Source organism: Marinomonas sp. NPDC078689, assembly GCF_044542435.1.
In the GTDB taxonomy this organism is placed as follows: domain Bacteria; phylum Pseudomonadota; class Gammaproteobacteria; order Pseudomonadales; family Marinomonadaceae; genus Marinomonas; species Marinomonas arenicola.
The window spans coordinates 1-56,247 of the sequence record NZ_JBITUJ010000011.1 but is presented as its reverse complement, the minus strand read 5'-3'; the positions used below and the strand labels follow the sequence as shown (position 1 = coordinate 56,247).

General features: G+C 45.7%; 56 protein-coding genes and 1 pseudogene. 28 read left to right on the top strand and 29 right to left on the bottom strand.

Annotation, left to right across the window (positions count from 1 at the left end):
• Positions 1-156: 156 nt before the first annotated feature.
• Complete coding sequence (locus ACIGBN_RS15620) at positions 157-306, top strand: hypothetical protein (RefSeq protein WP_165942956.1); 150 nt, start codon at positions 157-159, stop codon at positions 304-306.
• A gap of 16 nt (positions 307-322) precedes the next feature.
• On the opposite strand, the gene ACIGBN_RS15615 is transcribed toward ACIGBN_RS15620, so the two are convergent.
• Entirely contained in the window at positions 323-1,096 is a 774-nt protein-coding gene (locus ACIGBN_RS15615; protein ID WP_133002343.1) for a YdiY family protein, read from the bottom strand.
• 246 nt (positions 1,097-1,342) lie between these two features.
• Positions 1,343-2,083 (bottom strand): YdiY family protein, encoded by a 741-nt coding sequence (locus ACIGBN_RS15610; RefSeq protein ID WP_396666469.1) that lies wholly within the window; start codon positions 2,081-2,083, stop codon positions 1,343-1,345.
• 326 nt (positions 2,084-2,409) lie between these two features.
• On the opposite strand from ACIGBN_RS15610, the gene ACIGBN_RS15605 reads away from it, so the two are divergent.
• The gene (locus ACIGBN_RS15605) at positions 2,410-2,934 is read left to right on the top strand and encodes a YgjP-like metallopeptidase domain-containing protein (protein ID WP_133002344.1); all 525 of its coding nucleotides are present in this window, start codon (positions 2,410-2,412) and stop codon (positions 2,932-2,934) included.
• 88 nt (positions 2,935-3,022) lie between these two features.
• On the opposite strand, the gene ACIGBN_RS15600 is transcribed toward ACIGBN_RS15605, so the two are convergent.
• Entirely contained in the window at positions 3,023-3,694 is a 672-nt protein-coding gene (locus ACIGBN_RS15600; protein ID WP_133002345.1) for a 7-cyano-7-deazaguanine/7-aminomethyl-7-deazaguanine transporter, read from the bottom strand.
• A 273-nt stretch (positions 3,695-3,967) separates the two neighbouring features.
• On the opposite strand from ACIGBN_RS15600, the gene ACIGBN_RS15595 reads away from it, so the two are divergent.
• A complete protein-coding gene (locus ACIGBN_RS15595; protein WP_133002346.1) occupies positions 3,968-4,531 on the top strand; it encodes a DJ-1/PfpI family protein in 564 nt (187 codons plus the stop codon).
• 181 nt (positions 4,532-4,712) lie between these two features.
• The gene (locus tag ACIGBN_RS15590; RefSeq protein WP_133002347.1) at positions 4,713-5,075 is read left to right on the top strand and encodes a ribbon-helix-helix domain-containing protein; all 363 of its coding nucleotides are present in this window, start codon (positions 4,713-4,715) and stop codon (positions 5,073-5,075) included.
• 32 nt (positions 5,076-5,107) lie between these two features.
• On the opposite strand, the gene ACIGBN_RS15585 is transcribed toward ACIGBN_RS15590, so the two are convergent.
• Positions 5,108-5,965 (bottom strand): PA4780 family RIO1-like protein kinase, encoded by an 858-nt coding sequence (locus ACIGBN_RS15585; RefSeq protein WP_133002348.1) that lies wholly within the window; start codon positions 5,963-5,965, stop codon positions 5,108-5,110.
• Between the two features lie 492 nt (positions 5,966-6,457).
• Here ACIGBN_RS15585 and ACIGBN_RS15580 point away from each other — a divergent pair, with 492 nt between their 5' ends.
• On the top strand, positions 6,458-7,603 hold the full coding sequence (locus ACIGBN_RS15580) for a methionine aminotransferase (RefSeq protein ID WP_133002349.1): 1,146 nt from the start codon (positions 6,458-6,460) through the stop codon (positions 7,601-7,603).
• A gap of 71 nt (positions 7,604-7,674) precedes the next feature.
• On the opposite strand, the gene ACIGBN_RS15575 is transcribed toward ACIGBN_RS15580, so the two are convergent.
• Together ACIGBN_RS15575 and ACIGBN_RS15570 are read right to left on the bottom strand one after the other, a co-directional pair.
• On the bottom strand, positions 7,675-8,964 hold the full coding sequence (locus tag ACIGBN_RS15575) for a DEAD/DEAH box helicase (RefSeq protein WP_133002350.1): 1,290 nt from the start codon (positions 8,962-8,964) through the stop codon (positions 7,675-7,677).
• Positions 8,965-9,049: 85 nt separating this feature from the next.
• Positions 9,050-9,895, bottom strand: coding sequence for a LysR family transcriptional regulator (locus ACIGBN_RS15570; protein ID WP_133002351.1), 846 nt, complete (start codon positions 9,893-9,895; stop codon positions 9,050-9,052).
• A 124-nt stretch (positions 9,896-10,019) separates the two neighbouring features.
• Here ACIGBN_RS15570 and ACIGBN_RS15565 point away from each other — a divergent pair, with 124 nt between their 5' ends.
• A complete protein-coding gene (locus tag ACIGBN_RS15565; protein ID WP_396666464.1) occupies positions 10,020-10,781 on the top strand; it encodes an HPP family protein in 762 nt (253 codons plus the stop codon).
• Here ACIGBN_RS15565 and ACIGBN_RS15560 read toward each other — a convergent pair.
• Positions 10,755-11,642 carry a LysR family transcriptional regulator gene (locus ACIGBN_RS15560; RefSeq protein WP_396666462.1) on the bottom strand — a complete coding sequence of 296 codons (888 nt, stop codon included), beginning with the start codon at positions 11,640-11,642 and terminating at the stop codon, positions 10,755-10,757. The two genes, ACIGBN_RS15565 and ACIGBN_RS15560, sit on opposite strands and share 27 nt — an antisense overlap.
• Before the next feature lie 75 nt (positions 11,643-11,717).
• On the opposite strand from ACIGBN_RS15560, the gene ACIGBN_RS15555 reads away from it, so the two are divergent.
• Both ACIGBN_RS15555 and ACIGBN_RS15550 read left to right on the top strand, forming a co-directional pair.
• Positions 11,718-12,227: a CidA/LrgA family protein gene (locus ACIGBN_RS15555; protein WP_396666460.1), complete on the top strand. Its 510-nt coding sequence runs from the start codon at positions 11,718-11,720 to the stop codon at positions 12,225-12,227.
• Entirely contained in the window at positions 12,220-12,906 is a 687-nt protein-coding gene (locus tag ACIGBN_RS15550) for an LrgB family protein (protein ID WP_396666458.1), read from the top strand. The genes ACIGBN_RS15555 and ACIGBN_RS15550 overlap by 8 nt, the downstream gene beginning before the upstream one ends.
• A 25-nt stretch (positions 12,907-12,931) precedes the next feature.
• Here ACIGBN_RS15550 and ACIGBN_RS15545 read toward each other — a convergent pair whose 3' ends face one another.
• The 3 genes from ACIGBN_RS15545 to ACIGBN_RS15535 form a co-directional block, all read right to left on the bottom strand.
• Positions 12,932-13,204, bottom strand: coding sequence for a hypothetical protein (locus ACIGBN_RS15545; protein ID WP_133002353.1), 273 nt, complete (start codon positions 13,202-13,204; stop codon positions 12,932-12,934).
• A 135-nt stretch (positions 13,205-13,339) separates the two neighbouring features.
• The gene (locus tag ACIGBN_RS15540; protein WP_133002354.1) at positions 13,340-14,329 is read right to left on the bottom strand and encodes an MBL fold metallo-hydrolase; all 990 of its coding nucleotides are present in this window, start codon (positions 14,327-14,329) and stop codon (positions 13,340-13,342) included.
• A gap of 113 nt (positions 14,330-14,442) precedes the next feature.
• Positions 14,443-14,850, bottom strand: a complete 408-nt coding sequence (locus ACIGBN_RS15535; protein WP_396666456.1) for a GFA family protein — start codon at positions 14,848-14,850, stop codon at positions 14,443-14,445.
• Positions 14,851-15,256: 406 nt separating this feature from the next.
• Between ACIGBN_RS15535 and ACIGBN_RS15530 the strand changes: the two genes are divergently transcribed.
• Entirely contained in the window at positions 15,257-16,543 is a 1,287-nt protein-coding gene (locus ACIGBN_RS15530; RefSeq protein WP_133002356.1) for a dicarboxylate/amino acid:cation symporter, read from the top strand.
• 112 nt (positions 16,544-16,655) lie between these two features.
• Here ACIGBN_RS15530 and adhP read toward each other — a convergent pair whose 3' ends face one another.
• The gene (gene adhP / locus ACIGBN_RS15525; RefSeq protein WP_396666453.1) at positions 16,656-17,666 is read right to left on the bottom strand and encodes an alcohol dehydrogenase AdhP; all 1,011 of its coding nucleotides are present in this window, start codon (positions 17,664-17,666) and stop codon (positions 16,656-16,658) included.
• A 438-nt stretch (positions 17,667-18,104) separates the two neighbouring features.
• Here adhP and ACIGBN_RS15520 point away from each other — a divergent pair, with 438 nt between their 5' ends.
• On the top strand, positions 18,105-20,453 hold the full coding sequence (locus ACIGBN_RS15520) for an EAL domain-containing protein (RefSeq protein WP_396666451.1): 2,349 nt from the start codon (positions 18,105-18,107) through the stop codon (positions 20,451-20,453).
• A gap of 85 nt (positions 20,454-20,538) precedes the next feature.
• On the opposite strand, the gene ACIGBN_RS15515 is transcribed toward ACIGBN_RS15520, so the two are convergent.
• The 3 genes from ACIGBN_RS15515 to mtgA form a co-directional block, all read right to left on the bottom strand.
• Entirely contained in the window at positions 20,539-22,161 is a 1,623-nt protein-coding gene (locus ACIGBN_RS15515) for a methyl-accepting chemotaxis protein (protein WP_396666449.1), read from the bottom strand.
• Between the two features lie 220 nt (positions 22,162-22,381).
• On the bottom strand, positions 22,382-24,283 hold the full coding sequence (locus ACIGBN_RS15510) for a B12-binding domain-containing radical SAM protein (protein ID WP_396666447.1): 1,902 nt from the start codon (positions 24,281-24,283) through the stop codon (positions 22,382-22,384).
• 97 nt (positions 24,284-24,380) lie between these two features.
• Complete coding sequence (gene mtgA, locus ACIGBN_RS15505; RefSeq protein ID WP_396666445.1) at positions 24,381-25,061, bottom strand: monofunctional biosynthetic peptidoglycan transglycosylase; 681 nt, start codon at positions 25,059-25,061, stop codon at positions 24,381-24,383.
• A 240-nt stretch (positions 25,062-25,301) separates the two neighbouring features.
• Here mtgA and ACIGBN_RS15500 point away from each other — a divergent pair, with 240 nt between their 5' ends.
• On the top strand, positions 25,302-25,961 hold the full coding sequence (locus ACIGBN_RS15500) for a metal-dependent hydrolase (protein ID WP_396666443.1): 660 nt from the start codon (positions 25,302-25,304) through the stop codon (positions 25,959-25,961).
• 5 nt (positions 25,962-25,966) lie between these two features.
• Here the strand turns inward: ACIGBN_RS15500 and ACIGBN_RS15495 are convergent, their stop codons facing one another.
• The 3 genes from ACIGBN_RS15495 to polA all read right to left on the bottom strand — a co-directional run bounded on the left by ACIGBN_RS15495 (position 25,967) and on the right by polA (position 30,750).
• On the bottom strand, positions 25,967-26,287 hold the full coding sequence (locus ACIGBN_RS15495; RefSeq protein WP_133002363.1) for a helix-turn-helix transcriptional regulator: 321 nt from the start codon (positions 26,285-26,287) through the stop codon (positions 25,967-25,969).
• Positions 26,284-27,609: a type II toxin-antitoxin system HipA family toxin gene (locus tag ACIGBN_RS15490; RefSeq protein WP_396666441.1), complete on the bottom strand. Its 1,326-nt coding sequence runs from the start codon at positions 27,607-27,609 to the stop codon at positions 26,284-26,286. Before ACIGBN_RS15490 ends, ACIGBN_RS15495 begins: the two co-directional genes overlap by 4 nt.
• A 405-nt stretch (positions 27,610-28,014) precedes the next feature.
• The gene (gene polA / locus ACIGBN_RS15485; RefSeq protein WP_396666512.1) at positions 28,015-30,750 is read right to left on the bottom strand and encodes a DNA polymerase I; all 2,736 of its coding nucleotides are present in this window, start codon (positions 30,748-30,750) and stop codon (positions 28,015-28,017) included.
• Between the two features lie 275 nt (positions 30,751-31,025).
• On the opposite strand from polA, the gene ACIGBN_RS15480 reads away from it, so the two are divergent.
• From ACIGBN_RS15480 to ACIGBN_RS15440, 9 genes are all read left to right on the top strand, one after another.
• Positions 31,026-31,982 carry a homoserine kinase gene (locus tag ACIGBN_RS15480; RefSeq protein ID WP_133002365.1) on the top strand — a complete coding sequence of 319 codons (957 nt, stop codon included), beginning with the start codon at positions 31,026-31,028 and terminating at the stop codon, positions 31,980-31,982.
• Between the two features lie 4 nt (positions 31,983-31,986).
• The gene (locus ACIGBN_RS15475) at positions 31,987-32,553 is read left to right on the top strand and encodes a DUF1007 family protein (RefSeq protein WP_396666438.1); all 567 of its coding nucleotides are present in this window, start codon (positions 31,987-31,989) and stop codon (positions 32,551-32,553) included.
• Between the two features lie 58 nt (positions 32,554-32,611).
• Entirely contained in the window at positions 32,612-33,247 is a 636-nt protein-coding gene (locus ACIGBN_RS15470) for a LysE family translocator (RefSeq protein ID WP_396666436.1), read from the top strand.
• Positions 33,248-33,577: 330 nt separating this feature from the next.
• Entirely contained in the window at positions 33,578-34,189 is a 612-nt protein-coding gene (locus ACIGBN_RS15465) for a MarC family protein (protein ID WP_133002368.1), read from the top strand.
• 149 nt (positions 34,190-34,338) lie between these two features.
• Positions 34,339-35,280 carry a nickel/cobalt transporter gene (locus ACIGBN_RS15460; RefSeq protein ID WP_396666434.1) on the top strand — a complete coding sequence of 314 codons (942 nt, stop codon included), beginning with the start codon at positions 34,339-34,341 and terminating at the stop codon, positions 35,278-35,280.
• A complete protein-coding gene (locus ACIGBN_RS15455; protein ID WP_133002370.1) occupies positions 35,280-35,771 on the top strand; it encodes a Fur family transcriptional regulator in 492 nt (163 codons plus the stop codon). Before ACIGBN_RS15460 ends, ACIGBN_RS15455 begins: the two co-directional genes overlap by 1 nt.
• Positions 35,768-36,544 (top strand): zinc ABC transporter ATP-binding protein ZnuC, encoded by a 777-nt coding sequence (znuC, locus tag ACIGBN_RS15450; protein ID WP_133002371.1) that lies wholly within the window; start codon positions 35,768-35,770, stop codon positions 36,542-36,544. The genes ACIGBN_RS15455 and znuC overlap by 4 nt, the downstream gene beginning before the upstream one ends.
• 27 nt (positions 36,545-36,571) lie before the next feature.
• Positions 36,572-37,366 (top strand): zinc ABC transporter permease subunit ZnuB, encoded by a 795-nt coding sequence (gene znuB, locus ACIGBN_RS15445; protein WP_133002372.1) that lies wholly within the window; start codon positions 36,572-36,574, stop codon positions 37,364-37,366.
• 248 nt (positions 37,367-37,614) lie between these two features.
• Positions 37,615-39,246 carry a methyl-accepting chemotaxis protein gene (locus ACIGBN_RS15440; protein WP_396666431.1) on the top strand — a complete coding sequence of 544 codons (1,632 nt, stop codon included), beginning with the start codon at positions 37,615-37,617 and terminating at the stop codon, positions 39,244-39,246.
• Between the two features lie 10 nt (positions 39,247-39,256).
• On the opposite strand, the gene ACIGBN_RS15435 is transcribed toward ACIGBN_RS15440, so the two are convergent.
• The 8 genes from ACIGBN_RS15435 to ACIGBN_RS15400 form a co-directional block, all read right to left on the bottom strand.
• A complete protein-coding gene (locus ACIGBN_RS15435) occupies positions 39,257-39,727 on the bottom strand; it encodes a DoxX family protein (RefSeq protein ID WP_133002374.1) in 471 nt (156 codons plus the stop codon).
• Positions 39,728-39,748: 21 nt separating this feature from the next.
• Positions 39,749-40,513, bottom strand: a complete 765-nt coding sequence (locus tag ACIGBN_RS15430; RefSeq protein ID WP_165942957.1) for a DNA-binding domain-containing protein — start codon at positions 40,511-40,513, stop codon at positions 39,749-39,751.
• Complete coding sequence (locus ACIGBN_RS15425; protein ID WP_396666428.1) at positions 40,497-41,408, bottom strand: DUF692 domain-containing protein; 912 nt, start codon at positions 41,406-41,408, stop codon at positions 40,497-40,499. The genes ACIGBN_RS15430 and ACIGBN_RS15425 overlap by 17 nt, the downstream gene beginning before the upstream one ends.
• Positions 41,409-41,428: 20 nt before the next feature.
• Positions 41,429-41,704: a DUF2282 domain-containing protein gene (locus ACIGBN_RS15420; RefSeq protein WP_133002376.1), complete on the bottom strand. Its 276-nt coding sequence runs from the start codon at positions 41,702-41,704 to the stop codon at positions 41,429-41,431.
• Between the two features lie 137 nt (positions 41,705-41,841).
• Positions 41,842-42,027 carry a zf-HC2 domain-containing protein gene (locus ACIGBN_RS15415; protein ID WP_133002377.1) on the bottom strand — a complete coding sequence of 62 codons (186 nt, stop codon included), beginning with the start codon at positions 42,025-42,027 and terminating at the stop codon, positions 41,842-41,844.
• The gene (locus ACIGBN_RS15410) at positions 42,024-42,656 is read right to left on the bottom strand and encodes an RNA polymerase factor sigma-70 (protein ID WP_396666425.1); all 633 of its coding nucleotides are present in this window, start codon (positions 42,654-42,656) and stop codon (positions 42,024-42,026) included. Before ACIGBN_RS15410 ends, ACIGBN_RS15415 begins: the two co-directional genes overlap by 4 nt.
• Before the next feature lie 96 nt (positions 42,657-42,752).
• Positions 42,753-43,226 carry a hypothetical protein gene (locus tag ACIGBN_RS15405; protein ID WP_396666423.1) on the bottom strand — a complete coding sequence of 158 codons (474 nt, stop codon included), beginning with the start codon at positions 43,224-43,226 and terminating at the stop codon, positions 42,753-42,755.
• Positions 43,223-43,795, bottom strand: a complete 573-nt coding sequence (locus ACIGBN_RS15400) for a gamma carbonic anhydrase family protein (protein ID WP_133002380.1) — start codon at positions 43,793-43,795, stop codon at positions 43,223-43,225. The genes ACIGBN_RS15405 and ACIGBN_RS15400 overlap by 4 nt, the downstream gene beginning before the upstream one ends.
• Positions 43,796-44,014: 219 nt before the next feature.
• Here ACIGBN_RS15400 and prlC point away from each other — a divergent pair, with 219 nt between their 5' ends.
• Positions 44,015-46,045: an oligopeptidase A gene (prlC, locus tag ACIGBN_RS15395; RefSeq protein ID WP_396666421.1), complete on the top strand. Its 2,031-nt coding sequence runs from the start codon at positions 44,015-44,017 to the stop codon at positions 46,043-46,045.
• An 89-nt stretch (positions 46,046-46,134) separates the two neighbouring features.
• Positions 46,135-46,395: a YheV family putative zinc ribbon protein gene (locus tag ACIGBN_RS15390; protein ID WP_133002382.1), complete on the top strand. Its 261-nt coding sequence runs from the start codon at positions 46,135-46,137 to the stop codon at positions 46,393-46,395.
• Between the two features lie 100 nt (positions 46,396-46,495).
• On the opposite strand, the gene ACIGBN_RS15385 is transcribed toward ACIGBN_RS15390, so the two are convergent.
• Positions 46,496-47,026 carry a DUF3750 domain-containing protein gene (locus tag ACIGBN_RS15385; RefSeq protein WP_133002383.1) on the bottom strand — a complete coding sequence of 177 codons (531 nt, stop codon included), beginning with the start codon at positions 47,024-47,026 and terminating at the stop codon, positions 46,496-46,498.
• 293 nt (positions 47,027-47,319) lie between these two features.
• Between ACIGBN_RS15385 and sstT the strand changes: the two genes are divergently transcribed.
• Complete coding sequence (gene sstT / locus ACIGBN_RS15380; protein WP_396666418.1) at positions 47,320-48,537, top strand: serine/threonine transporter SstT; 1,218 nt, start codon at positions 47,320-47,322, stop codon at positions 48,535-48,537.
• 70 nt (positions 48,538-48,607) lie between these two features.
• On the opposite strand, the gene ACIGBN_RS15375 is transcribed toward sstT, so the two are convergent.
• Positions 48,608-50,233 carry an EAL domain-containing protein gene (locus tag ACIGBN_RS15375; RefSeq protein ID WP_396666416.1) on the bottom strand — a complete coding sequence of 542 codons (1,626 nt, stop codon included), beginning with the start codon at positions 50,231-50,233 and terminating at the stop codon, positions 48,608-48,610.
• Between the two features lie 411 nt (positions 50,234-50,644).
• Here ACIGBN_RS15375 and ACIGBN_RS15370 point away from each other — a divergent pair, with 411 nt between their 5' ends.
• The 5 genes from ACIGBN_RS15370 to ACIGBN_RS15350 all read left to right on the top strand — a co-directional run bounded on the left by ACIGBN_RS15370 (position 50,645) and on the right by ACIGBN_RS15350 (position 55,803).
• Positions 50,645-51,730, top strand: a complete 1,086-nt coding sequence (locus ACIGBN_RS15370) for a TRAP transporter substrate-binding protein (protein ID WP_133002386.1) — start codon at positions 50,645-50,647, stop codon at positions 51,728-51,730.
• 56 nt (positions 51,731-51,786) lie between these two features.
• Entirely contained in the window at positions 51,787-52,326 is a 540-nt protein-coding gene (locus ACIGBN_RS15365; RefSeq protein ID WP_133002387.1) for a TRAP transporter small permease subunit, read from the top strand.
• Between the two features lie 33 nt (positions 52,327-52,359).
• Positions 52,360-53,649, top strand: a complete 1,290-nt coding sequence (locus ACIGBN_RS15360) for a TRAP transporter large permease subunit (protein WP_133002388.1) — start codon at positions 52,360-52,362, stop codon at positions 53,647-53,649.
• A 123-nt stretch (positions 53,650-53,772) separates the two neighbouring features.
• Positions 53,773-55,134, top strand: coding sequence for a cache domain-containing protein (locus ACIGBN_RS15355; protein WP_133002389.1), 1,362 nt, complete (start codon positions 53,773-53,775; stop codon positions 55,132-55,134).
• Between the two features lie 24 nt (positions 55,135-55,158).
• The gene (locus ACIGBN_RS15350) at positions 55,159-55,803 is read left to right on the top strand and encodes a response regulator (RefSeq protein ID WP_396666413.1); all 645 of its coding nucleotides are present in this window, start codon (positions 55,159-55,161) and stop codon (positions 55,801-55,803) included.
• Here the strand turns inward: ACIGBN_RS15350 and ACIGBN_RS15345 are convergent.
• A complete protein-coding gene (locus tag ACIGBN_RS15345) occupies positions 55,730-56,038 on the bottom strand; it encodes a type II toxin-antitoxin system Phd/YefM family antitoxin (RefSeq protein WP_396666411.1) in 309 nt (102 codons plus the stop codon). The genes ACIGBN_RS15350 and ACIGBN_RS15345 overlap by 74 nt on opposite strands.
• Before the next feature lie 58 nt (positions 56,039-56,096).
• Positions 56,097-56,247: pseudogene (locus ACIGBN_RS15340) on the bottom strand (IS30 family transposase); the annotation flags it as partial.

Here is a 56,247-nt window from a genome sequence, read left to right as displayed (position 1 = left end):
CTTAGCGACTAGGCTTATCGACACTGTGAATGCGCTTTGTCTTATTAGGCTACTATTTTCCATTCACAGGACTTTTACAAAAATTTAACCCTAATTTTGCAGTAGCTGATATGAAAATCAGGTAGCGTAGATGCATCTGTTTTCAAGGAGAGAAGCATGGAACATCTATCACGACTGCTTTTGGAGTTAGAGCGCATTACCCTTCAAGACATTGCCCAAATCCCCAAACCTCAACAACATATCTTGGTTGAGCACATAGAAGAGCTGCAAGACGAATTGCGTGAGTTAATAGAAGAGGAAGTATGACCTTCCTCTTTATCATTTAAAAAGAATAAAGCATTGATACGGTTGTTTCTGTGTCTGTTTTTTCTGTATCAGCAGGCACATCTGAAGAATACTTCACCCGATAGGACACCTTCATCGCTAGGTTATCAACCACATTGGCTTGCAATGACGAAACCGATTCTGTGATAGAGCTGCCGTTTTCTGTGCCTATCTCTGTGTTTAACTCTTGTTTAAATAGCGAGGTCGTTGAGAGGTGCTTTTCATAGGTTCCGCTAAAACGAACGATGGGAGTGCGCTCAGAATCGTCTGTTGTATTGTCTTCATCAATTTTATTGTTCCGATAACCGCCACCGACAGAACCCTCTAAATAAGAGCCGTCTTCTTCTTGCCAAAACCGATTACCGTAACCTGTTGATGCCGAGCTTTGATAATCGTAACCAGAAAATAGGTTTTTATCGTAGGCGCCACGGATATACCAAAACTGGTGGTCATTAAAAATGTAGTCCGATTGAATAGCACCACGGTATTGTTCTTCGGTCTTGGTGTCATCTGAGTTGGCATAAAGCGAAGTGAAGGTGTAGGTGTTACGCCATGTTTCCAGCTGTTGAACAACATTAAACTTACTGTTTATGTTGGTGGTATCGCTGTTGCCTGTGGTGAGTATCACGCCTAATTCCACAGACCCTTGCCAAGGCTTCTGAGTTTTATTTTGTGGGTTTGTCTTTTTGGCTGGTGTTGTCTCATTCTCCGCCGCGTGTACCGCTTGCGTGGCAAGCAGAGCGATAAAAGGTAAATGATATCTGGCTTTCATTGAGTCTTCTCCATGTCTAATAAGCTAGCTGGCAGTTAACAACCGCTTTTGCATTCACCGCTGTCACATAACAAAGGAGCAGAAGTAGCGCTTTGTTTTTGACCTAGTGTGGGGATGTTTTGTGGCTAGAAAATTAACATGTCTAATAATAATATTCGGTTAAATCACCAAGGTTACACCTTTGCTTCACGATATTTAGACACTGTAATCGCTTGTGACAAAATCTATATTAAAGCCGAGAGTAGATTAAAAAGAATAAAGTAAAGTGATTGATGTTTCGGTGTCTGTTTTCTCGGTATCGAGGGGAACTTTGGATGAATGCTGGACGCGATACGAGAGTTTCATGGCAAAATTTTCTACAATATTTGCCTGCAGAGATGAAACGGATTCTGTGACCGTGCCTAAATGTTCTAAATTAACTTGAGTGGTTAAAGACTGCCGAAAGGTGGAGGATGCGGAAAGCTTCTTCATATACTTTAATGCGAAGCGAGTGATAACACCACGATCAAAAATAGCCTCTTCGGTGCCTGTTTCAAGCTGATTTTTGCGATAACCGACACCGACCGACGTTTCTAGGAATGAGCCATCTTCTTGTTGCCAAATTCGATTCCCATAACCTGTGGACATATTCGTTTTGTATTTATAGCCAGAGAAACGGTCTTTTTCGGCTTCCTCACGGACATACCAAAACTCTTTACTGTTGTATTTATAATCGCTTTGCAAGGAGCCTCGATAAGTTTCGGTGGTCGCGACATGATCTGAATCCGAGTAAAAGGATTCAAAGGCATAATGGTTACGCCAGTTTTTTAAGTTCTGGTTAATATGTAGGCCACTACTAAGATTGTTGGTATTACTGTTGCCAGAGGTCATTTGCAGACCAAATTCAGCGGAGCCTGTGACGCCTAATTTGTCGATGGCCTTGCCTGCTGCAAACGCCGTTTGTGTAGCAAGCATCACCAATATCGCGAGGCTGTACTTTAAAATCATGAAAACCCTTTCCATTGGGGAAACGGTAAAAAAACCGGATCGTTCAAGGTGAAATGTGACGTTAAGTGTTCGTGTTAAGCGGTAAAGAGCATGAGAATAGAGAAAAATTTAACATAAACCTTGAGGTGCTTTTAGCGTTCTGGGCAGAAACTTTCTTCTACCTTCGTTATTTTCATATTCATGCTTTTATACATGGAAAAAACTGACATAGCGGGCGTGAGTACTCGAATAAAAGCCTGGTTTAGATTCCTTTTTACCAGCGACGCAGCGTGATATTTAGTAAACTGATGCCTTAAATTTAGCGGTCATACTGAAGAGAAATAGTGATGAGTCAGAGCCATCAAAAAACACCTAACTTACGTTACCTTAATGGCTATAGTCCGCAACTTCAGCAGCAAGCTCAGGCGCTGTTAGAGGCAGAAAAAACGGCGGGTTTTTTCTTAAAAAAATACCCTGAAGCACACAACTTGAATGGCACTCGTCCGTTGTATGACTATGCGATGGCGCTGAAAAATCAATTTATGCGCAGTTCTGCCCCCATTAGTAAAGTCATCTACGACGACAAAATCCATGTGATTAACAACGCATTGGGGCTGCACACTTATGTGTCTCGAGTGCAGGGCAATAAACTGAAATCAAAGAATGAAATTCGAATCGCGTCCTTGTTTCGACGTATTCCAGAGCCATTGCTAAAAATGATTGTGGTGCATGAGTTGGCGCATTTGCGGGAGAAGGAACATGACAAGGCGTTTTATAAGCTGTGTTGCTATATGGAGCCAGATTACCATCAACTAGAGTTCGATCTGCGCCTCTATTTATGCCATCGAGATCGTTTTGGCGACCTTTGGTAAGTGCGGACCGGTGAGGTTTTACGAAACACGAGAAGTGGAGAATCTTAGGCGTGCGCTGGGAACCGGCGGGTTCCCAGCGCGGATCAGGCTAGGCTTTGACGCTTTCCAATTTGAAATCGGGTTTCACGGCGGTGATTTTTTTCACGAGATACGCCAACAAAACACCGTACATTGGGATGAACAATCCAATGCTAATAAACAGTTTGAAACTGTAGTCAGCCAAGGCAATTTCTTGCCAGTGCTGTGCCATAAAGGCATCAGGACTTTGGTAGAAAGCAATGCCGAAAAAAGCCAAGGTATCTAAACCATTGCCAAAAATAGTGGAGGCGGCTGGAGCGATCCACCACTGCTTCATTTGGCGTAAGCGGTTGAAAACCTGCACGTCCAGAATCTGTCCGAGCAAGTAGGCCATTAAACTGGCGATCGCGATACGCGCCACAAACCAATTCAATGATGTCAGTGCTTCAGCCCCTTGAAATTGTCCCTGCGCGAAGATAACAGACAACACGTAAGACACAATCAACGAAGGAATCATGACTAGGAAAATAATTCGACGAGCCAGTCGAGCGCCTAGCACGCGTACGGTGAGATCCGTCGCGAGAAAGATAAAGGGGAAAGTAAATGCCCCCCATGTAGTATGGAAACCCAATACCGTAAAGGGAATTTGGACTAGGTAGTTGCTGGACGCAATAACCAATAAGTGGAACGCAGCAAGATACCAGAGCGCCTTGCGCTGCTGTTCTGGGGTAAAACTATTCATGGTGACACCTTTTTTTTAATTTCGGCTGTAATGCTGTTTGGGGTGAGGGAACCCAAATAAAAACATCAAGGATTTCAGTATTAACATTGGCTTTGTTTTCTTCGCCAAAGTTGGGGCGTGATTATACATTAACCGACTGTTTAGGAAAGCGTCTTTGTGAGTGTTTTTTATACAAAATACGCTTTCTCTCTTTGTAGTAATGACCTAATACCTGCTCACTTTTAACTGTTGTTACCATCGGTGCTCGATAAAAAAACAGTTTAGGAGCCAGTGATGACAACAAGAAAAATTCTACTGATTACCGGAGACTTCACCGAAGATTATGAAACCATGGTGCCATTCCAAACCTTAATGGCGGTCGGACATACGGTTCATGCGGTTTGTCCTGACAAAGTCAGCGGAGACACAGTTAAAACCGCGATCCATGATTTTGAAGGGGATCAAACTTACACCGAAAAGCCGGGTCATAATTTTGCGCTGAACGCCGATTTTGACAAGATTAATGTTGAAGACTACGACGCCTTGGTTATTCCTGGTGGTCGAGCTCCTGAGTATTTGCGTTTAAATCCTGCGGTATTGGAGATGGTTCGTCACTTCTTTACGACAAATAAGCCGGTTGCTGCTGTGTGCCATGGCGCGCAAATCTTATCCGCTGCGGGTGTGTTGAATGGTAAAAAATGCTCAGCTTACCCTGCGTGCCGTCCAGAAGTAGAGCAAGCTGGGGGAGAATACGCGGACATTCCTGTGGATCAAGCCGTGACCAGTGGCAATCTTGTGACTGCGCCTGCATGGCCTGCTCACCCCGCTTGGTTAGCGCAATTCATCGCCTTGCTATAACGCACAAAGAAAGAAGAAAACCGCGTATTTGGTTTTCTTCTTTCTCTTTTATTCTCTTCCTCTCTTTGTCTTTCCCTTTTAACTGTCTTAGTCATCGGCCGATTGTGTGTTTTTTTGTCTTATTGCCCTTTCGGATTTCTGTCGCTACACTTTTTGCTCAGCCCATAACGAGGTAAGCACCATGTGTAAGCTCTTTATTAATGCCGATGCAGATCTCTGGTCATCAACCACGCATTCCTTGCGGATCGATGGCATGGTAACCAGTGTGCGTCTTGAGAATGCATATTGGGGACTATTAACAGAAATTGGTGCGCGAGATGGTTTAACGGTGACCCAGTTAATTACGCGGCTTTATCAAGAGTCGATTAACGTCGGCCACGATGTTGCCAACTTCACGTCTTTCTTGCGTGTTTGTGCCTTGCGTTATCAAGCATTGCAGTTAAATGGCGACATTCCGGCTCAAGCGGAAGTGTCGATCGCATCGCTAGATTCAGACCGCATTTTGCAAAATGAGTCCAAACTAGCGAATCGAGGAGTGCACTGACACCGATATGTGTATCCTGTGCCAGTGAGTGATTAGTTCTCTTCGTCGTCTGCGCTCATTCTGGCGAGACGGGCTTCTTCTTCGGCTTGCGCTTCTTGGATTTCAAGCAAGACTGCATCCACATCCGCTTCTTCGGTAGGCTCCTCAAATAAACCGGTCAGTTCGGTATCTGGTGTGAGTTTACCGGCTTCGTAAATAGACCAGATTTCTTTCGCGTATTGGGTTTCTAGAATCTCCGGTGCAAACATGCCGTAATAGTCACGCATGTTGTTTACATCACGTTCTAGCATCCACTCAGCATGGTTGTTGGCAACGGCGTCAACGGCTTGCGGCAAGTCGATGATCACAGGGCCATTCGAGTCAACCAACACGTTAAACTCTGATAGATCGCCATGCACCAAGCCTGCGCATAACATACGCACTATGTCATGGATGATGACATCGAAATCTTCGCGAGCTTGCTCAGCAGACATGGTAACGTCATTGAGACGAGGTGCGACATCGCCATCGTCATCTGTGATGAGTTCCATCAACAAGACGCCGTCAAAGCAACCGTATGGTTTTGGTACTCGTACACCGGCGTTGGCGAGTTTGTACAAGGCGTCTACTTCGGCGTTGTGCCATAAGTTCTCTTGTTCTTCGCGGCCAAATTTTGAGCCTTTTTCCATCGCCCGAGCGCGACGGCTGTTTTTTACTTTGCGGCCTTCACGGTATTGAACCGCTTGTTTAAAGCTACGTTTGCTGGCTTCTTTATACACTTTGGCACAGCGAATATCTGAGCCACAGCGAACAACATACACAGTGGCTTCTTTGCCACTCATTAATTGTCGAAGTACTTCGTCGACCAAACCGTCTTCAAGAAGCGGTTGAATTCTCTTAGGGATTTTCATGCTGCTCCTTGTACAGGCATTAGATAACAGATGTCACTAACAGAAATAAAAAACAAAAACATATTCCTTATCTTGGTCAAATTAGACTTAATTAGGTCACTATATATAGTAGCTCAGAGCCGATCTGGCCGTTATCCCTTCTTTTCCTTTTTCAAGGCTAACGAATATCAGCTCGAAACGATAAATCGTTCCAGTTATTTGGTCAATTTATCACTTTTTAGAGTGAAAACGCTTATATCTTACAGCAATAACCTTGGATAGCCGACTTTCTCTACGTGGATTTTAACCGTATCGTAAATGAAAATGCGCAATAATGGCTCTCTTTCATTACGCTTCTTTTTTGAATGAATCGTTATCGAGGCGAATGTAAATAGAACCGCGGGATCGGGGTGGATAAAAAACCCAGAAGAGAAGGCATTGACCTTTCGCGAGTAAGCCTTTTTACTAGCCTGATTCTTTTCGTACTTCATTTTGTTTTAAGGCAAATATAACGTGGCTATTTCTTCTAAACTTCCTGCCGTGGGCACCAATATTTTCAGTAAAATGTCTGCTCTAGCGGCGGAAAAAGGCGCGATCAATTTATCTCAGGGTTTTCCCGACTTTAAGCCGGATGAGCGTCTTTTAACACGAGCATCCAATGCCTTGCTAGAGGGTAATAATCAATATTCTCCGATGACAGGATTGCCTGTATTGCGTGATGCGATCGCCAGTTTGATTGCTCGCCACTATGGTCGACAGGTCGATTCAGCAGAAGAAGTGACTGTGACCAGTGGTGCTTCAGAAGCCATTTTCGATGCCATTACCGCGCTTATCCAGCCAGGCGACGAAGTGGTGCTTTTTGATCCTGCTTATGACCTGTATGAGCCTGCGATCACCCTAGCCGGTGGTGTGTGCCAACGGATGACGCTCACCGCGCCAGATTTTCGCCCCGATTGGCAAGCGTTTGCGTCTTTGCTAACAGAGAAAACGCGCTTGGTGATCATTAATACGCCTCATAATCCTACTGGCAGTTGTTGGACCGAGGACGATTTGGCGTCTTTATGGCAAGCCATTAAAAGCCAGGATATTTATGTTTTATCGGATGAAGTGTATGAGTTTATTCATTTTGGCGAGCAAGCCGTCAGTGTGCACAAACACCCAGAATTAAGGGCTCGCAGTTTTGTTGTGTCGTCGTTTGGGAAAAGCTTCCACCTGACAGGCTGGAAAGTCGGTTACGTGGTGGCGCCAACAGAGCTGACGGCCGAGCTGCGCAAGCTTCATCAATATGTGACCTTCTGCACGGCGACGCCATTGCAACAAGCCTTGGCTGAGCACCTACAGGAAATACCGGAAAGCAGCGCCGAATTGGCGATGTTTTATCAGCGAAAGCGCGATGTGTTAAGAAACGCGCTAGCCAATAGCCGTTTCACTTTATTGCCTTGTGATGGCACCTATTTCCAATTGTTAGATTACAGTGCGATCAGCGATCTGGATGACGTGGCATTTTGTGAGTGGTTAATCGATGAAGTGGGTGTGGCAGCAATACCCGTTAGTGTTTTCTATCAGCAAGCGCCACAAGATCAACGGCTGATTCGTTTGTGCTTTGCCAAAGAAGAGCACACCTTGCTGGAAGCGGCGCAGAAATTAAGCCGCTTATAGTAAGAAACTCAGGCGTTGACCGTGGCTAAGTCACGGACAACGCCGCGTTACGCGCATGCTATAACGTGCGCTTAACGTCTGTTTTGTCTTGGTTTCTTCATTGGTTTTTTATCGTTTCGCGGGCCTTTTCCTAACGCTTTGGCACGTAAGGTTTTTTTCGATGGCGGGCGTTTTGTGCTGCTTTCTTGCTTGTCTAAGTCTGGTTCAAAGCCTGGAAACCATTGTGGATTGAAGTGTTCACCAACCAGTTTTTCGATATCGGCCAATAAGTAGCTCTCTTTTGCAGACACGAGCGAAATGGCTAACCCTTCTAAACCGGCACGACCTGTGCGGCCAATACGGTGGATATAATCTTCAGCGTTGTAAGGCAATTCATGGTTTACCACGTATTGCAGTTGCTGGATATCCAAGCCCCGCGCCGCGACATCGGTTGCCACTAAGGCTCTCACATTACCTGCTTTGAAGTCGGCCAGAACGCGATCTCGCGCTCCTTGAGATTTATCCCCATGGAAGGCTTGCGTGGCAATACCATCTTTCTGCATTTCTTTAGCAAGCTCGTCTGCGCCTTGTTTGGTGCGGGTGAAGATCAAGACTTGTTTCCAGTTCTTTGAGCCAATCAAGTAAGACAGCAAACCGCTTTTCTTGTCGTTATCGACTTGGTATACCAGCTGTTTAACCTTGCTCGCGGTGGCATTACGCTGATCTACCTCGATCAGTTTAGGGTCTTTTAATAGCGTTTTACTGAGTGCGAAAATTTCATTATTGAAGGTCGCAGAGAAAAACAGCGTCTGGCGATTGCTTGGGATTTTTGTCAGGATGCGTTGGATATCAACAATGAAGCCCATGTCTAGCATGCGGTCCGATTCGTCTAAGACCAGCGTTTTTAAGTCATGCAGCTTGACCAAGTTTTTCATCAAGAGTTCGAGCAAACGGCCAGGGGTGGCGATCAACACATCACAGCCTTTGTCGAGTGCATTGATCTGAGTGTTGATACTCGCACCACCGTAAACCACCACAGATTGCACCGAAGAGTTCTGGCTATAGGTGACAAAACTATTGTAAACCTGCTGGGCTAATTCCCGTGTTGGGGTGAGCACCAGCACGCTAATTTTTTTGTACTTTTGATTGGTTAAGCCTGCTTCACTGGTTTGGTCGAGATCGAATTGTTCTAATAAACGATGCAGCAAAGGCAGAGCAAAGGCCGCTGTTTTGCCCGTCCCTGTTTGTGCGCCAGCCATGACATCTCTTTGTTTCAGTATCGCTGGAATGGCCGCTTTCTGAATAGGGGTAGGAATACTGTAACCACGCTCAGAAACCGTGTTGACCAGTGTTTTATGAAGGCCTAATGACGCAAAACTCATGAACTTGCTCGCTTAAATAGTAGACGGAGAACGAAAGTCGCTAGTGTAGCATTTTGAGAAAACCGACGGCTTTTTTTCTACTGCATTATACCGGCCATTGATCTGTGCTTTTGAGAACACTTTTAAGACGTTGTTTTACTTGCTCAAACTCATTAGGCAAATGACCCCGATGGGAAACAAGATATATGGGGTAGCTAAATTCAGGCGCATTTGGTACTCGCTCCAAGCGGCCTTCTTGTAGGTATTGATCAACGACGCGGGTGCGAAAATAGCCGTTTCCACCTTGTTTAAGCATGACTTTGAGCGCCATAGGGCCGAGTGAGAACTGCATGGCTGTCTGTCGATTAAAGGGCAAACAGCGATCAAATTGCTGGGTAAACTCTTCCCCCCAATCGATAAACAAATTCGGTTTAGGCGTGTGTGTGCAGGCGACATGTATGAGCTTCTCTTCGGCAATTTGCTCAATGTTTAAATCTGGGTAATAACGCGCGCTGTGCACCACCACCGCATCCAGCTGGAATTCACGGATGGCGCTATAAAGCGCATCCGTAGAATCTACTCGGCTATGCAGACGCAAATGATCAAACTCTGCCAGCTGCACAAGCCATTCCACCATGATCGGGTTCCATAAGCTGTTTTCCGCGCCTAGCGACAGTGTTATTTTTTCGTCGGGCAGTGGATTGCGACAGACTTCTTGCGCGGCATGCCACGAGGCGATCATTTCTTTGGCATATCGAACAAAACGCTCACCCTCTGGCGTGAGTCGCGCCCCGCCACGATTACGAATAAAAAGCGAGCAATTCATGCTGGCTTCTAAGGCGTGAATGCGAGCTGTGACGGTGGTTTGGGTGACATGGAGCCGCTCGGCCGCTTTGGCGAAGGTGCCTGATTGCATGATCTCGATAAAGGTTTTTGCTAGCTCAATGTCCATACGTACTCAATTTGAATGCAATTTAATTGAATTTATAATCACTTAATATTCATTATACTGATCTTAAGGGTTTCCGTACCATACCTGCTCTTTATTCTGCTGTGTCGTACTCGTTGTTCCTATTATGGTGATTTCTGCTTTTAAAACGTTTTGCCAATTTATTGGCATAGAAACCAATCGTACGTCACATATAGAGCGTTTGATTTCGGGGCTGACGACCTGCTTAGCGATAGCCGTTGTCGTATTGGTGACGAAATGGAGCTTATCTACTGACGTCCATATCCTATTTTTCGCATCCACGGCGGCGACCGCTTTTCTTGTGTTTACCTTGCCTCATGGCGCCTTATCACAGCCTTGGCCAGTTTTGGCTGGGCAAAGCATTTCTATTGTAGTGGGCGTGAGCTTTGCGAGTGTGCTGGATTCTAGCTTGATGACAGCCGCATTGGCGGTAGGGCTAACGGTTATCTTGATGCATTATCTGGGGTGTCTGCACCCACCAGGCGGCGCGACGGCCTTTTACTTTGTGGTTAACTTTGAACACATTAACGTGTCTGAATCTGTGGTCGTTTTTATCGTGAATATTTTGATTATCTTAGCGTTGGCGATGATCATTAATAATTTGTTTCATTGGCGACGTTATCCACTTTTTTGGTTGAACAGAAAAGCCACCGCACAGCAGGCTCATAAAGACGCTTCTAGTGTTGAGCATTTCAATGTGGAAGACCTGCACCAAGTACTGCAACAGCAAGATGTGTTTGTGGACGTTAGCCTAGATGAATTGCAAAGTATTTATGATGCAGCTCATGCGGTGGCGAAACAAAGGCAGCGTGTAACCACGCCGAAAAAGGCGAAGCGACGCTTATTCAGAAAAGCGCTCGCGAATTAACGCCATCATGGCGTTGGCGGCAAAGGATAAGGTGGTCTCTTTGCGCCAGATAACCGACAGTTTCCAACGTAAAGAGGAGCTGTCCAAGGGTTTAATGATCACCCCTGGAATCTTATGCCGTTCGGCAATCAGTTTAGGCAACAACATGACCCCTGTACCTGCCGCTACTAGAGCCAAGCCAAAGTCGGGTTGAGATACATGAGTAATATCATTGGGTGTGAAACCGGCTCGTTGGCATTCTTCCTCGATGAGTTTATTCAGTACAAAGGTGGTTTCAAAGGTCACCAAAGAGGTATCTGCAAGATCGCTTAAGGATAAGGTCGTGGCATGAGCGAGTGGGTGTGCACTGGATAGCGCCAGCATAATAGGATCATCTCGCACCTGTAGCCAAGCAAACTCGTCATCATTTGGCACCAGGCTAGTGGCCAGTTCTATTTCTGAATTGCGCAGTGCGGCTTCTTGTTCTGCGCCCCCTCTCTCGAGTAGTTCGATCTGAATTCGTGGGTACATGGCGCGAAATTTACCAATAATCGGCGCGAACAGTTCTGCACTGCCAAGAGGGGATAGGCCGATTTTTAAGTGGCCTCGTTCTAGTTGTCTGAGTTGATTTAGCTCCTCAAGCATAGCTTGGCGAGAAGAAAGTAAAATATTGGCGTGCTTCTGAAGGATTCTTCCCGCTGGGGTTAAGCGCACTTTAGTACCGCGTCGCCCTCTGTCGAGAAGGTTCACCTCCAGCTCTTCTTCTAGTCCTTTAATGGCTTTACTCAAGGCCGGTTGTGAAATGTGCACCTGTTCAGCGGCTTTTCCAAAGCTGCCGTTATCTACAATAGCCATAAAGTAGCGTAATACTTTCAGATCCATTTCGTTAATCTCATTGAGTTAGTTCTATTGATTAACTATAAGTTATCAAGTTGATATTTAATATTCATTTTATATATGTATTTAGGCAAATTACACTATCCCTACATCACAACAAGTGGTGACTGTTTTATTTCTCTTAGCTTGTTTGCTATCTCTATGGGTTTTTTAAATATCATGTTTAGACATTCTTCATTGTATTTTGGGTTACTGCAATTAGCGTCTTTGTGCGGATTATTGTGGTTATGTAATCTATTTGTTTCATACATGTCTTGGCCTGTACCGGGGAGTGTTTTGGGGCTCGGTGTGCTGGTGGTGTTACTGGTAACGAAAATTGTGCCGGAACGGGCGGTGCAAGTCAGTTCATCTTGGTTGCTTGGGGAGTTATTACTGTTTTTTATTCCGCCGGTCATCTCAGTGCTTAAATATCAAGTTCTGATTCGTGATGATGGCTGGATGATTGCAGGTACTATTGTGTTTGGCACAGTGGGTGTTTTATTAGGTACGGCGTTAGTGGTGGATAGGGTCTACAGTTTTGAAAAACGACTCAATGAACGACGTTTGGAAAAGGCCGTAAATTATGTCTGATAGTCTATTAGCGGCACTCAGCTTAGTAGTAACGGTCGCCTTTTATTACCTCTCTAAGCAGCTTTATAAACGAAAAGCCGTGATCTGGTTAGCGCCTATCTTAGTGGCTCCTATTGCTGTGATTATTTTCGTTTTAGCGATAGGTATTCCATTGCATGATTACTTCCTCTACACCCACTTTTTGGTGATGATGTTGGGGCCGGCCACGATTGCTTTTGCCTTGCCTATATATCAGCAACGGCAGATTATTTTGCGCTATCCACTGACGTTAATCATTGGCGTTTCGACGGGGTTGGTTTTAGGTTTATTGTCTTCTTTACTGTTAGAGCATTTGTTTCCCATGCCACCGGAGTTGGCGCAAAGCATGTTAGTGCGATCTGTTTCGACGCCGTTTGCTATGGTGGCGACGGTCAGCTTTGGCGGTATTCCTGATCTAACCGCTATGTTGGTATTAATGACAGGGATTGTGGGAATGGTGTTGTGTGAGCCTGTGTTCAAAGTGGCGGGTATTCGTACCACATTGGCAAAAGGTGTGGCGTTAGGGGCGGCTTCCCATGGGGCTGGTACCGCGAAAGCGCGAGAAATTGGCAGTGAAGAGGGCGTTATTGCCAGCTTAACAATGATTTTCGCTGGCATTGCTATGGTGCTTGGCGCGCCACTCTTCTCTTTGATCATTTAGAGTATGAGCTATTATTTGAGTCGTACTATTTGACCGCTCGTTTCATGAGGGTAAGGCAAGAAAGCCCGTATAAAACAAGAATCAAAGCAGAGAAGAACGTAGGGTCTATGCCCCAGTGTAGACTGATAGGGCGAATCATAATCAGACTAAAAGCGACGGGTATCAAGAGCAAAAACATGCGCCCAATACTGATAGTGAGTGCGTAGCCTTCTTTGCAGCTTTGGCATGCTTGAGGGCGTAGTAGGCTTTTTCTTAGTATCGAGAATGGCAGTTTTTCTTGGCAGTGTGGGCACTTCATCTGGTCAATCTAACTCTTTTTTATTATGAATGCCTGCTAGTTTGCATCAGTCTTGAAGGTCATACAAGTTGTGCTGTTCTCCTGCTAAAGAGTGGCCGATCTTCGACCACTCTTTAGCCGCTGTGTGTGCTCGTTTTATTTGTTCATTTCACCTTTCCATGGCACCACTTTCACTGTGTCTCCGATTTCGAAAGACATCAGGTCTTCACCGACAACAAGCGGACCTTTATACGTTTCACGGGTCATGGCAATTAACTCATCGACGCTTAGTTTCGGAAAGTCCTTGGTGCCTAACAGCGCAACATGGGTAAAAGCCGCCAACTTAGGTTTTGCTTCTGTGAACACTTCTCCGGCTTGTCTTGGATTAATATGGTGTTCGAAAATGGCGCGCAGATTGGGGTGTTTCTGTAGCAAACCATCTCTGACGGCTGCGACTTCATGCACCAGTAAGTCTGCGCCTTTTGCTTCATTTATGACGGTTTGAGACTTTCTAGTGTCTCCCGAAATAACCACGGTTTTACCCTTGTATTGTATTTTATAGCCAACAGATGGGTGAATAAATTTACCGTGGTCATTTTTGAATGATGTCACTCGGATGCCGTATTTTTGATAGACCAAGTGCTCTCCCTCTGTGAACTCAGTCACGACAAGTTTGATGCCTTCAGGCGGTAAATGCTCATCTTCAATATGAATCCTAGTGTTATCTTTGAAGGTTTCGGTTAGACCATTTGCGATGTTTTTAATGCCTGTTGGACCATACAGATGAAGAGGGGTTGTGCGGCTGGGAGAAACGGGAGGTAGTGGCATCCAGCCTGTCATCCAGAAGTCAGATAAGCCATTAATGTGGTCAGAATGATAGTGCGTTAGAAAGACATCGGTTATTTTGTTAATAGGGGCTTTAAGCTGCCAAAGACGAATAATACTGCCACGGCCTACATCGAATAAGAGATAGTGACCACCGGCTTCGACAAGCGTGCTTGGGCCGAATCGCTGGGCACTGGGAATTGGGTTCCCTGTGCCCAGTAAGGTCACCTTCATAACATAGGGCTTGGACGCTGTGCTAGCGGCGTATGAAGAGGGGCTGAGTAGCACACATAGCATAAGTGTAATGAGATATTTTCGCATGAAGGCTTCCTTATTAACGTTATTATTTGGCAGTCATCATTTGAATCTATCGAGTTTTACACGATTCTAGTAATTGCTTTTTCGCGGACAGAATAAGAAATTACGAACACCGCCTAACTTGGCATCTCTTCAAATGCAGGAACGTTCTCGAAGCCGTCGTCCCAGTTACCTTTGCTACTGGTAAATATGTGAGCTTGTGGACTGATATCAACATCTGTATCCAAGCAGCCTGCAGGCACAACAACTAAGCCCCGAGCTTTTGCATCGGTTGGCACGTTAGAGCCGCACACAGAGCAGAAAGTTCGAGCAAAGTTAGTGTCTTCATGTTTATAAAAACTGAGCATTTCTTCGCCACTGAGCCATGTGAGTTGAGCGCCAGGCGCAAAAAGGTTTGAGCAATGGGCGGAGCCAGAGCTTTTTCGGCAACGGCTACAGTGGCATAAAAAGAACTTTTTAAACTCACCTTGCAACTCGAATTTGGCAGTGCCACACAGGCATGATCCAGTGTGTTTTTGATCCATAACTGTATTCCTCATGGTCTTTTTTGGTGGGTAGCGACAGCGACGTTAGCGCGGATATCGACCTTTTAGATTGTGCTAATCAGCAAACGAAGGTGGCAGATTAGTCCTTCTTTACAGTCAAAAGTGCCTAATTAGTGACCAGCTTCACGCTAAATTTCTCTTATCGCCGCTGTTTATGTTCAACATACAGACGCTATTTTGCGTCTATTATATCCGCTCTAAGCTAGATATTACGGGGCTTTAAGGAGAAAAGGTATTGGCTTTTTAGATGGATATTGAAAATAGAGGTTTTGATACGCTTTGATGACATGTATCATGCCCCACTTTTATTTTCAGCCATATTTATTTGGCAATAATTATTGGGCATAGCAAATCAACGTAACATATAAAAACTAGAGAGAGTGTTATGAGTACTACAATGAAAGTATTGCTGGGGATGGCGCTGGGCATCTCCGTTGGGCTAGTCATCAATTTAACAGGACTAAATGCCTCTGGCACATGGGTGAATCAATATCTAACGAATGGCCTGTTCCATATTGTTGGCAGCATGTTCGTTAATGCACTAAAAATGTTAGTCGTGCCTTTGGTCTTTTTCTCATTGGTCTGTGGTGTGTGTGGCATTGGCGACATTAAGCTACTTGGCCGCATTGGCTCAAAAGCCTTTGTTTTGTATTTGATGACCACGGCGATTGCGATTGCCTCTGCTCTTTTCATCGCCTCAGGTTTGGGTATAGGTGAAGGCATGAACGCTGTTGCCAATAGTAATTTCTCCGGTAAGGCGGCGCCGCCACTGTCCTCTGTAATCATCAACATAGTGCCATCTAACCCGATTAGTGCGATGGCGAAAGGCGAAATGTTGCCGGTTATCTTTTTCTCAATTGTCTTTGGTATCAGCTTGCTAATGGTTGGCAAAAAAGCAGACTCAGTGAGCAGCTTTATTGAAGCATTGAACGAAATCATGATGAAAATGGTTAACGTGATTATGGCGGTCGCACCTTATGCGGTGTTCTGTCTTATCGCGAAAGCCATCGCCAACCTAGGGTTGGATCTATTAGAGCAGCTACTTGGTTATGTGTTGGTCTTGATTGGTGTCTTAATGTTCCACTTGTTTGTGACATTGCAGATTATCTTGAAACTGATGTCGGGTTTAAACCCACTGACGTTTATTAAGAAAATGCGCAGTACTCAAGTGTTTGCGTTTAGTACCTCTAGCTCAAATGCCACTATTCCTGTGACCTTGCGCACTGTGACTGACCGTTTGGGTGTTAATAACTCTGTCGCGTCTTTTACCGTCCCGTTTGGAGCGACCATTAATATGGATGGCACCGCCATCATGCAAGGGGTTGCTACTGTCTTTATTGCGAACATCTACAATGTTGACCTTGGCATGATGGGTTACTTAACCGTTATCTTGATGTCGGTATTGGCTTCCATCGGAACAGCCGGTGTACCAGGTGTTGGTCTGATCATGTTGTCTATGGTGTTTGCTCAAGTAGGTTTGCCGATCGAAGGCATTGGCTTGATTCTCGGTGTTGACCGTCTATTGGATATGATTCGTACCGCGGTTAATATTTCTGGTGATGCGGTAGTGACGGCGGTGGTCGCGAAAAGTGAAGGTCAGTTAGATGAAAGCATCTACAACGACCCTAACGCTGGCAATGACACAGCAGACATACATCTAGAAAGAGTCTAGTCGCGTCTGGATACCCAATTAGCCATCTGTAGGGTTAATTGAATATAAAGCGCCAGACTGACGTGAGCCTGTAATAGAGGACACGTTAGTCTGGCGCTTTTTTTATAGCGTTTTAAAGGGACATGACGATACGACCTGTGATATCGCCTTTTTCCATATCTTCGAAGATGTCGTTGATATCCTCTAACGACTTCTCAGTAATGATGGCTTTGACTTTACCGCGTGCGGCAAATTCCAGACACTCTTCTAAGTCTTTACGAGTGCCGACGATTGAGCCAATGACACTGATGCCATTGAGTACGGTATCGAAAATAGGCAATGGCATATCTTCTGGTGGCAGGCCAACCAGTACACATTTTCCACCGCGACGAATCACATCATAGCTTTGTCTGAAGCCCGCTTTGCTGACCGCAGTACAGACAGTGGCGTGCACGCCATTGGTTGTTGCTAGAATGTCTTTCACCACATCGTCTGTTTTGAAATCGAAGAAGTACTCAGCGCCGAGTGACATGGCCAATTCTCGTTTAGCGGCTCCTGTGTCTACCGCCACAACACGAAATCCCATCGCGACCGCGTACTGCACCGCCAGATGACCAAGCCCGCCAACACCGAACAGAGCCACCCAATCACCTGGCTTTGCGCCTGACACTTTGAGTGCTTTATAGGTGGTAACGCCCGCGCAGAACAATGGCGCCGCTTCGACATAGCCTAGACCTTCAGGCACTTTAACGACATATTCAGCGTGAGCAGCACAATATTCAGCGTAACCACCGTTAACGGAATAACCGGAATTTTGCTGTGACAAACATAAGTTTTCATTCCCCGTTAAGCAGTATTCACAATGGCCACAGGCACTGTACAACCAAGGTACTCCTACACGATCTCCAAGAGCGAGATGCTTAACCGCGCTGCCGACTTCGACAACTTCGCCAACGCCTTCATGCCCAGGAATAAAAGGTAAGGTTGGTTTGACTGGCCAATCACCATGGCAAGCGTGTAAATCCGTATGACACACACCACAAGCGTGTATTTTGACAAGGATTTGGTGTGCTTCGATAGTCGGTTTAATGACGTTTTCGATATTGAGAATCTCACCAAATTTACTGGCTACTGCTGCTTTCATAACAAACTCCATCTAGTGTTTATTTTTATTGAATGAGCGTTAAAGCAATGTCTGGCAATCCAGCCACTTGCTCCTCTTCACTTTAAAAACAACACAGAGAAAAGTTTTCCTCACAGTCCAGCATGTTTGCACCACAGTATAATTTACAATTTAGGTGAGCTTTTATGGGAGATGCTATTTCTATTTTTTATGGTATGAGTAAGTGGGAGTCATGTTAGGTATTGGTTTGCGAATTATTACAAAAATGAACGAGTAGATTTGAAAAAGTATGCTAGCTTTTATGTATATAAACAACGTTGATATCGGTTTCAGGCATGACATAAAAGACCGAATGAAGGATCCTCTTAGTTTAATTTTTAACGCATTAAATATTAGGTATGTGTTTACTACTTTCTCCTGAGGAAGTGTGAAAAACACCTAATTAAAATAGGGATAACAATGCTAAAAACACTAAAAGGGCGACTATATTTTCTCTCTATTCTCATTGTTGTCCCCTTCTATTTTTTCATTTATCTTAGTTTCGACTACAGCCGTACTATGGTGGAAAATGAGCTACTGAAAAGTGCGCTAATAGTCTCTAACCAAGCCGTAGAAAACCATAAGCGCTTGATGACCTCTACTGAACGGTTTTTAGTGCTTTTAGCCGCTTTTCCTCAAGTGCAAAAACCACACTCCGAGACGTGCCAGCGCTTTATTAGTGAGATCGCACCGTTATATGAACGTTATGTAAACATCGGGATCCCTGATACAGCGGGTATGTTAACTTGCAATGGTACTTCGCTGGCGTCCCCTCTTGATTTGAGCGATCGCCTTTATATCCGTGATGCAGTAATGCAAGACCGCTTTACGTCGAGTGGCGTACACACCGATCGAACCCTTGGAATATCGACGGTTAATTTTGCTTACCCTGTTCATAGTCTTACAGACCCAAAAGAGATTGTTGGGGCGGCGGTAGCGGCTATTTCTCTCGACTGGTGGAGTGTGCTGTTGAATAGTAATGAACTACCTGAGAACACAGTCTCTTACCTTTTAGACAACTATGGCAACCCAGTAGCCAGCTACCCAGAGAAGGCTATGTTTGATATTCCAAAGCGCTTTAATATGGTTATTCGTAGCCATGATGGCGTTCACCGCGTGTTTGTTCAGCATCAAATAAAAGGCTGGGATGGGCAGCCCCTGCTGACGTTTATGACGGGCATTGCTGTGGATGAGCCTCTCTCTACGATCGATAAACGCTACACTCTTATTGCTACTAGCTTTTCCATGCTGGTTGTTTTGATACTGATATTACTTAGACTTTTTTTCCTTAACAGTATTTCTAGGCCTCTCAATAGGCTGACTGATCTAGCGATGAAATTAGGCCAAAACAAATACATACATGCTGCGTTGCCGACAGGCGTGAAGGAAATGGATGATTTACAAGACAGTTTTCTCGATATGGCTGAGCGTAAGACGCAAGCAGAGAAAAAAATAGTGCGACAAGCGCAAACTGATAGCTTAACGGGCATCTCCAATCGTGATGCATTTAATCAAAAGTTATCAGAAATATTGATTGCCCAGTCAGCCAGCGATCAGGTTGCTATTATTTTACTGGGTCTAGATAACTTTAAAGAAGTGAATGATACCCGAGGTCATGAAACGGGAGATGAGGTATTAAAGACCATCGCCTCGCGCCTTATTGCATGTGCACCATCGGCTAAAATCATCAGTCGTCTGGGTGGCGATGAATTCATGTTGTTACTAGAAGACTGCAATGAAGAAGAGATGGTTGCGCTCAGTGAGCAGATTAGGCAATCGATTAAAGAACCATTGATGGCTTCTCATTGTGAGATTGTGGTAACGGCGAGCATTGGTATTGCGCTGTATCCAGAGGATGGGATGACGGTAAGAGAGCTAATGGTTGCTGTTGACCAAGCGATGTATTTTGCTAAGCAAAGTGGTCGAGACGCCGCTAGGCGCTTTAGCTGGGAGCTAAAAGAAGCGCTGACGAAAAAGATAGAATTGATTCAAGACTTGCGCCAAGCCATTGTTAACCAAGAGTTTCATTTACTGTATCAGCCTATTATTAACCAGCATGGTGACGTGACTAAGTTTGAAGCGTTAATCCGCTGGCAACACCCAGATAAAGGTCTGATACCGCCTGACCACTTTATCCAATTCGCAGAAGAATCGGGGCAGATTATCGAAATCGGGCATTGGGTTATCCAAGAAGCGAAACGGGCCCTTGCGCCGATTCGTGAAGTGTATGGTGAAGAGATTCAAATCAGCGTCAATGTCTCGCCCATACAGCTATCAAAGCAGCAAGGTGAAGACGGAAGACTGCTTGCAGAGTTGCTTAGTAAAACCACAGGGAATGGCAAAATACACAGTCAAAATGGCTTAGTGGTTGAAATTACCGAGCATCTTTTGATGAATTCAGATGAGAGTACAAGAAGGGCGCTTTTGGCGTTTAGAGAAGAGGGCATTCAGGTCGCGCTAGATGACTTTGGAACGGGATATTCATCGCTTGCCTACATCATGAACTACGACATCGATTATTTGAAGATAGACCGTGAGTTTGTGCAAAAATTAGGAGAAGAATCCACTTCAGAAACACTCTGTGAAGCCATTATTTCAATGGCGCATGCGTTGGGTGTGGCCGTTATTGCCGAAGGAGTAGAAACCCAGCAGCAGGCTGATCTATTGCTCGGTTATGGCTGTGATTATTTGCAAGGTTACTACTTCTCAAGGCCGATCCCATTGGACCAAGTATTGGTCTATCAACAAGATAAGATCCTATCGGTTTAGTACTGTAAGGCTAGCGTGTCCGTAGAACAATTAAAGCCAGATGACATCGCTGTCATCTGGCTTTAATGTTGGCACCTTCAGACTGTTACTTTACTTTGAAGTAATGGATATCGTCTTTTAGTTTTTCAGAAAGCTGCTGTAAGGCCAGCGTTTCTTCTGAGCTTACTTGTAATGCTTGGCTGGTCTCTTTCGACATATTGGCCACTTCTTGGATCTCACTGTTAATCTCAGAAATGGTCACTACTTGCTGAGAGGTGGCCGCGACAACGTCCAACACATTGGCTAATGAATTCTTCGATTGCTGCTGAATCTCATTAAGCAGTGCATTGGCTTCATTGGTGAGCGTTAGGCTATTTTGGACTTGAGGTACCGTTGTCTCCATTGCTTCAACAGAGGCTTTGGTTTCTTCTTGTACTTGAAGAATCATCTTCTCAATGTCACCGGTCGCGTCACCGGTACGCTGCGCCAAATGTCTTACTTCATCGGCGACCACTGCGAATCCTCGGCCTGTTTCCCCAGCTCGCGCGGCTTCAATGGCCGCATTTAAGGCCAGCAGGTTCGTTTGCTCTGAGATACCGCGAATAACATTGATGATGTCGCCAATGCTGCGAGTACGCTCTTCTAGCACATTCACTTGCTCAACAGTGGCTTTGACAGTCTGCGACACTTTTTCAATTTCTGTTGCGACTTTTTGTACGGCAGTTTGCCCTTTCAAAGAAAGCTCAGCAGTAATGTTTGAGTTGTTTTCCGTTTCTCTAACTCGCTCTGAAATAGAGTGAATACTCTCGTTCATTTCGATCAGCTTATGCGCCGCTGAGTTTGTGTATTCTAATTGAGTGTCCGCCGCCACCAAGGATTGCTTGGTGCCCGAGGCGACTGTTGCTGAGCGCTGAGACAGCTCCGTCGACGAGGTAATAATGCTGTTTACAATGGTGACTAGCTGTTTCTGCATAACTTGCACCGACGACATCATGCTGTCTGGGCAACAAGAGGAGATGGCGCCGGTTAGATCGCCTTTAGAAATCTCCGCAATCACATCGGCGGCTTCTTGTGGCTCGCCACCCACCGCGTTTTTAATGCGACGGGCAATTAAGTACGCAACACTGAGGCCAATAATAATGGCAATGCTGGTGAGGGAAATCATCCAACTTTGAAAGGAGCTAGAGACCTCTCGAGTTTCTATGGTGGCTTCTTGGTTCGCCATTTCTTCAAGATTAATAAACGCATTGATCGCCGCGAGCCATTCCACAAAAGACGGCTTGGCTTGGTTCAGTAACACCGCGTTGGCGGACTCTAAGTCATTGGCTTGTTTGGCGCTGATGACTTGCTGAATCAGTGGTAGGGTTTTTTTCTCAATGCTTTGTATGTTGCTGTAAATGGATTTTTCTTGCGCCGTCATTGGAATGTCGGCTGAGTTAAGCATTTTTGCAGACTGTTGATAAAAGAGATGAAGATCAGCGATGTCTTTTAGAATAATAGACAACTCGTTGTCGTTCCTCGCCAACACCACATCACGCACCGCAATAGCTCGGTCGTGTACACTGCCACGGAAGTCAATGGCATAGCGTTGTTTTACCGAGTTGATGTCCGTCATCTGGGTGATGGTGCTATCAATGAAATTCACTCGGTGGATCGCAATGACCGTTAATATAACCGTCAGAGCCAGCGTGATACCAAAGCCAAAAACGAGGCGGGCGTTAATCGTCATAAATTGAATCCGTTTAGTCTATTCAAGCGTTACAGAAAACAGGTGTTTGTTAGTCAACAAGACACCCACAGAAGTTCCTGCCGTATTGCCTTGTCTTACATGATAAAAATGAGAAGCGAGTGTAGCCTAATCTGTTCTGAGAGCCTGTTACAAAATGTGTTTCTTGCATAAGGTTCTGACTTATATCAGTGCTATTTATCGTTTCTTTTAGGCGATGTGACTAGCTGCGAGCAATCACATCATTGACGGCTTTGGCAATTAGATCCTGTCGCATGGTGGTGCGTGCCACCGGTCGTTCAAACCAGAAATCCATTGGCTGATCAAAGCCAATACCGTGCATGTAATTGTAGAGCGCTTTGCGCAACCCTTCGCCGAGCATTTCGTGCTCAGTGCCGGTTGGGTCTGTAAAGTCTACGTCGTTTTCTGCAAATAAAATCTCAGGGCGTTCAGCAAGTGTGATGCCATAGTCGTCAGGATTAATCCCGATTGGGCTGTGAATCGTCGCCGCGAATCTGTGCCAAAATGCGGATTGGAAGCAGCCTTGTGCCATCATTTGTCGAACCATTTCTAATGCATCAATGGTTTCTTGCTCTGTTTGTGTCGGGAAGCCATACATCAAGTAGGCGTGAACCAGAATGTCCGCATCACTAAACGCTTTCGTAACGCGCGCGACTTGATCGACGCTAACGCCTTTTTTCATCAGTTTTAGCAATCGGTCTGACGCGACTTCAAGTCCGCCACTGACAGCGATACAACCTGAATCTGCCAATAATTGGCAGCGCTCAGGCGTGAAGGTTTTCTCAAAACGAATATTGCCCCACCAACTGATCACGACGCCGCGTTCGATCAAACGATTGGCGAGAGCGAATAAGGCTTTTGGTGGCGCGGCTTCATCCACAAAATGGAATCCAGTTTGTCCGGTTTCTTCGATCAGCTCTTCAATTCGGTCGACTAACAGGTCCGCACCGGCGGCATCGTAGCGGTCGATGTAATCCAAACTCACGTCGCAAAAGCTGCATTTGCGCCAATAGCAACCGTGGGCAATGGTCAGTTTATTCCAGCGTCCATCGCTCCAAATGCGGTGCATCGGGTTAAGCATTTCACAAAGAGACAGATAGTCGCCTAATGGCAAGCCGTCGTAGATTGGCGTGCCCACATCGGTTTGGGGGATATCGTGCAATGCTTTATTGTCATTCAAGTGCACATAAGGCTCGCCGTTTTGATCTTCTGTGAGAAAGTAAGTACGTACTAACTCGTCAATTTCTCGTTGACCGTCGAAGAATTCCAGCAAAGTAATGAAAGGACGCTCGCCGTCATCAAGACAAATGAAATCAACAAATTCAAACACGCGGGTATCTTTGAGAGCACGTAATTCTGTGTTTACAAAGCCGCCGCCCATGACGATGGGCAAATCAGGATTGATCGCTTTACAGGTTTGCGCGATGCGCAGTGCGCCGAGCATATTGCCCGGAAAAGGCACGGTTAAAGCGACCACACTGGGTTGAGTCTCTTCTAAATACTGCTCGACCAATTGTTCTAAAATCTCAGAACTAAAACTAGGTTCCCCCATGAGAGTATCGTAGAGATTGTCGAAGCTTGGGTTTGCCGCGGCAAGGCGCTCGCCGTAACGGCTTACTTCGAAATAAGGGTCAACACCTTGGGTGATCACCGCTGATAAATCATTGATAAACAAGGTAGCCAAATACTTGGCTTGATCTTGTACCCCTAGGTTACCAAACGCGGCTTTTAGAACATCCCCAGAGACCGCTTCCATTTGTTCTATGGTGTCGAAAGCTGGGCCTTCAGGCAGAAAACGACGGGAAATAATACGCAACGCTAGGCTTGGATCTTTACCTTGTAAAAAACGAATGACAGGCTCAACCGCAAGGCGGTAACGATCGAATTCCGCTAAGAAGGTGAAAATCACATCGGGCAGTTCGTCGTCTTCAAATTGTTCGAAGTTTTCCTCTACATGCTGGCGGATAATATCCAATGCAGGCGCTGTCATCATCTCAAGAAAAAGCTCGATGGCAGGATCTCGCTGCACCGCCTCATAGCCCCGAGAGCGTAAAAAACCAGTGAGATACGCCGTCGCCGGATACGGAGTATTTAACTGAGTCATAGGAGGGGTCATTAGAAGAACGGTCATAGCCTGCCTTTAAGCGTAACAACGGATAAAATAAGGGGGCATTCTAGCAGTAAAGAAGGGGTATATCCTGCTAATTATCGAGTATAGGATTTAGGTAGCCTGCGCCGAGTTGCTGCATTTGCCGCTCAATCCAATCCACTCTTTGACGAAGATTCGGGGTTAAGCGGTTTGGGTCACGTTTGCGTGGGCTAGGTAATAGTACCGCCAATCGGGCGGCTTGGTTCGCTGTCAGGTGGCGAGCAGATTTGCCAAAATAATGCTGGCTAGCGGCTTCGACACCATAAATCCCTTTGCCGAATTCTGCGACGTTCAAATACACTTCTAAAATGCGTTTTTTACCCCAAATAGCTTCAAGGCTGATGGCTAGTCCGGCCTCTAACCCTTTGCGAATAAAACTGCGTCCTGGCCACAGAAACAGATTTTTTGCTGTTTGCTGGGTAATCGTGCTGGCGCCGCGAAGCCCTTCGCCATCATCGTATTGGCTAAGCGCTTTGGTGATCGCCGTAAAATCGACACCGAAATGGTCGGGAAAGCGTTGATCCTCTGAGCCAATAACCGCTAATGGCACCTGTGGTGGCAGTTTATCGATACTGATCCAATGCTGAGTCACCAGATAATCACTTTGCAACATAAACGCCGTTGTCGGTGGCGGCACAAATCGAAAGACCAGTAGAATCAAAGCAAACGCGATCAAAACACGCCATAAAATAGTCCATGCTTTGTTGAAAACACCCGGTTTACGCTTTGCCATTCATTACCTCAAGGGGGAAAGAGGCCATACCTCTCTGAAAGACTATAATAGCAATTTTTCACTGGTTGATGTTTAACCTATTTATTGCTTTAAGGCGTTCTCTTTACTGGAAAGGATCAGGTCTTTTACTTATTGGTGCGCAGACCCTATTGCTCGATTCCTGTAGCATACGCGCACCGAAATTCACAGTGGTCGCAATGTGCCCCTTCTTTTACACCATCGCAACAAGGACAACGCCTGATGGCCAATTTTAATACCCACGTTACCGTGGCTGCCGCGCTTAGTGCCCCCTTGGCAGCCTGCGCTTTTGTTATGGGTTTTGCCAATATGAACGACGCCATTCTTTATGCTTTAGCGGGGACGTTAGGTGGACTATTACCCGATATCGACGCCGACGAATCGATTGCCATTCGGCTGGTATTTCGCCTGTTCGGCGCACTGGCTGCAGGCTTGATCATCGCCGCTTGGGTGAATCAACTTCCTCATTGGCAAGTACTTGCACTGGCGGCGGCAGGCTACCTAATCGTACGCTTCCCAATACAATGGGTGTTTGAGCAACTCACCATACACAGAGGAACATTGCACAGTTTGCTGGCCAACGTCATGTTTGCTGCTCTTGCTGTGCCCATCTCATACCATGTGTTTGGCCTTAGCGCGAAAACCGCCTGGGGAATCGGCGCTTTTACCTTTTTAGGCGCCACCATACACCTGATACTCGACGAGCTATACAGCATCGAACTCTCAGGCATGCGCATCAAACGCTCCTTCGGCACCGCACTTAAACTCACCGACTGGGGCGAGCCACTGGCATCGCTGGCGCTAGTACTTGGCTGCGCAGTGGGGTACTGGCTCAGCCCAACGCCAGATGCTTGGGTGTCTGCTTTTGCTTTATTGCATTGAGAAAATCAGTTTTCGGTTATTTTCGATGAACTGATGTTCATAACATGCCTAGCGACATGTGGATGAATCGGCGTGAGTCCAGATTTCATACCAAGTGGTTTAAACACTTTATCGATAATACTCTGAACCTGACTACCCTTGTCTTGTTCAATGTCTGTCAAAGTGCGACGGCTGACTCCGACTAACTCTGCATAGCGAGTTTGAGAAAAACCAAGCACTTCTTTGCGAAGGCGTTTTAACATCTGTCCTTGAGTGAGCTCACCTAATATATGTTGTTGTAGAAGCTCTACTAATAAAGCTTGGCGCTGTTCTGCTGTCATGCTCATAAAAGCCCCCAACGGGTGAGTTTTGTTTCTAACCATTTGACTTGGATAACCTCTAAAATTCGTTCAGGAACCCCTCTTGCCTCCAAGCGTTGCTGTAAGCCAATTAGTTGACGTGCTGTTTGTTTTAATGCTGATAATGAGGTTTCACTCGGGCATAAGTCGCTAAGTTCTTCAGTAATAGATTGCCAGCGGAACTCTCCACCTTCTTCAAATGGAGGCCCCCATTTTGTTGTTCTAGTGACACCTTCCGGATCTACTTTCATTGGTGCAAAATCATAAATAGGGGATAGCCAAATTCCGCTAGGCTTTTTAAGAAGTGCGGTATTACGACCATGATTATCAGAGTTTCCGAAAGCAATGTTTAGTAGATCGCGTGTTAACCATTCGCAAACAAACCGAGCAGTATCAAACTCTACTGACTGTCTTTTCAGCAAAGCGCACACAGAGCGGATGACATCAAAATGATTAAGGTAGCTTCCCGCCGGTTTGTTTAATACAGAAAAAATAGACTCCAAACCGTAACGATCCCAGTGGCGTTTATTCCAATGAATATCAAACCTAGGCAGCCAAAGAGAAGGATAGCGGCTACCTTCAAGCAGCTTCATTTTCTCCGTACTGATCGTGTTAAATCCCATATCCGTTAATTCATGATAGAAGTGATATTCCGCTCGTAAAATATCGCAATCGTCTTGCGTCTTTCGACCTCGTGGAAATTTTACTAAGTAATGCATATCAGTAATATCGTGTTGCTCTTGGAAGGTGTCAATCCAGACTTCATCTAGCTCAGAACAGCGCAGTAATAGCTTTGGTGCTTCACCACCTGCGCCAGTCGCGCCCCCACTAATAGCCCCCATTTCTTGAGCGTATTCTAGAAAGCTTGAATCGCGTTCGGCTACATCATTTAAATTAAACTTGCGAAGGTGAAGGGTAGAATCAGCAGGTAAGCTGGGAAGCGATTCTTTAATTCTCAAATTGCCAACGGGTGCGATAGTGCCTTTTTCCAATAGGGCGGTATCTTGTTCACCAGAAGAAAGTGCTTGAAGCCCCCAGAAATCGATTAGATAACGCCGAGCTGCACCAGCGGGAACAATGTCTTCTAAAAAACCAAACCAACGATCCGCTTCATGTTCAACCATAATTTGTATGGGTAGTACTAAGCTGCAAGCATGCTCATCATTACAGTCTAACCACTCGACAGAATATTCAAACTCATAACCAAGACGGCTTGGGCTGGCAATCCCTTTTTCAGGACTGAGTAGCTTCAATGTCGCGATATCGTGCCATTGCTGTTGGGTCAGAGCTTGAATAGTGAGCGTTTTCATCGAATACCTACATGAGCATAGTTTTGCTCATTATAGTCTTTAAAAGTAATTTTTGAGAAATAAATTGCTCAAAAATATTTTTTAGCGTTATTTTTGAGCATAATATTGCTCATTTTTAAAATTGGGGGCAGATGAAAACAGAAAACTGGTCGCCAGCTTAGCCGTCAGCAGGAAACGCGAGCGAAGCGTTATCAAGCCTTATTCAAATACCACATCCCAGAAGAAGAACTCGGGCGGATTTGATCCGCTATGCACTCAGATATGGCTCTGGGAAACGAATGTTTTAAAGGGGAGGTTGAGAAGCTAAAGTGTAGGCAAGTGACGCCAAGAAAGCGCGGTAGGAAACCGAGTCAGATGGATTAAATTTTCATCTGACCCTGAGGTATCCCTTTTAGGGGGAGGCGCTTAATGCGCCTCGTCCCAGTTGTTTCCAACTCCCGCTTCTACTAGCAATGGCACGTCGATTTTGCTGCTGTTTTGCATGATGTCTGTGATTTTTGCTTGGGCGGCGTCTAGGTCTTTTTCGGCCACTTCGAAGATCAATTCATCGTGTACTTGCATGATCATTTTCACGTCTAGGTCGGTGTCGGCGAGCCAGTCGTGCATCTTGATCATGGCGCGTTTGATGATGTCGGCGGCGGAGCCTTGCATCGGTGCGTTGATCGCGGTGCGTTCGGCGGCTTGGCGCATCATGGCGTTTTTCGCTCTGATGTCAGGCAGATACAAACGACGACCGTAGATGGTTTCGACAAAGCCTTTTTCTTTCGCGCCTTCGCGGGTGTTTTCCATGTATTGCTGTACGCCTGGGTAGCGCTCGAAATAACGCTGAATGTATTTCGCGGCTTCTGGGCGGCTAATGCCAAGCTGCTTCGCCAAACCAAACGCCGACATGCCGTAGATCAAACCGAAGTTGATGGCTTTGGCGCGGCGGCGTTGTTCGGTGGTGACTTCGTCTAGGCTCACTTCAAACACTTCTGCTGCGGTGGCTTTATGCACATCGGCGTCTCTGGTGAAGGCGTCGAGTAAGCCTTTGTCTTGTGACAGGTGCGCCATAATGCGAAGTTCGACTTGCGAGTAATCGGCTGCGAGCAGCTTGTAGCCAGTTGGTGCAACGAAGGCTTGGCGAATACGACGACCTTCTGCCGAGCGAATCGGGATGTTCTGCAAGTTCGGATCAGTCGACGACAAGCGACCGGTGGCGGTGATGGCCTGATGGTAAGAGGTATGGATACGGCCGGTTTTCTGGATCATTTCTGGCAGCTTGTCGGTGTAAGTGGATTTCAACTTAGACAAGGTGCGGTGTTCCATGATCAAGCGTGGCAGTTCGTGGTCTTGTGCCAGTTCTTGCAAGATAGGCTCGGCGGTAGATGGCTGACCCTTCGGCGTTTTCTTGATGACAGGCAAACCTTGTTTTTCGAACAAGATCACTTGCAGCTGTTTTGGTGAGCTTAGGTTGAAACTTTCACCTGCGTGTTCGTGAGCTTTAATCTCCAGTTCCTGTAACTTCCCTGCGATTTCAGCGCTTTGCGCATGCAATAAATCTGGGTCGATCAAGGCGCCGGTTTGTTCCATTTTGGCTAACACAGGTACAAGTGGGCATTCGATGTCTTTAAAGATGCTCACCAGTTCAGGTGTTTTTTCAACTTGTGGCCAAATCGCTTGGTGAAGTCGCAAGGTAATGTCGGCGTCTTCTGCGGCATAAAAAGCGGCTTGTTCTAGGTCGATTTCATTAAAGGTTTTCTGTTTTTTACCTTTGCCAGCCAAGTCTTCAAAACTTACGCAGGTGTGATCGAGGAACTTTTTCGCCAGCGTGTCCATGTCGTGGCGCGAGCTGACAGAGTTGTACACGTACGATTCCAGCATGGTGTCGTAGGCGATGCCGCGCAGCGTAATCTTGTAGTTATTCAATACGTTAGCGTCGTACTTAAGGTGTTGGCCGACTTTTGCTTTGCTGTCATCTTCTAGCCAAGGTTTAAGTTGTTCTAATACCCAATCACGATCGAGCTGTTCTGGTGCCCCTTCGTAGTCGTGGGCAAAGGGCACATACGCGGCAACGCCGGCTTCAACTGAGAAAGACACGCCGACTAATTCGGCGGCCATGTAGTTTAGGCTGGTGGTTTCGGTGTCGAAGGCGGTGAGTTCGGCGTTTTGAATTTTCTCAAACCAAACGGCGAAGGTCTCTTTATCTAAAACTGTGGTGTAGTCTGCGACAAGGTTAGACGCAACGGGCACGGCGACTTGCCCGTCTGTATTCAGAGTATCGCTGGCAGTTTCAACGCTCGGAGCTTGGTCAAGTTCGGCCACCCAGCGTTTGAATTCTAGTTTGGTGAACCATTCTTTTAGCGTGTCTTTATCGGCTTCTTTGTTTTTCAATTCAAGCGCATTAAACGGCAGTTCCACATCGCACTTGATGGTCGCTAGCGTGTAAGACAACTCGGCCATTTCTTTGTTGTCTTCCATTTTTTTCGCTAAGGTTTTTGAGCCACGAAAGCCTAAACCGGCGATCTCATCTAATCGCGTGTAGATTTCTTTGATGCTGCCCAAACCTTGCAAGAGCGCGAGAGCGGTTTTTTCACCAACCCCCGGCACGCCTGGAATGTTATCGACCTTGTCACCCATAAGGGCAAGGTAATCGATGATGAGTTCTGGTGGAATGCCGAACTTGTCTTTTACGCCCTGAATGTCCATCACGGTATCATTCATGGTGTTGACCAAGGTGACCTTGTCTGTCACCAGCTGCGCCATGTCTTTGTCACCTGTCGATACGATGACTTCACGACCGGTTTCGCCCACTTGTTTGGCGATGGTGCCGATGACGTCGTCGGCTTCTACGCCATCGATGATGACCAGCGGCAAGCCCATGGCTTCTACCATGCGGTGAATCGGCTCGATTTGTGGACGTAAATCGTCCGGCATAGGTGGACGTTGTGCTTTGTATTCGCTGTAAATCTCATCGCGGAAGGTTTTACCCTTGGCGTCAAAGATGATGACCATAGGTGAATCTGGGTAACTCTTGATGAGGCTACGTATCATGCTGATCACACCACGAGTCGCGTTGGTCGGTTGTCCGTCGCTGGTGCTCATCGGTGGAATGGCATGGAATGCTCGGTAAAGGTAAGACGAGCCGTCTACCAAAATCATCGGTGAAGTGTGTGTCTTAGAATCGGTAGCCAAAATGAAACCTCTGTATTAATCGGCGATTATTGGCGCCTATTCTAAGCACTTACGAGGATTTTTTCAGTCTAAATCGCGTTTTAACTGTTAAAAGGTCTGTTGGGCGTGGCATCGCGTTTAATAGAAAATCGCGGCAGAAAGCGACGATTTCCGCGACTTCGAATTGACCTTTCGTCGCTTATTGTGGAGCATAGGCGTTTTCTTAATCGCTCTATCCCCTTGACGATCAATAGGTAGCAAACTTGGCTGTTTACACTTCCCTCTCAGACTCTGACATGAAAGCCCTAGTGGCTGATTATTATTTAGGTGAATTGGTTTCGTACCAAGGTATTTCTGGCGGTGTTGAAAACACCAATTATTTCCTCAATACCACCACTGGTAAATACGTCCTCACCTTATTTGAAGAGTTTGAGTTTGACGAAGTGCCTTACTTTTTAGATGTGGTTGCGCACCTTAAACACAAAGGCTTTAACGTACCTGCGGCGCTGATCGACATTCATGGCGAGCGTTTGCGCATCGTGAAAGATCGTCCAGCGATCATTGTGGATTGTTTTCCTGGCGAGGGCTTAGAAAGCACCAGCGTAGAAAGTTGTCGTCTGATGGGGTCTGCCTTAGCGCAGCTACATATCGCGGGAGAAGATTTTCCTGAGCATCGTGAAAGTCATCGCGGAGAGACATGGTGGAAAACCACCAGTCAGGCGCTTGCCCCTGAATTAGAGCCAGAACAAGCGCATCTTTTGTTGTCACAAATTGAAGCCTTTGATGACTTTGTAAAGCAGCATCCTGATTTGCCTAAAGCGACCATTCACGGGGATTTGTTTTTTAACAATACTCTGTTTGAAGGAAGCCAACTGTCGGCGATTATCGACTTTTACAACGCCTGCCATTCTTGGGTAATGTACGATCTGGCCATTGTGGTGAACGACTGGTGTTCTGACATCGACACCGGTGAGCTGGATATGGAGAAATATCGCGCCTTGTTGCATTCTTATATTCACGAGCGCCGTCCTAATGCAGAAGAGATTCTTGCCTGGCCACACATGTTACGCATTGCCGCAGTGCGCTTTTGGCTGTCTCGTCTTGAGGCGTGGCATGGTGCAAAAGGGGACCCTGAGCGTTTGGCGCAACAGCATGATCCAAAAGAGTTTCAGCGTATTTTAGAAGCGCGAGTGCGTCATGCACCTGCGTTAATGGAGTAATCACGTGTTTCGCTTGATTGGGGTTTTATGGTTTGCGCTACTTGGCGCGAACTCGGCGTTGGCGCATCCGCATATTTGGGTGGATGTTCAATACCAAGCGGTCGTGGATTCACCGACCGTAGACACTCTGAATGCGACGTGGTCGTGGGATGTGTTCACCTCGTTGAGCTTACTTGAAGCGTATGATGAAAACGCGGATGGTCAGTTCACCGGTAATGAACGAGCCGAGTTGTTAGAAGGGTTACAAAACCTCAAAAAAGACGATTACTTTGTTCACCTAAAGGCAGCAGATAAGATAATAAAGCCAAAATCCGTCACTATTACCGACTTTGGTATGAAGGACAAAATGCTCTGGATGACACTTAAAGTCAGCTTGGATGCGCCGGTAAATATAGAAAAAACGACGTTAAGTATGGCATTTGGTGACCCTGAGTATTATTTTGCTATGGTGCCATTGGAAGAAGGTTTATTACGCCTATCGGGCGCCTTGGCGGAGATTTGCACACCAGTAGATCATGATGCCAAAGAGCAAGGTATTGAGACCTGGATAGATTTGAGTTGTCAGCCTTAACGGGTTTTATCCCGACTGATTATTATCCTTTATATTGCCGTTAAACTGGAGAGTCTAGATGCTAGAGCATTTTCACTGGTTGCCGTTCTTGGCTGCTATTACTGTACTGACCATGAGCCCGGGAGTGGATACGATTCTTGTGATGCGTAATGCCGCTGCGGGTGGTTGGCGTCTGGGTTTCTTGACGAGCTTGGGAATTTGCATGGGATTATTTGCCCACGCGACGCTATCAGCGCTTGGGTTGTCGGTGATCTTATTAGGCTCAGCGAACTTATTTACGGCGTTTAAATTACTGGGTGCGGCGTATCTGGTGTATTTAGGGGTGCAAGCGATTCGCAGTGCTATTAGACCTACTGGCATGTCTTTTAAAGACGCTAAACCCAGCAAAGCAATGACGGGTTGGGGAAGTTTTCGCCAAGGTATTTTGTCCAATGTATTGAACCCTAAGCCGATTATTTTCTACATGGCTTTTTTGCCGCAGTTTATTGATCCAAGCCATTCTGCCTTAGCGCAATCCTTGTTTATGGCGTCGCTTCACTTTGTGATCGCGATGGTGTGGCAAACCTTTTTAGCGCTAATGGTGCACAAAGCGCGTGTTTGGCTAGCGCGTCCAAGAGTGGCGCAAGTGTTAGACAGCGTAACCGGATTACTCTTGTTAGGTTTCGGCGCTAAGCTCGCGCTAACCCAGCGCTAAGCTCGCGCTAACCCAGCGCTAAACCTTATTCGACTAGGGCGATGTTTTGCAGCCAAAGGCTAAGCCTTTAGGGCGTAATCGAATTGCCAGAAAAACAACCGGCAAAAAGTCTCACTTTGTGCCGGTTTTTCTTTTTTGTTTGCCTATTTAAACATCGATATTTGACGTTATTTTGCTAGAATTATCGTGTCTATGAAGACGCCTTCTAGACAAACATTTAAGACGCCACAAGCGGGTTAAATGAGGTAGGCCTTAACGATGACCTCGCAAGGCTTAAGATAAATCGGTAATTGGCTTATGCGCTGATTGCTTTTTCTGGTACTTCCCTAAATGAGCCTATTGATCTCCACTTGGATTAAATTCTTTTTCCTGTTTGCCCCATTCTTTGTGCTATCGATGTTTTTGGCACTGACCCGAGGTGAAACCTCTGCGGTGCGTCGACAAGTGGCAAATAAAGCCATTATCTCGTCTGTGGTGATTTCGTTTGTGTTGTTTTTCTTCGGCGGCAGCTTGTTTGCCGTGCTAGGCATTACCCTAGATGCCTTTCGTATTGGTTCAGGCGTGTTGTTGTTTTTGTCGGCCTTGAGTCTGGTCAGAGATGGCACGAGAAATCATGCCGTAGGGATGCCAAGTGAAGAGCGTGAAGACGTGTCTGTTGTGCCATTGGCTGTGCCGATTATTATTGGTCCGGCAACGATTGGTACGATTCTGGTTTATGGTGCAGAACTTCATGGCTGGGAAATGGCGCTGGGGTTAGGTGGTTTGCTGTTGGCGTTGGCGAGTTTGACGCTGATTTTGTACTCCGCGTCTTTGATAGAGCGTCTTTTGGGCCGTACCGGATTGAATGTGCTTTCAAAGATTACCGGTTTGATTCTAGCGGCCATGGCGTCTCAAATTTTCATGAGCGGTCTGATGGGCTTTTTAAAACCTATCGCCAGCTAGACGGTTTTATGGGGCTATTTATGTTGCTTTTTAGTGAGCAAAACAGCCCATCGAATAGGGTTCAAAAAAGGCGTTTGATCGTTTGTACTTCTTCTTGATTTTCTTTTGTTATAGTATAACAAGAATTAATCCATTGAAGTGAGTGCGTCATGGCGAGAAACGCCGTTCTTTTCTGTTTATCCTGCCTTTTTTGCGTCGCTCCGGTTTATGCGGCGACCAGCCTATTTGGTTACGATGCCTTCATTCACTGGATTGTGTTTGAGCAAGTGAGCTTGCATCGCGAGCTCGCGACGGCGGTGCAGAAGTTAAGCCAAGATGGCAGTCCTCTGGTGTTGTGGAGCTTGGTGTCGGCAAGCTTTCTATACGGCATTTTTCATGCGGCAGGGCCAGGCCATGGCAAAGCTGTGATCTCGGCGTACATGCTTGCAAGTCGAGCGCCATTGCGTCGCGGCATCGGCTTATCTTTTTTGTGTGCAGCAGTGCAAGGCTTGATGGCGGTGTTATTGATGGTCATCGTTGGGCAACTGTTTTCTCTGGCTGGCAAAGCGATGCAGATTAGTCGGTTTTTCGAATTGGCGAGTTTTGCGGCAGTCGGGTTAATTGGGGTGTGGATGTTCACGCGTTTAGTCCGTGGCAAATCGAGTTGTGGTCATGATCATTCCCACGACCACGACCACGACCACGACCACGACCACGACCACGACCACGACCACGACCACGACCACGCACAGGTCAGTATGAAAGAAGAGCAGGCTGCAGACCGACGTAGTGTGTTCGCGATGATTTTAGCAGTGGGTATTCGCCCTTGCAGTGGGGCTGTTCTGGTGTTGTTGTTTTCGATGAGCGCCGGCATTTTTCACTGGGGAATATTGGCAACACTGGCGATGTCTCTTGGTACTGCAATAACCGTTGCGGGGCTGGCTACGGTCAGCGTGATAATCCGCGACAGTAGTTTTTTAATGGGGGGCAAGCAAAGTGTCTGGCGACAAAAACTGTCCCGAGGCTTTGGTTTTTTTGCCGCTATCGTCTTGATTATTATCAGTATCTCAATGATATGGAGTTACAGCAGTAATGCAGGAAGGGTCTTCTAATGAGTGAAGAACATCACCCACACTCGGGTCACAATCATAACGATTGTATTGAAGCGGCGCTAGAAACCGCAGAACAGTTATGTACTGAACAAGGGCAGCGTTTGACCAAGGTGCGCCGCCGAGCATTAGAGTTGATATGGGAAAGCCATCGTCCTCTAGGTGCGTATCAGTTGTTGGCAAAATTGGCGGAAGAGGGATTTAACTCGGCGCCACCAACCGTTTATCGTGCGTTGGACTTTTTGTTGGCCGCCGGTTTGATTCATAAAGTCGAGTCAATGAATGCCTTTTTAGGCTGTGCCCATGCGGATAAAGTGCATAAAGGGTATTTCTTGATTTGTGATGAGTGCCACAACGTTATGGAATTTGATTATCAAGATATTCACGCCTCGCTGATAGCCAGAGCCGCAGAACAGGATTTCGAATTACGCTCAGAAACCATTGAGCTCACTGGGTTGTGTTCTGCCTGCAAAGCCGCAGGAGCCTCCGCATGAGTCAGCGTTTAGTTACCTTTGATAAAATCGGCATCGAATTTGGTGGGCGAGTCCTATTAGACAACATAGACATGACCATTAATGAAGGCGAAATTGTGACGCTTATTGGTCCGAATGGCAGCGGAAAAAGCACCTTGATTCGCACTTTATTAGGGCTGCAAGAGCCGACGCAAGGCGAAGTGATTCGAGATCAAGTGTTGCGTATTGGCTATATGCCTCAGAAGTTGCATATCGACCCAACGTTGCCGCTCACGGTTAAGCACTTTTTGGCTTTGGTGCGCAGAGTGGATAAAAAACAAATTCTACCCACGTTAGAAAAGGTGGGCATTGCTCATCTTATTCATTCTCAAGTGCATGTCTTATCTGGCGGTGAAACACAGCGTGTTTTATTGGCCCGAGCTTTATTGAATAAGCCTAATTTATTGGTCTTGGATGAGCCTGTTCAAGGGGTAGATGTGAATGGTCAGGTAGAGCTTTATAACCTGATTGAAGGCATTCGTAACGAGTTAAATTGCGGTGTGCTGATGGTGTCCCATGATCTGCATTTGGTGATGGCGAAAACCGATACTGTGGTGTGTATTAATCAGCATGTTTGTTGTTCAGGTAGCCCACAACATGTGACAGGTCATCCGGCTTACCAAGCGTTGTTTGGTATTCCAGGTGCTGATGAATCGATTGCGATTTATGCCCATCAACACGACCATGTTCATAATGAGCATGGCAGTATCTTGTCTGAAGATGACAATGCTCACTCGCATTGCTCTCATCATTAATCGTGCGGCTTTGGAGCGAACGGTAGCATGTTAGAATTTTTAATCAGAGCCTTGCTTGGTGGATTAGGCGTGGCGGCAGTGGCCGGTCCATTAGGCGCCTTTGTTGTCTGGCGTCGCATGGCGTATTTTGGCGATACATTAGCGCACTCTGCCTTGCTTGGCGTAGCGCTGGGTTTTTTATTCAATATTAATTTGAATCTGGCGATTGTGGTTTTGTGTGTTGGCTTGGCCGCGGTGCTTGTGACACTGCAAAAGAAACACATTATTGCGACCGATACCTTATTGGGGATTTTGGCGCATTCTGCGCTTTCTCTTGGCTTGGTCGCGGTGAGTTTTCTAGACAACATTCGTATCGATCTGATGGCGTATTTGTTTGGTGACCTGTTGGCGGTGAGCCAAACGGATCTTTACTGGATTTATGGCGGAGGTTTCGCGGTACTGACGTTGCTGGTGGCCTTTTGGAAACCCTTGCTGGCGGTCACGGTTAACGAAGAGTTGGCGAAGGTAGAAGGTTACCCCGTCGAAGCGATTCGTTTATTGATGATGTTGTTGGTGGCGTTAGTCATCGCCGTGGCAATGAAAATTGTAGGGGTGTTATTGATTACTTCGTTGATGATTATTCCTGCTGCGACGGCGCGTAAGTTATCGAATACACCGGTTCAGATGGCCGCCATCTCTAGCGCGATAGGCTGCTTGGCGGTGTGTGGTGGTGTGTGGTCCTCTTATCATTGGGATACACCAACAGGACCAAGCGTGGTGGTTTGTGCCGCTTTACTCTTCCTGATCGCTTACACGTCACCATTAAAGCGTCGTACGGCCTAGCGCTTGATATTCAAGCGGCCGTAGCGCGCTTTTTCCTTCCTTGTGATGACAAGACGTTGCTCTGATTACTTTTATTAGAGCAGCGTTCTCCTCTTTTTTGTTGATATCTGTAATAAAGCCTTATCTAGTAACGTCATATCTAGTAACGTCTTACTGCTATGCTTAGACCAATAGGGTTTTCCCTTGTGACTTTTGTCTACTGGGTCTTTTGACTGTTTTATCATCTCGTTTTGACTGTGGGGAATGCTATGCTTGGTTTTTCAACGATTAGAGGTCGCCTGTGGGGCAGCTATCTAATTCTGTTTGTGTTGTTGCTTTCGGTGTTGTTTTTTTCGGTGACACGTTTTCAATTTTTATCTAACAATATCAAAAGTATTGTTGGTGAAAATGCCGCTCTGGTTGAATTGACCGGTGAGCTAAATGTGAATGCCGAGAGTTTGGCCAGTCGTCTTTTGATGCTCTTTGTCCTTGAAGAGAGACAAGCCCGCATCTCTATTTATAAAGAAATTGATGAACGCAATCGGATGATGGACGAGAGCCTTGCCAAGATGCAAACCTTGGTGAAATTGCCAGAAGATCAGCGCAGTGTTGAGCAGTTAAAGCAACAGAGAGGAGTCTACCAAAAAGCCCTTCAAGCCACCGTAGAAGCGCTTGAATTGGGTGAGTTGGAAGAAGCTAAAAGCCTAATGGCTGGGCAAACTCGTAATGATTTGCAAACCTTTTTAGATCAAACCTCCGTCTTTGCGGAGCGTCAGCAAAATCTTATCCAATCCAAACAGCAACAGATTTTATCGGAAACTGAATCTGGCATTATGCTGATTCTTGGGCAAGGTGTATTGGCGCTTATCATAGGTGCGGTCATGTCTATCTTGATTACTCGCAGTATTGTAAAACCGCTTGGGCAAGTGGTGCAGTTATTGGATCGTGTTGCCAAAGGCGATTTGTCTCATGATATTTCGATTAAGCAAAGAGGCGAAATTGGCTTACTAGTAGACAGTGTGGTGAGTATGCGAACCAGCCTTGCTGGGGTGATCGAAAAAATAGACAACAGTGCGCAAACCGTTGTTGGTGCAGTCAAAAATATTCGTTTAAGCATGGAAGATGTACAGCAAGGTTCCAGCCAGCAGCAAACCATGGCGAATGACATTCATGGCTCTGTCGGTGAACTCTCTGAAGGCGTAAAAGTGATGGCGGAGCACGTTGCTGTGTCTCGTAATCAAGCGGAAGCTGCTCACCACTTGGCACAGCAGGGCAAGGTAGTGATTACATCTGCAGCGCAAGATATTACCTCTGTAGCAGCCTATATTGAAGAAACATCACATTCTGTCGCCAAACTGAAAGAAAGTGCGTCCACTGTTTCTAATTTGGTGAATAGTATTCGCAATGTGGCGGAACAAACAAACTTGTTGGCATTAAACGCGTCGATTGAAGCGGCACGAGCAGGCGAGAGCGGTCGAGGTTTTGCCGTTGTCGCAGATGAAGTACGAAACCTTGCTACCAGCACCGCAGAGGTGACTGGGTCGATTGATAAAGTCATCACCGACATCAGCGCCTTGTCTATTCAGCTTTCTGACGAAATGTCTAAAGGCCAAGAGAAAATGCGTGAAGGTGTATTGCATATCGAAGAAGTGGTTATACCACTAAGTCAGCTAGAGGCGGATTCAGCGGAGTCGTTACACAGTCTTGATGAGTTGTCTTTACTGGCTCAGCAACAAGCCAATGAGGTGCAGGACATTGCGACTCATACCACGCTTATTGCGGAGGTAACACAGAGCAATGCTGAAACCTCATTACGCTTGAGTCGTTTAACCGACGAGCTGTTTGATTCAGCAGGGCAAACGAAAGAAGCCACTTCCATCTTTACCCTGCCTACTCGTTAGTAAGGTGGGGTTAGCGTTTCAGGAGCCAGTGATCTAGAGAAAGTACCCCTGCGCCGCGATACATAAGCAGTAACGCAATAGCGAGCCATGTGGCGTGGGTTGGGTAGGCATCTGGATAGATAAAGAGTTGGATAACCAAGGTCATGCCTGCTAGGCCTAATGCGGCGAAGCGTGTAAAGAAGCCTGTTAGAATTAAAATGGGCAATACATGCTCAGCTATCGCTGCCAGCAAAGCGGCAATGGCAGGAGAAAGCAACGGAAGGTTGTATTCGAACTCAAAGAGAAACAGTGTGGAATCTTTTAAATGTGGCCAGCCTAATTGAATCTGGCCACTAATAATATCGAGAGCAAAGCCTTCGATTTTGGTTTGTCCTGATTTCCAGAATACCGCCGCGATCGCAAATCTTGCGATAAAAAGCACCAGCGATTCTGGAATGCGACGAAACAAAGCATCACTTTTAGATAATATTAAAGACAACATTTTTTACCCCACAGTTTACAGTTATTCAGCTTCTAAGGGCTGATTAGCGATATTCGTAATTAATTTCCATTCTATTAACTTTGCCAGCGTAGCCCCTAGATCGAAATCGTCTGAGTCTGGTAGCGCCTCTTCCAATTTTTTGTTCTGTAATAACTGCTTGAAGAAACGAGCCTCTTCATAGCTAATCACATGCAATTGGGCAATTAAGTGAGACTTTGCGAGCAGCAAATATTCGCCTTCGTTGATGGCAACCTGATTCAAGCGCAAATGCCCATCGTTACGGTGGGCTTGATAGAGTGAGCCGATAGCAAAAGGAGACGCCAGTAATTGCGAGGTTGGCGGTAAGCTTAAATACAGCGCCGAGGGATCGTCCACTTGAGCAAAGGCTTCTGCTACTTGTTCATGGTTTAGTGTGGCGTGTTCTGTGTCATGGGTGAGTGCCAATAAACTGTATTCGAGTGCGGCTAAGTCTGCGAGAAACGGCAAGCTTTGAGCGGCTTCAAATTGACGAATGAAGTCTGAAAAAAGATGACCATATTCGCTGATAATAGGGGATTCTGGTGGCGAAACGAGCAGGTACTGTTTTGCCATGGCACGAAAGAAATCATCCCCTACCAATGCCTGAGTAACTGGAAATATATCGGACAGAGCATCGATCAATGAGACCACAACATTGTTCCGGTAGACGTTCAATCGAATTTCTTTTTCTTGCATTGATAAGGCGTCTATTTCACGATAAAAGCGGGTATCTTCGCCTAATAAAGCCGCTTTAAATTCGTTGTTCATAGCGACTCTCCCGCAACGCCGTTTGGCGAATTGTGTCGGCATAGCGCGCTTCAGCAAGTAGCTCGGTCAGCGGTGGAAGGTTGCCATCGCGCTCAATCAGCGTCGGGCAAGCTTGGTTCATCATATTAAGTTGGAGGCAGGTGTATTGATATAAAGCCCAAACGTCATGGGAGACTGGTTCATCATGACTGTCTATTTTCAATGGCAATGTGGTGTTGCTGTCTAAGGTGTGACCGGCAAGGTGCATTTGCCCCACGGCATTTAGTGGGAAATCATTGAGGTAGTCGTATGGGTTGGTTCTATTGTTAAAACAAGATACTTCGACATTATTCACATCCAGTAATAAGCCGCAGCCAGTGCGTTTGGCGATTTCACGAATGAAATCCGTTTCGCTCATATCGCTGCGTGTGAACTCAAAATAAGTCGATGGGTTTTCAAGCAGAATTTGTCTTTGTAGACACTCTTGAACTTGCTCAATATGTCGGCACACACGGTCTAATGTTGGGCCATCATAAGGTACTGGTAATAAATCATTTAAGAATTGACTATGGTGCGTTGACCATGCCAAATGTTCTGAAAAAACAGCAGGTTGAAGCTCGTTAACCAGTTTGGCAACGCGCTTTAAATGTTCGATATTTAGAGGAGTTTCACCACCAATGGACAGCCCAACACCATGTACGGTGAGAGGGTAATGCTCGCGGATTTTATGCAGATAATGGCGCGCAGGTCCGCCGTTACTTAAATAGTTTTCGGCATGAATTTCAAAAAAACCTACCTCAGGTAGATCCGCTAATATGCCTTGATAATAAGCAGGCTTTAAGCTGATACCAGAGAGGGATGAAAAGGTCGAAGAGGCAAACATTGCATCTTCGACTTTTGGTGTGAAACGAGACATGGGAATGTGAGTCCGTTTACTTAGAAAGCTTTCAATTGGCCGTGGCCAGTTGGTGATGTTTTAGAGTCCATTTCTAAACAAGTGCCAGCAGGGACGATTTTCCAAGCATTGCCTTGATAATCTGTTTTAGAAGTACCTGCACAAGAAGTGCCTGGGCCTGCTGCACAATCATTTTGGCCAGCTAATGCCACGCCGAAACATTTTTCTTTGCTGGCAGCTTGTGCTGGCACAGATACCGCAGAGATAGCAACGGCTGTACCAAGTGCTAGGGCTAGAGATGCTTTTGTGTTTTTCATTGGTGTATCCTCATTTTCTATTAATTAGTATGTCAAAGGGGTAACAAGCAATGCCTTATGCTTTGCTTGTGTTACCTATCTTTGACGAGGGCGGAAAAGGTTTTATTACATAATTTGCTGAAAAAAATGGAAAAAAATTATTTTACGTCAGGATCTTTCATATAACGTTTTGAAATAGAACGTAATTCTTCCATCTGTTGTGCAAAGCGACGACAGGGTGGACACATGGTGGTGTGTACCCCTAGCGCGATTTTTTCTTTCGTATCGAGTGGTCGATCCAACTTTTCAGACAACAACTGAGTGGCTTGGTGGCAGCTCATCATGATGGCTTCTCCGCTTGATACCAGTTATCTTCTAGACATTCTCTTAACCGTAAACGAGCACGATAAAGGGTGACATTGAGGTTGGTTACGGTTAAATCTTCGTTATGGCAAATTTCTGCGGTGTCCATTTCGAGAAATTCTCGCATCATAAAAAAGCGGCTGTATTTTTCGGGGAGGGCGTTTAGGCAGGCGTCAAATACTCGCCAGAAATGTGCGTTTTCAACACAGTGATCCGGCGTGTCCCATTTTTTAGGGCGCTCACTTTTTTGCCAATGACCGTGTTTGTTGAATAAAACTTCAATCAGCTCTTCGCCATTCACATTCGGACCATCTTCTAGTTGGCTGGCCGCGGTATGACGTTTCTCTTTACGCAACAGGTCGATGAGTTTGTTTTTTAGAATGGAAAAGACCCATGTTTTGAGTGCCGCTTGGCGTGAAAAACGATCGATATTTTGATAGGCCGAGAGCATGGCCTCTTGCACAGCGTCTTCAGCAAGTTGTTCATCTCGGACTTGAATGCGCGCAAATTTTACCATTTGCAGTCGAAGGTCATTCATAAACTCGGCATTCATAAAGATGCTTGCCGCTTGTGTGTGTGCAGGGTTTGAAGAGATACTGGCGTTTGTCATTTAAGCCTCTACTGATGGATTATCATCATTATAGACTGCACAATGCTTTAAATGTTCGGGTAATAGGAAAAGATTTGCTAAGAAAAGTAACAGCGCTTATCGGTTAAGCGCTGTAAATGCTTTATGGATGCTTTCTACGGTATAAGGTGGTGCGATATTACCCGCTAATTGATTGTGCTTATTAACTAATAGCAGTAACCCTTGGGAGTCTGAGTAGCCGACTTTGCTGAGTAATGCGGTGGTCTTTTGGTAGGCGGAATCCGCAGGGCGAAGAACCGATTGCCCGCTGGCTTCAAAAGTGGACACCTCACCCTGGCAAATAGCATCACAAATGAGAGGTTGTACTAAGAGTCCGTACCATTGACCTTTCTTGGCATTGAGAGCCGCCGACAAGTCAGGCAGGTCTCTTGGTTCAGGCAAGAGGCTAATGTTTAGTTCTGCTTGTTCTACTTTTGATAGATGCGGTTCTTCAAAGTAATTACGGAAACTTTCACTGAGGCCACAAAGAATACCCGCGACGGCGATAAGAGTAAAAATCCAAGCAGCGGTGGAGTTGTTTTTACGTTTCATTGAGTGTCTTTCTCATGGTTATTCTGGGTCAATTGGGCGGCTTCCGCTAGGTATTCGTCTTTGAGTTTGACGTAATTTAGACCCGCATATTGGAAGTATTCGATCTCTTTTTCGCTCAATGCTCGAGCCTGTTTGACGGGCGATCCGAGGTATAAAAAGCCGGACTCCAATCGTTTACCTGGGGGGACTAAAGAGCCTGCGCCAATGATGACTTGGTCTTCGACGACGGCACCATCTAAAATGGTGGTGCCCATACCTACTAAGACTTTATTGCCTATTTGGCAGCCATGTAGCATGGCCATGTGACCTATGGTGACATCGTCGCCGATTGATAGCGGGTGACCTTCTGGTTTGTAGGCGCTGGCGTGCGTTATGTGCAGGCAGGAGTTGTCTTGAATGCTGGTTCGGGCGCCAATGCGAATATGATGCATGTCACCACGAATCGCCACTAGAGGCCACACAGAGCTGTCGTCACCTATGGTCACATCGCCAATAATGACAGCATGGTCGTCAACCCAAACACGCTCACCTAGTTGTGGCGTTTTACCACGAAACGATCTCATCACCATACAGACTCTCTTTTTAGGGTGTTTTGTGTGCAGTAAAGATGAACTATCGACATGATAGCGATAGTGTCATTGAAAAAAATCAAACACCACATATCTTATTACATATAGATTGCTTTTAATAAGGCCATAAATTCAAAGCCTAACCATTTTTATGAAACGCGATGCACAAGTGACCATGGTGGTCTTAGCGCGTTTTTTCGCATAGAAGGATAACATGATATGTCACAGTCCGTATGGGATGCGACCAGCTTACCAACCTTTTCCACGATTGATGTAACGAGCATTGAGGCGGAATTGACAGAGCGCTTGAGTAACACACAAGCCGCGATTGATGCGTGCGTGAACGAAAACAGCGATCCGACGTGGGAAAGCCTAGTACTGCCGTTGGATCAGTTGCACGACGACCTTGCTAATTTCTGGTCGCCTATCAGTCACCTTAACTCTGTTAAAAATACGCCAGAGCTGCGAGAAGCGTACAATGCTTGCTTGCCTAAACTTACCCAGTATTACACAGACTTAGGGCAAAATAAGGCCTTGTATCAAGCTTACAAAACCTTAGCAGAAAGTGATGCGGCCAAACATCTATCGCCCGCGCAAACCGAAGCCTTAGTACAAACCATTCGTGACTTTGAATTGTCCGGTGTTGGCTTAGAAGGCGACGCCAAAAAACGTTATGGTGAAATCAGTCAGCGTTTGTCTGAGCTGAGCAGTCAATTCGGTGAAAATGTCTTGGACGCCACTCAAGCGTGGAGCAAGTTAATTACGGACGAAAAAGAGTTGGCCGGTTTACCTGACTCTGCGTTAGCACAAGCTAAGCAAATGGCAGAAGCCAAAGAGAAAGAAGGCTGGTTGTTTACTTTGGATTTTCCATCTTACATGCCAGTCATGAGCTACGCGGATAACGCCGCGTTGCGTGAAGAAATGTACCGAGCTTTTGCCACCCGCGCCTCTGATCAAGGGGGAGATATCAAGTTTGATAACGCTCCTTTGATTGATGAGATTTTGGCATTGCGTCATGAAATGGCACACATTCTAGGCTTTGATAACTACGCTGAATTGTCCGTGGCGACCAAGATGGCCGATAACGGTCAGCAGGTCATCGACTTCTTGCAAACCTTAGCGCAACAATCAAAAAGCTCAGCAGAACAAGATCTTGCCCAATTAACCGCGTTCGCAAAAGACGAAAATGGCGTCACCGAGTTGAATGCTTGGGATATGGGGTATTACGCCGAGAAGCTGCGCCAGCATAAGTACAGTATCTCTCAAGAAGAGCTGCGCCCTTACTTTCCAATGAATAAAGTCTTATCGGGACTGTTTCACGTGGCACAAACTTTGTTCGGCGTGGATATTCGAGAAGAAAAAGAATTCGATAGCTATAACAAAGACGTACAGCTCTTTACTATCAGTAAAGGTGGAGAAGACATTTCTCGCTTCTACCTAGACCCTTACTCCCGTGAAGCAAAACGTGGTGGCGCATGGATGGATTCGTGTCGGACTCGTCGTCGTTTGAGCGACAATCGTCTGCAGCTTCCTGTTGCTTACTTAGTGTGCAACTTCACTCCGCCAATTGGCGACAAACCTGCCTTACTCACACACGATGAAGTGACGACCTTGTTCCATGAATTTGGCCATGGTTTGCACCATATGTTGACGCAAGTTGATGTGTCTTCTGTGTCTGGGATTAACGGTGTCGCCTGGGATGCGGTTGAGCTACCAAGTCAATTTATGGAGAACTGGTGCTACGAACCAGAAGCCTTGGCCTATATCGCAGGGCATTTTGAAACCAATGAGCCATTACCAGACGCCTTGCTAGAAAAAATGCTGGCGGCGAAGAACTTCCAATCTGGTATGCAAATGATGCGTCAGTTGGAATTTTCATTGTTCGACTTCCGTTTGCACCGCGAATACCAAAAAGGCATTTCTGTACAATCCGTTATTGACGAAGTGCGTCGTGACGTTGCGGTTACGACACCACCAGAATTTAACCGTTTTCAGAACGGCTTCTCACATATCTTTGCAGGCGGATACGCTGCGGGTTATTACAGCTATAAATGGGCAGAAGTGTTGTCTGCAGATGCTTTCTCGAAATTCGAAGAAGACGGCATTTTCAATAAAGACACGGGTGCACGCTTCCGTGATACCATATTGGCCAATGGCGGCTCTCGCCCAGCGGCAGAATTGTTTGCTGAATTCCGTGGTCGTGAGCCAAGTACCGACGCTTTATTGAGACACAGTGGCATTGCAGCCTAGCTGTAGAAAACTGCATAACGAGCGTGGCGAATAACGAAATAGAAAAGTGGCGACGCGCTGCTTTTCTATAAGAGGCAATAGGCAATATTATGACGGTAAAACGCTTTATCGCGGGGGCTGTTTGTCCTCGTTGTAGTGAAATGGATAAAATACGCGCTTGGCGTGATGATGACGCTGAAAAACAATATCGTGAGTGTATTTCGTGTGGTTACACGGATGAGCAGTCTACGGTAATACAGGCGCAGCCAACCGAAATTCCAACGCGAGTGAATACGCCTCACAGCAGCGCGCCAGAGGCTGAAGAAGTGGTGATTAACTTTATTCCGAACCCTGGAATGACGAAGCACTGATCGTCTTTTGCTCTAACGTTTGCGTTCTAAAACGTATGTAAAAACGGAGTCGTGAATAACGACTCCGTTTTTTTATGGAAAAGGGATTCGCAGCGGTTTCTCAGTCTGCGTAGCCACTACCAATGGCATTAAATGGCATCTTCAAGCCAAGATCCGGTACTTGCAAACCAATCCAAGTAGGGAAGGTGTTGCTGTTTGGGCCTGGGAACACAGTGTATTGATTCGCCCATGGATAGCGGGCCACGGCGTCCGTGATTTGTGGGATCAAGCGCTGGGCTTTTTCGCCTTGTATCGACAATACCTTTTCTGGCTTCGCACCATACCAATAGCGATCGGGTGTTTTTGTCTGATATTCATGGAGCGCAGGCAAGCCTCTTTTTACACGCCAGCCAACCACTTCGTAGACATTATATTCTTTGGCGTTTTGTGGTTTAGTCGCGATCCAAGTGTGTACCGCAAACCAACCTCGCCAACTGAACGCATCCGCCGCATAGACTTCAATAACCGCTTCTTGATCTGTCTCTGGGTTGGGCGCTATACCTGCCGGCTCACGACTTGCCGTTTGCCAATCATTGTTAGAACAAGCGCTGATTAGCACGGTTAGTAATACGATTCCAATGTGTTTTAGCACCTTCTCATTCCTTGTTTGTTTTTGGGTAGTATCGCGTGTTGCTTACTCAGAGTACAAGTGCCTGTATTAGTGCCCGAAATGATCATTTTTTTGTATGTTCGATCAGACTAATGCACGTGATAAAAGCAAAAATACCGCTCGCCATCCGTGACGCGATCGACTGGTATCGGTCAATTAAAGAGGATTTATCCTTCAAATCGCAAAATTTGGGAAGAAAACGCCCACAAATGGTTCATTTATGGGACGTGATGTTTTAAGGTGCCCCACTTAAAAAATTTGATGGATTTTTTCCCATGACTTCAAATACGACCCCGTCCTTGTTTCAACGCTACATGAAAGGCAGCTTAGTCCTGCAAATTATCATTGGTGTGCTGTGTGGTATTGCACTAGCGTATGCGTTACCCAGTGCCGCTCAGTCTGCTGGTTTACTCGGTGGATTCTTTGTCAAAGCGCTGAAAGCCATTGCGCCTGTGTTGGTGTTTATTTTGGTGATGGCCTCGATTGCCAACCACAAACAAAATGAACAAACCTTTATCCGTCCGGTACTGGTTTTGTATGCTGTTGGTACATTGATTGCGGCGTTTGTTGCTGTGTTGTTTAGTTATGCCTTCCCTACTCAGTTGGATCTAGTCACCGCGGATTTGAGCCGTTCTGCTCCTCAAGGTATTGCTGAAGTACTGCATACTTTGTTTTTTAATATGGTTGATAACCCAGTGAATGCGTTGGTGAAAGGCAACTATATTGGCATTTTAACGTGGGCTGTTTGTTTTGGTATCGGTTTACGTCATGCGTCTGATGCGACCAAAGATCTGTTGCAGAACCTAGCCGACAGCGTCACCACAGTGGTGGGCTTTGTGATTCGCTTAGCACCATTTGGTGTGTTTGGTCTGGTCGCGAATACGATTGCCACAACGGGCTTTAGTGCCTTGTTAGGTTACTCACATTTGTTGCTAGTATTGATCGGCTCTATGCTGTTTATTGCCCTAGTAACTAACCCGATTTTAGTGTTTTTGAGCACGCGTCAAAACCCTTATCCTTTGGTGTTTCAATGTTTAAAAGAAAGTGGTGTGACCGCTTTTTTCACCCGCAGTTCAGCAGCCAACATTCCGGTAAACATGGATTTGTGTAAACGCTTAAAACTAGATGAAGACACCTATTCTGTGTCGATTCCTCTGGGTGCGACCATCAATATGGCAGGCGCGGCGATTACGATTACGGTATTAACCTTAGCCGCCGTGAATACATTAGGCATTCCAGTTGATTTCGCTACTGCGATTCTATTGAGCTTTATCGCGGCTGTGTCCGCCTGCGGTAGTTCTGGTGTAGCGGGTGGGTCGTTATTGCTGATTCCTTTGGCTTGTAGCTTATTTAACATTCCTAATGATGTGGCAATGCAGGTTGTGGCCGTCGGCTTTATTATTGGTGTCTTGCAGGATTCTGCAGAAACCGCACTTAATAGTTCGACCGACGTATTGTTTACAGCAGCGGCATGCCGTGCGGCGCAACGCTAATCTCATCTCTTGATGTCGTGAGTCAGAAAGCCGCGCAGTGTCGCGGCTTTCTTCGTTTTAGGGAAGGCGATTAGGCGTGTGATTTCTTGAGCGGTTGTGAGATCAGTAGCTTACCTATTTCTTCGGCGAGGACTGGGCGTGAGTAGAGCCAGCCTTGGCCGATCGCATTGGGGCTTCGCTCCAGAATATAATCCTCTTCACGTTGCTCTTCTATGCCTTCAAACACCACGTGCATTTTCAGGTTTTCAATAAGTTGGAAAATGCCATTGAGCATGTTTTGATTGATGGAGTCGGTGCCGATGGCTTGAGTAAACATCTTGTCTATTTTGATCTCGTCTGCTTCCAGTGCGCTCAACCAAGAGAGGTTGGAATAGCCTGTACCGAAATCATCCAATGAAACTTGATAGCCCTTTTTGACGAACTGTTTTGTCGTGTTCGACATGGCGTCTTGGTCGGCAGCAGAGCGTTCGGTAATTTCAAAAATGAGCTGTTCTGGTCGAATGCCATGCTGCTGCACTAGGTCATCAATAAATAACAAGAATTGAGAGTCTGTTAAATCTTGAATCGATAAATTAATACTGACAAAGAAGGCTTTATTGTTCACCAAATAGTCGCGCATGTCAGAGAGCGTTTTTGACACAATCAGCTTAGTCAGTTCTTTAATCTGATTATTTTTCTCGGCTAAGGCGATAAATACATCAGGGGAGACATAGCCATATTCCTCATCATTCCAACGGGCTAATGCTTCGACACCGATTATCTTTCCTGATTGTAACTGTATTTTGGGTTGGTATTGAACGTGCAATAGTTTCTTATCAATAGCCTGTTTGAGTCGTGCACCAAGAGAGTTTTTTCGCAGACGTGCAAAGGACAATAACAGGGAAAGAATGCCACCAAATAAAAAACCGATGACGATAATAATAGCATGGTAGGTGTTTGAAATACCGAATATCCCTAATTGAGAATCCGTCGCTGTGGTGCAAATAACGGTACTGCCTTGCGTGCAAAGCTGAGTTTGTATTTGACGTCCTTTGACAGGCAACCAGAAAAAAGGATCTTCTTTCTTTTTCAGTAATCCAATGGCTTGTTGTTTAGTGAGGTCGCCAAAAGTTTTGTAAATGTAATCGCTGTGCTTAGTCGTCAAAACTGCGGCAATAAACTCAGGGTTATGAGGTAAGTTTTTAAAAACATAATGAGAGACGAACGCAATACTATTGCGACGAGCGATGGCATTACTGGTGATGCCTTCTGTCGGAATGTCTTTCAATCTTGTCCAAAATTGATAACCATCTGGCGTGAGTTCACTAAAGTGTGGCAGTTTCTTTTGCTCTGCTAAGAGGCCCCAGCCAGCCGTGCATTCTATTGCGCCGTTTTTGATTCGGCCTATGTCATGAATAAAGTCGTAGTTCCACAGACTTTCACGAAGATACTCAATGTCTTCTGGTGAACATTGTTCAAACTGAGATTGTTGAGCAAATTTTAATGAAAGGCGACTTTCTTTATTGGCCTGTAGTCCGCGATTTAGGATTGCCTCAGAGTACCCCCGTAGAAACTCGCGCTCATGTTTTATAATAACCACATGAACCACACTGATGGCGATCACTGTCCCTAATAATCCTGATAGTAATGCCATCCAGTGCATTTTTTTAGGCAAAGAAAAAAAGCTAGAAGCGGTAGGCTGAAAAGCGCTGTGCATTAGATATAGGGCTCTATTTAGAAGGGTTAATATGGAGCAGGGGCTCAGGAAGCGCGCATAATATAGAAAACACTCATGATAATTGTGCGTTGTTTGTGTAAATATGAAGCTTTTTGTTAACAAAGTTGTTTATTATTATTTCCTCATTCTTTATTACACATTAATGCGATATTTCTGTCTTTTCTGTCCTCTTTTTATCCTAATTAATCGCCACTATGATGGACTTTTGCTGATGATTTTAACGTTCGTGCGGGATGTTGTTTTGATCAGTAATAAAACATGCACTAAGTATTAATACGTAGCGGCTCATATTTTTTTGCGTATTCATACGAATAGCTTACAAATCCCCAGTGAGTGATTATCCTGTCTGCTTGATCCCGTTTTAAAAATAATAAACAACAGGACATAAAGATGAACTCTTTAAAAATAACGACATTAGTGGCTGCTGCGGCAGTGACTATGACTACTTTCTCCATGTCTTCTACTGCTGCTGACAGAGTATATAAACTGAAGATGGCAGAAACATGGACAACAAACTTCCCTATCTTTGGCGATGCGCCACGTAATATGGCTCGCATTGCAGACGAAATGTCTAACGGTCGTCTAAAAATCACCATCGACTCTGCGAACAAACACAAAGCGCCTTTTGGTATCTTTGATATGGTTCGTTCTGGGCAATACGATATCGGCCACTCAGCGTCTTATTACTGGAAAGGTAAAGTAGCCAACACACTGTATTTCACGACTATGCCATTTGGTATGACCGCCCCTGAGCAATATGGCTGGTTCTACGAAGGTGACGGCATGAAGTTAATGGAAAAGGTTTATAAGCCATTTGGCCTATTGTCTTTCCCAGGTGGTAATACCGGCATGCAAATGGGTGGTTGGTTTAAAAAAGAAATCAACACTGTGGATGACCTGAAAGGTCTGAAAATGCGTATTCCAGGGTTTGCTGGTGAAGTGCTTGCGAAACTGGGCGCGAAGCCAACGAACATTCCACCAGGTGAGCTATACACAGCACTAGAGCGTAATACCATAGACGCACTAGAGTGGGTTGGTCCCTCTCTTGATTTGCGTATGGGTTTCCACAAAATCGCACCTTACTACTACACAGGTTGGCATGAGCCAGCGACTGAGTTGCAGTTCTTAGTGAATGAGCGTACTTGGAAGCGTTTACCAGATGACCTGCGTGAAATCCTTCGTGTTTCTATGAAACTGTCTGCTTATGACATGTACATTCAGTCTTACCATGAAAGTGGTGTGAACTGGGCGACGATGAAAACAGACTTCCCAAATATTCAGGTTAAAACCTTCCCTACTCCTGTGCTAAAAGCCATGAAAAAAGCTAACGACGAATTGTTGGCAGAAGCGGCCGCGAAAGACCCTCTTACTAAAGAGATTCTAGACTCGCAAAAAGAGTACATGAAAACGGCCCGTGTTTGGACGAACATCTCTGATCGTGCTTACCTTGAAAGTTTAGACAGTATCTCTGAATAACCCTCTACGACGCACGACGAGCCAATCTCGTTGTGCGTCTTTTCTAGGAGTTTTGCATGTTTTTAACAAACCTAGAGAGAGGAATCACTCGTTTCTCTAATCTGCTTGGTAGTATTTCAACTATCTTGCTAATCGCGTTGTTGTGTAATGTCTTTTACGACGTCTTATTGCGCTATGCCTTCAATGATGTATCGATTGCGATGCAAGAGCTTGAGTGGCACCTGTACTCAGCGATTTTCTTATTAGGCATCCCTTACGGTATCCAACATGGCGGTCATGTCCGTGTTGATTTGATTTATGAAAATTTGTCCATCAAGAAGCGTGCTTGGATCGATTTATTTGGCTGTGCCTTTTTCATGCTGCCGTTTACGTTATTGGTTGGCTATTACGGTATTGGTCACGCACAAGAAGCGTTTGCTTTAGGTGAAGGCAGTGGTGACCCAGGTGGTCTACCGTATCGCTGGATTATCAAAGCCGTAATCCCATTTGCTTTTTTCTCCATGGCCATCAGTGGCGTGGGTATGATGATTCGTTCTATTAATGCCATTCGCGGTATCAGCGAAGATGGCTTTAAGAACCCACCGATTCAACACTAAGCGCACTTCCAGCTCATTGCATATAGGTCATTTATGATTGGAATTATTATGTTTTTCGTTGCCTTAGCTATGTTGATGCTAGGGTTCCCCGTCGCTTTTACGTTTGGCGGTATTGCACTGATCTTTGGCGTCTTTGCCGAAGGTTTCGACATGTTTGCTTTTATGCCTTTTAGGATTCAAAGCTACATGGAAAACACCACCATGATGGCGGTGCCTCTGTTTGTTTTCATGGGGATTGTGTTGCAGAAAACACAGCTTGCTGAGCAGTTGCTGGAAGCGATGGGCAAGTTGTTTGGCCGCGTACGTGGCGGCTTGGCGATTTCTACTATTTTGGTCGGTGCGCTGTTGGCGGCTTCGACGGGTGTGGTTGGTGCCAGCGTAGTGGCGATGGGACTCATCTCCCTCCCTGTTATGCTGAAGTACAAGTACAATAAATCCCTTGCCTGCGGCACCATTTGTGCCTCTGGTACGCTTGGACAGATCATTCCTCCATCGATCATTTTGATCATTCTTGGCGATGTATTGGGGATTCCTGTTGGCGACTTGTTCCACTCTGCGATCCTGCCTGGCATGGTGTTGATCGGTTGTTACATTGTTTATATTTTGATTCTGACCTTCCTAAAACCGGAATTAGCTCCGGCGTTACCTGAAGATCTAGATGATGAAACTCGCGCGCAGCAAATCATCAGCGCGCTTAAAGCCATCATTCCGCCATTGGCATTGGTATTGGTGGTATTGGGTTCTATTTTCACCGGGATTGCGACACCAACAGAGTCTTCTGCATTGGGTGGCGTTGGCGCGATTGTTCTGGCGTTGTTGTACCGTAAGTTTAACTGGAAAATGCTGTATTCAAGCAGTATGGAAACAGTGAAAGTTACCGCCATGGTATTCGCTATCTTGATGGGCGCAACCGCCTTCTCTATGGCCTTTAGTTACACCGGTGGTGATCAAATAGTTGAAGAAGTGTTATTGAATCTACCAGGCGAAAAATGGGGTTTCATCATTTTAGCCATGGTTGCCATTATGATTCTGGGCTTCTTTATCGATTTCGTCGAAATTGCGTTCATTATTGTGCCAATCTTGGCGCCTGTTGCTGAGGCATTGGGCATCAATATGGTGTGGTTTGCGATTCTGATTGCGATGAACTTGCAGACGTCTTTCTTAACACCTCCCTTTGGTTTTAGTTTATTCTATCTCAAAGGGGTCGCCCCAAGTTCAATCAAGACGACGGATATTTATAAAGGGGTCATGCCTTTTATCCTGATCCAAGTATTGGTGCTTGCAAGCCTTATGATCTTCCCTGAATGGTATGGCATGAGCTAAATCAAAAGGTAATATCACGAAAAGCGGGGGTGCTTCAGACGATGGTACCGCCGCTTTTTTTGTTTCTGCGGCCTTCGCATTATTTAATCAGTTGTTATCCAATCATCATAAGCAGGCCTTCGTGTGGGACTAAAAATAAAAATCATTCTGCTGGCGGTTGTTCCTCTGGTGGTTTCCACCGTTATTATTATTTATTTGAATCAACAATCGGCGCGAGATTTAGCCGCCGATGAACTCTCTATTTATGAATTCAATTTAATCCACGCGAAAAAAGAAGCGTTAAAAAGTCATATAGAAATCGCCATGAGCGCCATTCGTCCAGTATTAGAAGATGAAACGATGGACGATGACGAAGCGCAAGATATAGTGAAATCCATTTTAAATGGATTACGTTATAGCGACGATGGTTACTTCTTTGTGTACGACAGTAGTGGTGTGAATCTTGTGCATCCTACCCAGCCGAATTTAGTGGGTGAAAATCTTTGGTTATTTAAAGACACCTCCGGTAATTATTTAATTCAGCATTTAATGGCCGTCGCAAAGACGGGCGGAGGGTTTCACCGTTATATTTGGGAGAAGCCGCCATTAATGCAGCAAGAAGAAAAAATTGGCTACGCGATCATGATCGACCGTTGGCATTGGATGTTGGGCACAGGTTTGTATTTGGGCGACGTTTACCAAGAACTTGCCAAAGCCAAAGCGACAATGAATGCCAATATCCGTCGTAGTTTCTTTCTGGTGAGTGTGGTTGCCAGTATCACCCTGGTATTTGTTATCTTGTTAGGGCTGGCGATTAATCTGCATGAGCACAAGTTAGCAGACTCTAAACTAAAAGCATTGGTGCAGCGTTTCATGCGTTTACAGGTGTTGGAAAAACGGCGCCTTTCTCGTGAATTGCACGATGGCATTAATCAGATGTTGGTATCTTGTAAGTTTCGCATCGAGCTGGCCTGTACTAAATTACAGCGCAACGACGACAAAGACGTGGTGGAAGCGGAATTGATCAAAGCCGAAGGGCTGATTAACCAAACGATTAGCGACATCCGCCAAGTATCCCATGATTTACGTCCGACCGTGCTTGATGATCTTGGTTTAAACACCGGTCTAAAAGGCCTGATCGACCAGTTTCAAGAAAGAACCAATATTAAGGTCAAGTACAGCTTTAAAGTGACGGCAGAGCTGCCGGACGAAATTGAAATTACCCTGTACCGTTTTGCACAAGAAGCGTTAACCAATATTGAAAAACATTCCCAAGCGAGCAATGTCATATTGCAAGTTTGGCAGTCCCATCGACGGGTGATTTTTGAGTGTTTGGATGACGGTCGAGGTTGCTCTCATCAATCGACGTTAACGCCCGGGATTGGGCTGATTAATATGAGAGAACGTATTGAGCTCGTTGGTGGCGATTTTGTCTTTCAATCTCAGAAAGAGAAAGGCACAAAAGTCAGTGCTATCCTGTCGATAGCGTCGCCTATAATCGATTAATATCTAACAAGAAGAGAGAACGGAATGACAACGGAGCCATCGAAAATACGTGTACTTCTGGTGGATGATCACATGTTGGTATTGGATGGCCTTCAAGCACGGTTAGAAATGGAAGCAAACATTGAAGTGATTGGCACAGCATCAAACGGCCTTGAAGCCTTAGAAAAAGCGCAACAGCTACAACCAGATTTAGTCTTGATGGATGTGTCTATGCCTATTTTAAATGGACTAGAAGCCACCAAGCGTTTTCGTAGTGAACAAGCCAACATTAAAATTCTCATGCTCAGTATGCACAATGATAAAGAGTATATTTTGTCGCTGATCCAATCTGGCGCCAATGGTTATGTGCTTAAAGACGTGTCATCCGAAGAGCTGGTTCAAGCCATTAATATGGTTTATCAAGGTGGAACCTACTTCAGCTCAAAAGCGTCAGATGCGTTATTTGGACAAGCAGCAAAGACGGCATTGGAAGAAGAGGCGTTATCCCCCAGAGAAAGTGCCGTGCTGGTGGAAGTGGCCAGTGGCTTTTCTAATAAAGAGATTGCTGTGCGTTTGAGCATTAGTGCTCGAACAGTGGAAACTCATCGCCAAAATATCAAACGTAAGCTGAATATCCACTCGTCAGCAGGTCTAGTGAAATACGCGATAGAACATAATCTGATTGATTAGTTAAATGGTTTTGATGTTTATGCTTATTTTTTCCAATATCACTAAGAATTACTTTCGAATTAGAAAAGTTATCAAACAAATGAGCCGTTTCATACAGATCGGTATGGTCTTCAATAGAGATTAAAACGGTGGACTTTTTATCCTCTCGAATAATATTTATTGGAGTATGGCTTTCGCATACTTTATCCATTACTTCAGCTAGGTTTTCTTGTATTTTTAATGCATTTCGACTCATTAGGCCAAGCCTAACTAGTTGACCCCGAATTCAAGTCCGAAGTGCGACACTTTTCACTTCAAGCAGCCAAACACATCTGTTTAAAGATAACGGCTGGCTGCTTGAATCCTAAACACTTCCTTGGGCGATTGTTTATTCGTCTCATCGCGAAGTCTATTTTCTCTTCTGTAACGCTTCTTAGATCAATGCCCTTAGGCACGTACTGTCTT

Coding starts and splice junctions, on each gene's coding strand:
- ACIGBN_RS15405 (WP_396666423.1), bottom strand. CDS start 43,226: ATGAAACGTAAAAACAACTCCACCGCTGCTTGGATTTTTACTCTTATC.
- ACIGBN_RS15390 (WP_133002382.1), top strand. CDS start 46,135: ATGACGGTAAAACGCTTTATCGCGGGGGCTGTTTGTCCTCGTTGTAGT.
- znuB (WP_133002372.1), top strand. CDS start 36,572: ATGTTAGAATTTTTAATCAGAGCCTTGCTTGGTGGATTAGGCGTGGCG.
- ACIGBN_RS15435 (WP_133002374.1), bottom strand. CDS start 39,727: ATGTTGTCTTTAATATTATCTAAAAGTGATGCTTTGTTTCGTCGCATT.
- ACIGBN_RS15490 (WP_396666441.1), bottom strand. CDS start 27,609: ATGAAAACGCTCACTATTCAAGCTCTGACCCAACAGCAATGGCACGAT.
- ACIGBN_RS15440 (WP_396666431.1), top strand. CDS start 37,615: ATGCTTGGTTTTTCAACGATTAGAGGTCGCCTGTGGGGCAGCTATCTA.
- ACIGBN_RS15410 (WP_396666425.1), bottom strand. CDS start 42,656: ATGACAAACGCCAGTATCTCTTCAAACCCTGCACACACACAAGCGGCA.
- ACIGBN_RS15605 (WP_133002344.1), top strand. CDS start 2,410: ATGAGTCAGAGCCATCAAAAAACACCTAACTTACGTTACCTTAATGGC.
- adhP (WP_396666453.1), bottom strand. CDS start 17,666: ATGAAAGCAGCAGTAGCCAGTAAATTTGGTGAGATTCTCAATATCGAA.
- ACIGBN_RS15370 (WP_133002386.1), top strand. CDS start 50,645: ATGAACTCTTTAAAAATAACGACATTAGTGGCTGCTGCGGCAGTGACT.
- ACIGBN_RS15530 (WP_133002356.1), top strand. CDS start 15,257: ATGAGTACTACAATGAAAGTATTGCTGGGGATGGCGCTGGGCATCTCC.
- ACIGBN_RS15365 (WP_133002387.1), top strand. CDS start 51,787: ATGTTTTTAACAAACCTAGAGAGAGGAATCACTCGTTTCTCTAATCTG.
- ACIGBN_RS15575 (WP_133002350.1), bottom strand. CDS start 8,964: ATGAGTTTTGCGTCATTAGGCCTTCATAAAACACTGGTCAACACGGTT.
- ACIGBN_RS15495 (WP_133002363.1), bottom strand. CDS start 26,287: ATGAGCATGACAGCAGAACAGCGCCAAGCTTTATTAGTAGAGCTTCTA.
- ACIGBN_RS15565 (WP_396666464.1), top strand. CDS start 10,020: ATGGTGATTTCTGCTTTTAAAACGTTTTGCCAATTTATTGGCATAGAA.
- ACIGBN_RS15560 (WP_396666462.1), bottom strand. CDS start 11,642: ATGGATCTGAAAGTATTACGCTACTTTATGGCTATTGTAGATAACGGC.
- mtgA (WP_396666445.1), bottom strand. CDS start 25,061: ATGGCAAAGCGTAAACCGGGTGTTTTCAACAAAGCATGGACTATTTTA.
- ACIGBN_RS15555 (WP_396666460.1), top strand. CDS start 11,718: ATGTATTTAGGCAAATTACACTATCCCTACATCACAACAAGTGGTGAC.
- ACIGBN_RS15590 (WP_133002347.1), top strand. CDS start 4,713: ATGTGTAAGCTCTTTATTAATGCCGATGCAGATCTCTGGTCATCAACC.
- ACIGBN_RS15515 (WP_396666449.1), bottom strand. CDS start 22,161: ATGACGATTAACGCCCGCCTCGTTTTTGGCTTTGGTATCACGCTGGCT.
- prlC (WP_396666421.1), top strand. CDS start 44,015: ATGTCACAGTCCGTATGGGATGCGACCAGCTTACCAACCTTTTCCACG.
- ACIGBN_RS15420 (WP_133002376.1), bottom strand. CDS start 41,704: ATGAAAAACACAAAAGCATCTCTAGCCCTAGCACTTGGTACAGCCGTT.
- ACIGBN_RS15520 (WP_396666451.1), top strand. CDS start 18,105: ATGCTAAAAACACTAAAAGGGCGACTATATTTTCTCTCTATTCTCATT.
- ACIGBN_RS15400 (WP_133002380.1), bottom strand. CDS start 43,795: ATGGTGATGAGATCGTTTCGTGGTAAAACGCCACAACTAGGTGAGCGT.
- ACIGBN_RS15570 (WP_133002351.1), bottom strand. CDS start 9,895: ATGGACATTGAGCTAGCAAAAACCTTTATCGAGATCATGCAATCAGGC.
- ACIGBN_RS15470 (WP_396666436.1), top strand. CDS start 32,612: ATGCTAGAGCATTTTCACTGGTTGCCGTTCTTGGCTGCTATTACTGTA.
- ACIGBN_RS15430 (WP_165942957.1), bottom strand. CDS start 40,513: ATGAACAACGAATTTAAAGCGGCTTTATTAGGCGAAGATACCCGCTTT.
- ACIGBN_RS15455 (WP_133002370.1), top strand. CDS start 35,280: ATGAGTGAAGAACATCACCCACACTCGGGTCACAATCATAACGATTGT.
- ACIGBN_RS15535 (WP_396666456.1), bottom strand. CDS start 14,850: ATGGATCAAAAACACACTGGATCATGCCTGTGTGGCACTGCCAAATTC.
- ACIGBN_RS15545 (WP_133002353.1), bottom strand. CDS start 13,204: ATGAAGTGCCCACACTGCCAAGAAAAACTGCCATTCTCGATACTAAGA.
- ACIGBN_RS15510 (WP_396666447.1), bottom strand. CDS start 24,283: ATGACTCAGTTAAATACTCCGTATCCGGCGACGGCGTATCTCACTGGT.
- znuC (WP_133002371.1), top strand. CDS start 35,768: ATGAGTCAGCGTTTAGTTACCTTTGATAAAATCGGCATCGAATTTGGT.
- ACIGBN_RS15595 (WP_133002346.1), top strand. CDS start 3,968: ATGACAACAAGAAAAATTCTACTGATTACCGGAGACTTCACCGAAGAT.
- ACIGBN_RS15350 (WP_396666413.1), top strand. CDS start 55,159: ATGACAACGGAGCCATCGAAAATACGTGTACTTCTGGTGGATGATCAC.
- ACIGBN_RS15610 (WP_396666469.1), bottom strand. CDS start 2,083: ATGATTTTAAAGTACAGCCTCGCGATATTGGTGATGCTTGCTACACAA.
- ACIGBN_RS15465 (WP_133002368.1), top strand. CDS start 33,578: ATGAGCCTATTGATCTCCACTTGGATTAAATTCTTTTTCCTGTTTGCC.
- ACIGBN_RS15425 (WP_396666428.1), bottom strand. CDS start 41,408: ATGTCTCGTTTCACACCAAAAGTCGAAGATGCAATGTTTGCCTCTTCG.
- ACIGBN_RS15360 (WP_133002388.1), top strand. CDS start 52,360: ATGATTGGAATTATTATGTTTTTCGTTGCCTTAGCTATGTTGATGCTA.
- polA (WP_396666512.1), bottom strand. CDS start 30,750: ATGATTTTGGTAGACGGCTCGTCTTACCTTTACCGAGCATTCCATGCC.
- ACIGBN_RS15620 (WP_165942956.1), top strand. CDS start 157: ATGGAACATCTATCACGACTGCTTTTGGAGTTAGAGCGCATTACCCTT.
- ACIGBN_RS15550 (WP_396666458.1), top strand. CDS start 12,220: ATGTCTGATAGTCTATTAGCGGCACTCAGCTTAGTAGTAACGGTCGCC.
- ACIGBN_RS15415 (WP_133002377.1), bottom strand. CDS start 42,027: ATGATGAGCTGCCACCAAGCCACTCAGTTGTTGTCTGAAAAGTTGGAT.
- ACIGBN_RS15540 (WP_133002354.1), bottom strand. CDS start 14,329: ATGCGAAAATATCTCATTACACTTATGCTATGTGTGCTACTCAGCCCC.
- ACIGBN_RS15375 (WP_396666416.1), bottom strand. CDS start 50,233: ATGCACAGCGCTTTTCAGCCTACCGCTTCTAGCTTTTTTTCTTTGCCT.
- ACIGBN_RS15600 (WP_133002345.1), bottom strand. CDS start 3,694: ATGAATAGTTTTACCCCAGAACAGCAGCGCAAGGCGCTCTGGTATCTT.
- sstT (WP_396666418.1), top strand. CDS start 47,320: ATGACTTCAAATACGACCCCGTCCTTGTTTCAACGCTACATGAAAGGC.
- ACIGBN_RS15460 (WP_396666434.1), top strand. CDS start 34,339: ATGGCGAGAAACGCCGTTCTTTTCTGTTTATCCTGCCTTTTTTGCGTC.
- ACIGBN_RS15345 (WP_396666411.1), bottom strand. CDS start 56,038: ATGAGTCGAAATGCATTAAAAATACAAGAAAACCTAGCTGAAGTAATG.
- ACIGBN_RS15500 (WP_396666443.1), top strand. CDS start 25,302: ATGGCCAATTTTAATACCCACGTTACCGTGGCTGCCGCGCTTAGTGCC.
- ACIGBN_RS15615 (WP_133002343.1), bottom strand. CDS start 1,096: ATGAAAGCCAGATATCATTTACCTTTTATCGCTCTGCTTGCCACGCAA.
- ACIGBN_RS15585 (WP_133002348.1), bottom strand. CDS start 5,965: ATGAAAATCCCTAAGAGAATTCAACCGCTTCTTGAAGACGGTTTGGTC.